This window comes from Mycolicibacterium xanthum (assembly GCF_019710635.1).
In the GTDB taxonomy this organism is placed as follows: Bacteria; Actinomycetota; Actinomycetes; order Mycobacteriales; family Mycobacteriaceae; genus Mycobacterium; species Mycobacterium xanthum.
Genome location: NZ_JAIFZS010000013.1, coordinates 57,672 through 113,656, shown reverse-complemented (window position 1 = coordinate 113,656; position 55,985 = coordinate 57,672). Strand labels below are relative to the sequence as shown.

Genomic DNA, 55,985 nt, shown 5'->3' with positions numbered 1-55,985 from the left:
CTGAACAGTATGCCCTAGATCCGGGCGTGCTCCAAATCCCCCAACGAGCCGGCGGGCACGGGACCTGGGCACGCAAAACCGCTCGTCACGGTACCCCGGCGCGGGAAGCGCCCGCCAATACACTCGGGGCGGTGAGCAGAGGCCCGTCGACGCGCACGTTTCGCACCTGGCAGGCGCTGGCTGGCCGGCCCGGCGGGAGCCGGCTGTTCTCGGTGGCGACGATGGCCCGGGTGCCGTATTTCGCCTCGGTGCTGCCGCATGTGGTCCGGATGGAACCCGGGCTCGCGGAGGTCCGCGTGCCGAAGTGGTTCTTCGTCCACAACCATCTCGGCACCGTGCACGCGATCGCGCCGTGCAACGCCGCCGAGGCGGCGATGGGCATGTTGATGGAGGCCACCGTGCCGGTCACCCATCGGTGGATTCCGGTCGCGATGAACGTCACCTACCTGACCAGGGCGACCACCTCGTTGCGTGCCATCGCCCGGTTGTCCACCGCCGAGTTTCCCGCGATGGAGGTCGGCGGCGCCGGCGCCGTCGACGTCGTCGTGCCGGTCAGCGTCCTCGACGACCACGGGAGCGAGGTGGTGCACGCCGACATCACCTGCCGGATCACCCCGGCCCGGTAGTTCAGGACAGGCTCGCCCAGAACCGGCACTGGTGGACGTCGGCGAAGTCGGCGATGAGCCGGTTGCCGTCGGGTTGCAGCGACATGACCCGATCCGAGGTGGCCACGTCGGGCCAGTCCGCGCCACCGGCGCGGCCCGGCGCACCGGTCTTCACGAACTCAGACCAGTAGTCGATCATCTGGTCGGACAGCCGGGCCTGCGCGGAATCCATCGGCGGGGCGCCGCCGACGTCGAACAGGTAGCGCAGCTCCAGCGAGTGGCTGGCGCCGACCGGGAACGGCAGGGTGCGCAGCGGCTCGGGAGCCGGCGCATCGGGATCGTCGAACTCGTAGAAGTAGACGGCGTCATCGGCACCGCCGCGGGCGGCGTCATCGGCAACGCCGCGGGCCGTCAGCGAGTCGGCGATGTCCTCGGCCGGACAGGAGAACGCGCTGTCGGTCACGGCGGCCGAGTAGGCCAGCGGGACGCCGCCGTAGCGGTCCAGCGGATAGTGCGCCGCCACCGTGGCGGCGTCGTCGCCGAACGTCAGCTCGAGCAGCCGCGGATAGTCCTGCGGTGTGTAGTTCGCCTCCTCGCGCAGGTACTGCAGCCCGACGAACAGGGTGAACTCGTCGCGGGTGGTGCCGATCAGCACGGGGACCCGGGCCGCCCGGCCCTCCCGGATCGCGGTCATCGGATCCACGGGCAGCACCTCGGTGCCGGTCACCGGACCGCTCAGCTCGTCCTCGCCGATACTGGTGAACTTCACCGGCTCGCGAAGCCGGTCGGCGGGCAGTGCGCGCAGGCAGTCCGCCGCCGAGGCCGGATCGGCGCACCCGAGTCCGGCGGCGTAGTCGATGCTGCGCGCCGCGGCGACCGGCAGCGCTGCCTGTGCCCGACAGGGCGCGCTCTGGATCACGGCCGCGGCGAAAAGCCCTTCGGAGCCGGGCGCGACGAGGTGGTCGCACACCGACATCCCGCCCGCGGACTCGCCCGCGAGCGTGACCCGGTCGGGGTCACCGCCGAAGCTCTCGATGTTGTCGCGCACCCACTGCAGCGCGGCCTGCTGGTCGGAGAGCCCGTAGTTGCCGACCGCACCGGGCGGCCCGAGCGCCGGATGCGCCAGGAATCCCAGCGTGCCGAGCCGGTAGTTGAGGGTGACGACGACGATGTCGCCGCGCGCCACCAGCCGGCGCGCGTCGTAGACGCGTCCGCTGCCGTTGACGAAGGACCCGCCGTGGATCCACACCATCACCGGCTTGAGCAGGTCGGCGGGCGGGGCCGGGGTCCAGACGTTGAGGGTCAGGCAGTCCTCGTCGGTCTGCCTGCCCAGCTCGAGGTCACCGCCGAGGTCCTGCAGGCACCGCGGTCCGTACCGGGTGGCGTCGCGCACCCCGGGCCAGGGCAGCGCCGGCTGCGGTGGCTGCCAGCGCAGCGGCCCCACCGGTGGGGCTGCGTACGGGATTCCGGCGAACAGGCGGTGGTCGTCACCGACGACGCCGCGCACCGTGCCCGCCACGGTCTGCACCAGCGCCGGATCGGCCGGCGCCGGCGGCGGCGCCCCGCCGTGACTCCGGGTGCAGGCCGCCAGGACGACCGTCAGGACGGCGATCGACAGGATGCACAGGGCGCGTCCGGGAACCGATACGTGCGCCACGCCAAGAGCTTAGTGACGGCGCGGCCGCTCGCCCCTTTCGCGACGTGGCCGCCGTCACATAGACTGCGCAATTGACACCCGTCAAGTTCGTCGACAGTCCTGAGGAGACCGCATGAGCACATCGGCAACGGACCTGGCCACCGACTCGCAATCCAACGATGCGGCGAAGGTCCTGGCCGATCCGACCGCCTACGCCGATGACGAGCGGTTGCACACCGCGCTCGCGTACCTGCGGGCCCACCAGCCGGTCGCCTGGGTGGACAACCCGCCGTACCGGCCGTTCTGGGCGCTCACCAAGCACGCCGACATCATGGCGGTCGAGCGGGACAACGAGTTGTTCGTCAGCGGCCCGCGCCCGCTGCTGGCTCCGGCCGAAGCCGATGACGTGATGAAGCAGCAGCAGGAGGCCGGCATCGGCCTGCGCACGCTGATCCACATGGACGACCCGCACCACCGCGACGTGCGCAAGATCGGCGCGGACTGGTTCCGCCCGAAGGCGATGCGCGATCTCCAGGTCCGGGTGGACGAACTGGCCAAGCGCTACGTCGACCGGATGCGTGAAATCGGGTCCGAGTGCGATTTCGTCACCGACATTGCGGTGAACTACCCGCTGTACGTGATCCTGTCGCTGCTCGGCCTGCCCGAGGAGGACTTCCCCCGGATGCTGATGCTGACCCAGGAGATGTTCGGCGGAGACGACACCGAGCACAAGCGCGGCGAGGGCACCACCGAGGATCTGCTCGCGGTGCTGATGGACTTCTTCACCTACTTCTCCGCGCTGACCGCGTCCCGGCGTGAACACCCGACCGGCGACCTCGCGTCGGCGATCGCCAACGGCACCATCGACGGCGAACCGCTCTCGGACATGGACACCGTCTCCTACTACACGATCGTGGCCAGCGCCGGGCACGACACCACCAAGGACGCCATCTCCGGCGGATTGCGGGCCCTGATCGAGAACCAGGATCAGCTCGCGCGGCTGCGGGACGACATGAGCCTGATGGGTACCGCGGTCGAGGAGATGATCCGGTGGACCACCCCGGTCAAGGAGTTCATGCGCACCGCCACCGCCGACACCGAGATCCGCGGCGTGCCGATCGCCGAGGGCGACTCGGTGTATCTGGCCTACGTCTCGGCCAACCGCGACGAGGAGGTCTTCGCCGACCCCTTCCGCTTCGACGTGGGCCGCGATCCCAACAAGCATCTGGCCTTCGGCTATGGCGTGCACTTCTGCCTGGGCGCCTCGCTGGCCCGGATGGAGATGAACAGCCTGTTCACCGAGTTGGTCCCGCGGCTGGAGTCGATCGAACTGGCCGGCGAGCCCGAGTTGTCGGCCACCACCTTCGTCGGCGGCCTCAAACACCTACCGATCCGCTACTCGCTGCGGTAACCGGCAGCCCCCACGCTCGGCCCTTAGGCTCTGCAGGGGTGCGCCTGCTGCTCGTCAACCCGAACACCACCGCCTCGATGACGGCCGCGGTCGCCGCGAGCGCGGCCGCGGCGGCTCGACCGGGAACCGTCGTGGAGGCGCTCAACCCGGCCCACGGACCACCCAGCATCGAGAATGACGAGGACGAACGCCGCTGTGTCCCAGGGCTTCTCGATGTCGTGCAGGCAGCGGTCAACGGCCTGTCGAACAGCGCCCGGACGCCTACGTGGTGGCCTGCTTCGGTGATCCGGGGCTCGACCGGGCTCGCGCGATGGCCGGCGCGCCGGTGTGCTGGGTATGGCCCAGGCCGCCATGCACGCCGCGGCGCTGGCGGCCGGCACCTTCTCGGTGGTCACGTCGATGTCCTCGACGATCTCGCGGGGCCGGCAACTGGCCAAGACCTACACCCCGAATCACTGCCTGGGCGTCTACGCATGCGACATCCCGGTGCTGACCATCGCCTCCGATCCGGCCAGCATCGATCCGATCGGCCAGGTGTGCCGACGGGCGCTCGACCAGGACGGTAGCGGCGCGATCGTCCTCGGCTGCGCGGCCATGGCCCCCTACGCGGCGGCGCTGAGCCGACGACTCGGCGTCCCGGTGATCGACGGCGTCGTCGCCGCAACGGTTTTCGCCGAGGCGTTGACGGGCCTCAACTCGCAGCGATGAACTCCGCCGCCCGATGGGCGGCCATCACGATGGTGGCGTGCGGGCCGCGACTGGGGATGCCGGGCAGGATCGCCCCGTCGACCACCCACAGACCGTCCACCCCGAGCACCCGGCAGCGGGTGTCCAGCACCGCCGCCGGGTCGTCGTCGCGGCCCATCCTCGCGCTCCCGCACAGGTGTTGCGACGTCGCCCACGATGGCGCAAATTGCACTGCAGCGCCAGCGATTTCGCGAGCGAGTTCGGTACCCGACCGCAACTGTTCGACATCGGCGGGTTCGGTGTCATACCGATACTCGATCACCGGGGCGACGCCGGGATCGGCCGAGACCAACGTGATTCGGCCCCGCGAGTGCGGCCTCATCAACGTGACACCGAGGTGTGGCCGATCCGCCGGATCGTCGCGCCGCCCGGTCGTCATTGCACCGAACCCGGCTGTGTACGGCCGGATCTCCAGTCCGTCGGCGGTGGTGAGGATGGCCTCCAGCGCCGGGACGCCATGGGTCGGCGTCCAGTTGATCGGCAGCACCCACTCGGGATGGTCGGCGGTGTCGACACCCACCGGTAGCGCGGCGCGCACCGGCACCCCGGCCACCGCCAGCACGGCGGGCGGGCCGAGGCCCGAGAGCATCAGCAGCTGAGCCGATGCGATGGCGCCGGCACACACCGCGACCCGGTCGGCCGCCAGGGACAGTACGCCGTCCGCGCCGCGGCAGTCGACGCCGACCGCGCGGTTGCCCTCCAGCCGGATCCGGTCCACCCGGGTGTCGGTCAGCACCGTCAGATTCGGTCGTGCCAGCACCGGCTGCAGAAAGGCCCTGCCCGGACCGACCCGGATGCCGATGTCGATGTTCAGCGGTACCGCACCCACTCCGGGCGGCAACGGGGACTGCGGCGCGGCTCCGTTCAGGTCGCCGATCCAGCCGAATCCCGCGGCCTCCGCGGCCAGCACGAACGACGCGGTGCAGCCGTCGAACTCGGAGACCCGGTGGACGGCGATCGGCCCGTCGGCGCCGTGCAGCGGCCCGCCGAAGTCGAGGTCGTTCTCGATCGCCCGGTAGTGCGGTAGCACGTCGTCCCACCCCCAACCGGGCAGCGCCCACCGCTCGAAGTCGGTGGGCAGGGCCCGGCAGAAGTACCCGCCGTTGACCGCCCCGGATCCGCCGAGCACCGCACCGCGCATGATCTCCATGTGGCGCTTCGGTTCGTCGGTCAGAGTGACCGGGTAGCGGCGCACCACCGGGCTGGCCGGCCCGATCGGCAGGCTCAGCGCGTCGGAGATCAGCTTGCCGATGCGCGGATCGGCCGGGCCGGGGCCGGACTCCACGACGGTGACCCGGCAGCGTTCGTCGGCGGAAAGCATTGCGGCCAAGACGGATCCGGCACTCCCGGCGCCGACGATGAGGACGTCGCTGTGGCGTTCGGGCAAGACGCGGATCAGGTCCGGATCTGCGGCTTGAGCGCGCCCGCGTGGCGTTCGCGCACCACGCCGCTCCACAGACCCAGGCCGTAGGCGATGTCGTCGAGACGCTTGAGCAGGATGTAGGTCAGCAACCCGACCCGCTTGGTGTCCTCGTCGGCGTTGCCGTTGCGGGTCAACCAGTCGAACACCCCGTCGACGGCCGCAGCCACCAGCACCACCTGCCGACAGCGACGCGACAGCAGCGCCGCGATCAGGGTCACCGGCCAGTAGTGCCGGCAGATCGCCGAGGACAGCTGCAGGCCCGCCGACCACAGCCCCTGGCCCGCCACCACGGCCACCTCCATCGGTTCGGTCTGCACGCTGGACAGCGACTTGGCGATCCGGCGGCCGGTGACCGCGGCGACCACCACCGATGCGAGGTAACCGAACCCCGAGCCGATCGCCACCAGCATCCAGACCACCAGCGTCCACCCCGAGATCACCAGCGGCGCGGTCTTCCCGGGATGCCGGACAGCCAGCGGCGCGGCTGAGCCACCGTAGAATGCCTTGCGCTTGAACCACTTTCCCAGGTGGGTGCGATGATCGTGGGCGACCAGGGCGATCGGCTCGTAGCGCAGCCGCGCGCCGGACTCGTTGAGCCGCCAGCACAGATCGACATCCTCACCGGACTCCAGCGACTCGTCGAAGCCGCCGAGCTCGACCAGCGCACTGCGCCGGCAGATGATGGCCGCGCTCGGCACATAGGACACCGTGCCGAATGGAACCACCGGGGCCTCGCGCAGGCCCAGATCGAGGGACGACCGCACCGCCTCGTAGCGCGCCACCACACTGTCGGACTGGTGCAGCGCGACGATGCGCGGTGCCACCAGCGCGACGGCGGGATCGCAGAAATGCCCGAGCAGCGCCTCCAGCCAGCCTCGCCGGGGTACCACATCGGAGTCGAGGAACGCCACGAAGTCGGTGTCGCAGAACGCAAGCCCGGCATTGCGGGCCGCTGCCGGCCCCTTGCTCCTGGCGTTGCGCAGAATCCGCAACTCGCACACCACGGGGTCGAAGTCCGACGGGACCACCGGGTTCGCCGAACCGTCGTCGACGATGACGACCCGTAACCCGCGCAGCGCGGCGACCAGCCTCCTGATGCCAGAGATGTTGTCGCGGACCGGAATAACGACGGTCACATCACGGTGCGACGGGCCGCTGAGCGGCCGCGGGTGGGCGACGGTGGCGTCGAGCAGGGTGCGGGCGAGCTGGGCACTCACCGCGTCGTGCACCTCGAGCCGCCCGCCGGTCAGCATGGTCTGCGCAGCGGGCGCCAACCGCAGCAGCCGGGTGGGGGAACCGCCGAGCAGCGCCGCACCCTCGCCGAGGACGCGCACGCGTCGGTCCATCTGTACCGCGAACCCGTCGGGAAGCCGCGGCCCGGTCATCTCAACATCCCCTCCTGATCCGGCGCCCAGCGACTGACCCGGTTCACACACGCGTCGACCATCTCGGCAAAGATCTTCCTGCCCTCCTCCGCGGTCGCTGTGGTCGGGTCCCCCAACACCCCCAGCGAACTCACGGCGGCAACTCCCCCTCGAATCATGTCGGGCATCAATTCCGACAGCGGAGCCCGGTTCCCCGGCACCCGACGATCCGCCCTGACCAGGGCGGGCGAAATATGTAGCAATACGGACGTTTCGGTATGGCCGGCATGGGCGTCGGCATTGCTGACGGTGCACGAGCACCACCCCGCGTCGCGTCCCTCGTAGCGCAGCAGGGCGACCGCCTGGCGCAGCGCCTCGACGTTTCCGCCGTGTCCGTTGACGAACACCAGCCGGCCGGCCCACCGGCACGCCGAACGGGCGAACTCCACCAGAAGTTTCGCCAGTACCGGTGTGCCAATAGACACGGTGCCGGCGAACGCCTCGTGTTCGCCGCTGGCGCCGTAGGCGATGGCCGGCCCCGTCAGGTATCGGTCGTCGACCGCCCGCAGGCCCTCTACTAGGGCGTCGGCGACGGCGGTCGCGATGCGGGTGTCAGTGTCCAGCGGCAGGTGAGGTCCATGCTGTTCGGTGGAACCTACCGGGATGACCAACGTGGGCGATGAGTCCTGCAGCTGCCTCGACGTTGAGTTCCCAAGCTCGCTGGGGAAAGCCACGCGACGATGGTAGGCCGAATTCACCTGGTGTGCGCCAGATGTTGGCGTATGCGTGGCAATTGATTTCCTGGATTGCGGTCCAGACGCCGATCGAGAATCACGCCAGCCCCCTGCGCCACGCCCGTATCAGGCCCCCAGGGTGCGGGTGAAGCCATCGGGGATCAGGATGTCCTCGCGGGTGAGCTCATGGATCGAGGATTTGCCGAGACCCATCAGAGCCGAGTCGATGCCACCCCGCAGGATGTCCAACACGTTCTCCACACCGGCCTGCCCGTTGGCGGCCAGACCCCACAGGTAGGCCCGGCCGATCATCACCGCGCGAGCCCCCAGAGCAACCGCCTTCACCACGTCGCTGCCCCGCCGGATCCCGCCGTCCAGCAAAACCTCCACCTGGTCGCCGACCGCGTCGGCGATGGCCGGAAGGCAGCGGATCGCCGCCGGCGTGCCGTCCAGGTTGTTGCCACCGTGGTTGGACACGGTGATCGCCGAAACACCGGCATCCACAGCGCGTTTGGCGTCATCGACGCGCACCATGCCCTTGAGCAGAAACGGGCCGCCCCACTGCTCGCGCAGCCACGCGATGTCCGCCCAGGTCGGCGGCGGCGTGCCCATCCACTGCCCGTAGGCCTCGAAGAACGTGGGACCGGCCTCGCCGCGCCTGCCCTGGTTGGGTACCCGCAGGTCAGGCGGACGCAGGTGCTTGCCGAAGCTCCACAGCCAGCGCGGCTTGGTGATCACCTCCGGAGACATCCGCAGCATCGTCGATAGATTCATCTGCTCGGGGATCGTGGGGCTGCCCCAGTCGCGACCGTGCGAGAAGCTCCAGTCGGTGGTGGCGATCATCCCGACGGCTCCGGCCTCCCGGGCGCGCTGCACGCGTTCGGCGATCTCCTCGCGGCTGCCCAGCCAGTAGATCTGGAAGAAGATCTTGTCGTTGACGGCCACGACCTCTTCCATCGGCTTGCTGGCGAACGACGACAGCCCCATCGCCGTGCCTCTGGCCGCCGCCGCCCGGGCCACCGCGACCTCACCGTCCGGGTCGACCGCCTGCACACCGGTCGGGGAGATGATGACGGGAAGCGAAATGTCTTGCCCCATGACCGTTGTCGACATCTCGCGCTTGTCGGTGGCGCCGACCACATGCGGCGCGAACCCGAGCTCGGCGAACGACTCGACGTTGTCGGAGACGGTGACACCCTTCTCGCTGGCCGAGATCAGCGAGGAGTACACCGACTTGGGGAGTCGTTTCTTCGCCCGCTGCTGGGCGATGGCGACGGTCTCGAACCAGGTGTCGCGTGCCATGGTCTACACCGGGCTCTCGTTGCAGAATTTTTTGGGCGGAGCGCTCAGCAGCGTGAGCGGAATAGGACCTGACGCCTTGCGTCCACCGGTGCGGGAGTGGTCCACGCCGGACTTCGGCTTGTCCCGGTCGCGCGCGAGCGCCGGCTCGCCGTAGCCCTGCACACACTCCGGGTCGGGTCCGTCGAGCGGCAGTCCGGTGAAGAACTTCGCCGCCATGCAGCCGCCGCGGCAGCTGTCGTAGTGGCCGCAGCTCCCGCACGCCCCCGCCGACTGCGGCTCGCGCAGCTCGCGGAACAACGTCGAGTTCTGCCAGACGTTCTGGAATTCGGTGCCGGAGCCGTTCTCCGACAACACGTTTCCGGCGAGGAACTTGTCGTGGATGGCGAACGGGCAGGCGTAGACGTCACCGACGGGGTCGATCAGGCAGACCACCCGGCCCGCACCGCACAGGTTGAGCCCGGCCAGCGCGCCCGGCGCGCCGAGACCCGACAGGTGGAAGAACGAGTCGCCGGTGAGCACGCGCTCGCCATGGGCGACCAGCCAGTCGTAGAGCTGCACCTGCTGAGCCGGGGTGGGGTGCAACTCGTCCCAGACGTCGGCTCCACGCCCGGAGGGCCGCAGCCGGGTGATGCGCAGGGTGGCACCGTACCGGTCGGCGAGCTCCTTGAAATCGTCGAGCTGATCGACGTTGTGCCGGGTGACCACCACCGAGATCTTCGCGTCGGAGAAACCCGCATCGCGCAGGTTCTGCAGCGCCCGCGTGGCCATCGCGAACGAACCGGGGCCGCGCACCGCGTCGTTGACCTCCGCGGTCGCCCCGTCCAGCGAGATCTGGACGTCGACGTAATCGCTGGCGGCCAGCTTGGCCGCGACCCCGGGGGTGATGCGCACCCCGTTGGTGGAGAACTTCACCCCGACGTGGTGGGCCGTGGCGTAATCCACGAGTTCCCAGAAGTCGGAGCGCACGGTGGGCTCACCGCCGCCGATGTTGACGTAGAACACCTGCATGCGTTCCAGCTCGTCGATGATGTCCTTGCACTGCTGGGTGGACAGCTCGCGGGGATCGCGCTTGCCCGACGACGACAGGCAGTGCACACACGACAGGTTGCACGCGTAGGTCAGTTCCCAGGTCAGGCAGATCGGTGCGTCCAGGCCCTGTTCGAACTGGTCGACCAGCCGTGGCACCGGTGCGGTCACTGTCATCGATCCCCTCCCGGGTCTTCGCCTGCAACGAGCATCGCCGACGCGACGAGCACGCCCAGCGCGTGAAGGTATGGTGCCTGATCCGCGTCGTCGATTCCGGCTGCGCGGCAGGCGGATCGAGCGTCGGGGTGATCATCCAGCGAGTTGATCACCTCGACGATCGTCCGGTTCTTCAGGAACGACAGCTTGCGCGTCCCGAAGTGGTACAGCAGCGCACCGAAGGGTTCCGGGCGGACCGCCACCTGCGGGTGCAGCCGCCAGCGCCGGTCGGGGTCGAAGACAGCGTCCCGGGCGTGGTTCGTCGTCGGCGCGCCCACGCTCAGTAGACCCCGCACATCCCGTCGATCGAGACTTCCTCCACCAGGCTCTCGGTGACCAGCTCTTCGGTCTCGTTGTGCTGATTCTGATCCATCGGTGTCGCCTTTCTCGTCCGCGCTCCCCCGGGGGGGCTCGACATTTGTGATCCAGGTCGCAAGAATATGGCATCGGGTGCCTAAATGGAAGGGTGGATGACGATGCACGCTGAAAAGGCGCGCGTGGGCCGCCGCCGATCGACGAGCTTCGAGCACATCAGCGACGTCGCGATCGACCTGTTCATGGCCCAGGGCTTCGACGACGTCAGCGTCGACGACGTGGCGGCGGCGGCGGGCATCGCTCGCCGGACGCTGTTTCGCTACTACCCGTCCAAGAACGCCCTGCCGTGGGGCGACTTCGACGCACACCTCGAGCACATGCGCACGCTGCTCGCCGACCTCGACCCGACCGTGCCCATCCGCGACGCGCTGCGCACCGCGCTGCTGGCCTTCAACGAGTTCGACGACACCGACCGGCATCGCGAGCGCATGCGGCTGATCCTGGAAACCGAGACGCTGCAAGCGTATTCGATGACCATGTATGCGGGCTGGCGCGGCGTGGTGGCCACCTTCGTGGCGAGCCGGCTGGGCGGCTCGTCCCGCGATCTGGTCGCCCAGACGGTGGCCTGGACCATGCTGGGCGTGGCGCTGGCAGCCTACGAACACTGGCTGGCCGACGAGTCGGTGTCACTGCACGCCGCGCTGGAGGCTGCCTTCGACACCCTCGACGGCGGCCTGTCCAGCCTGCAGCGCTGACCCGTCTTTCCTGCGAGCGGGCGTGCCTGCACGCGACACGCCGCGGGAATCCGGCACTTTGCGCGCGCTCGTGACGCCGGCACGGCATCCACTCGAACGTCACCGTTCCCGCGAGCGGGCAGTCAGGACACCAGAATCGCGTCCAGCGCGGAGTAGAACATGCCCAGGCCGTCGTCCGACGGGCCGGTCAACGGCTCGGTGGCGTGTTCGGGGTGCGGCATCAGGCCGACCACCCGGCCGTTGGCCGAGCTGATGCCGGCGATGTCGCGCATCGACCCGTTGGGGTTGTCGCGGTACCGGAAGGCGACCCGACCCTCGCCCTCGAGTTCGTCGAGCACGTCCCGGCTCGCGACGTAGCGGCCCTCACCGGACTTCAGCGGCACCAGCAGGTCGGCGCCCCGGTCGTAACGCGACGTCCACGCCGTGGCGTCGGAGGCGACCTCGAGCCAGACGTCGCGGCAGACGAAGTGCAGCCCGGCGTTGCGGGTCAGCGCGCCGGGCAGCAGACCGGCCTCGCAGAGCACCTGAAAGCCGTTGCAGATTCCCAGCACCGGCATGCCCCGACCCGCGGCGGCGACCACCTCGCCCATCACCGGCGCGAACCGGGCGATCGCCCCGCAGCGCAGGTAGTCACCGTAGGAGAAGCCACCGGGGACGACGACCGCGTCGACGCCCTTGAGGTCGGCGTCGGCATGCCACAGGCTGACCGGCTCGGCGCCGGACAGTCGTACCGCGCGGGCGGCATCGACGTCGTCGAGGGTGCCGGGAAAGGTGATGATGCCGACGCGGGCGCTCACGCCGGGGTCTCCGGGGATTCCCGGCTGACCGTCCAGTCCTCGATCACGGTGTTGGCCAGCAGGGATTCGGCGATCTCGGCGAGCTTCTCGTCGTCGATCGCGTCGTCGACCTCGAGCTCGAATCGCTTGCCCTGCCGGACATCCGAGACGCCGTCGAAGCCGAGACGGCCCAGCGCGCCGACGATCGCCTGCCCCTGGGGGTCGAGGATCTCGGTCTTCGGCATGACGTGTACCACCACTTTTGCCACGGCGATCACTCTACCTGCGGCGAGACCGGCACCGCTTCACCGGCACGAGCCCAGGTAGGTGGCGCACAGCGGGAGGGCCATCGCGTCCAGCACCACCGTGTCGGCCTCCGCGCGCCAGTCCACCTGTGCGGGCAGTGTCGTCCACAGCGTCAGCTCGACGACGGTGCTGCTGGCCGGGTCGGCGAGCAGGTAGGTGTGCATGACGCGGTCGCCGGATTCGCTGATCACGGCCACCAGGTCGGTGGCGGTGCTGGTGGTGATCGAGGGTGACGCGTCGGGGGCGGTGAGCTGACAGCGGGCCAGCGCGATCCGGGCCAGCTCGAGGACCTGCAGCGCGGTGCGGCCACCGGTCACGGTGTCGCCGCGCCAGTGCATCACCTGCGCGAGCAGGTTCCATTGGCCGTCCGGGTGACGGACCACGGCCCGGGCGGCGACGGCGTAGTCGCGGGCATCGTCGGTGACGTCGGGGCCGGCGCACCATGACTCGAACTCGAACCTGGGGGCCGGCGCGGTGACCGCCGCCGAGGCCAGCCCCGGCCACCGGTACTCGCCGAACAGCGGAACGGAGCCGGCGTCGATCCACGCCGAGTCCGGGATGACGTCGCAGGCCGGCGGACACACGCCGGGGGCCGCCCGCGCGGCGTCCGGGACGAGCACCACCCCGCCCAGCACGATCAGCAGCGTCACGATCAATCGCACGTACACCCGCCCCGCCCTTCCCCCGCCCGCCACAATAGAAGCATGCAGCTGACACATTTCGGCCATTCCTGCCTGCTGGCGAGTTTCCGTGATGGATCGGGGCAGGACACCACGGTGTTGTTCGACCCGGGCAATTTCTCCCACGGGTTCGAGGGCATCACCGGGCTGGCGGCGATCCTGATCACCCATCAGCACGCCGACCACGCCGACCGGGCACGCCTGCCCGCGCTCGTCGAGGCGAACCCGCAGGCCGCGCTGTACGCCGACCCACAGACCGCGGCCGAGCTCGGCGGCCCGTGGCAGGCGGTTCAGGTCGGTGACCAACTGTCCATCGGGCACCTGACGGTGCGCGGGGTGGGCGGCAGGCACGCGGTGATCCACCCGGAGATACCCGTCGTCGACAACATCTCGTACCTGATCGGCGACGATGAGCATGCGGCCCGGCTGATGCATCCCGGCGATGCGCTGTTCGTCCCCGGCGAGCCGGTCGAGGTGCTGGCCACGCCCGCAGCGGCACCGTGGATGAAGATCTCCGAGGCGGTGGACTACCTCCGCGCGGTGGCGCCCACCCATGCGGTGCCGATCCACCAGGCGATCATCGACCCGATCGCCCGCCCGATCTTCTACGGCCGGCTCACCGAGATGACCGACACCGACTTCCAGGTCCTGCGGCCCGAGAGCGGCACCGACTTCTGACGCCGAGCAGACGTCGCCAACCGGTAGCCGGTTCGCCGCGCGGGTGCCCCCGACCCCACGATGGCATCGGACGGTGGAACGTCAACGTCGGGACCGTGCCGGACGGCAGCCTCGCCGGCCCCAGCTCACCCGCACCGGTTGGGGTAGTCGACATTTCGCATGCCGCACTGGCGGTCTTCGCGTCGTCCCACGGTCCGCCCGCCTTGTCGCAGCACACTCTCCACGGCGCGTCCGGGTCGGCCGGATCCAGGCCGGCGGTGTCCGCGTACCACTGCGCACAGGACGCGAGCCACTCGTCCGATTCGGCGACGGCGAAAGCCGGGTTGAGCACGCCGGCACCGAGGGCGACCACGCCCCACGCGGCAGCGACGACACACCACCGCCGCGCACGCGACCTCGACATGGGCTTCGCTGTTTCCGACTGGTAGGCAGCATCACAGGTTCTCCTCTCCGGCCTGGCGACCCCGCCCGGACCCGCTGACCTCACGAACTCCGGCTACCGGCACGGGGGACACGGTTTTCGAAAACCTGTCCCCCGAGATGCAGCACGCGGCTCCCAGCAGGTGCAGGACCCGGTTGGGTTGCACCCGATGCGAAGGAGACAGTCATGAACCACACCAGCACCCGCAGACGGCGGATCCGCCGCACGACCGGCGCCACGATCGCGGTGGCCGCGGCAGCCACCGGCCTGTTCGGCGCCACGGCCACCGCCGAGGCCACCTCCGACCTCTACGTCGCGGTGGCTGTCGGCCAGACCAACAGTCAGATCCCCGTGCGTTTCGCCGGTGGCCAGTCGGTCGGAACCGACGAACAGCAGGCGAAAAGTCGGGCGCTGCAGGCCTGCCAGAACAACGGCGGAAACCACTGCGTACTCGAGGCGATCGCCAAGGACGGGTGTGCGGCGGCCGCGGCGAACGACCTCGGGGAGGCGGCCGGCGGTAGCGACCCGGACCGGCCGACCGCCGAAACGCGCGCGCTCGGCGCCCTACAGAGCCAGCAGGGTGCGCGCGTCGTCGTGGCCGGCTGCACGACTCCGCAGACGGCACCTCCGGGTATCTCCACCCCTCCCAAGCCGGGCCCGACGGTGTCCTGGGATCTGATCGTGGGAGGGCTGAACGCACACATCACCGATCGCAGCGGCGTCGCGGCGCAATGCACCTACACGACCGATGACTACCGGCGCAGCTTCGCGTTGCCGGCCGGCTCCAGCCATGACCTCGAGATCGTTCCGGCCGTTCCCGAGTTCCGGAACTGGAACGTGATGATCAACTGCGACAACGGGACCCGCACGTTGGCGACGACGTTCTTCTGAGCGACGCCATCGCGCGCGGCTGCGAAAAGTGTCCCCGAAGGGCGGGGACCGAACTCCTACCCACAGCGGTGACCCACCGGGGGTCACCCCATTCTCGAGGAGAGCATCATGCGACACACCCATCTCGGATCGATCGTCGGCGCCACAGCGGTTGCGGTGGCGGCCGTGCTGATCACCGCGCCGGCCGCCAACGCCACACCGCGCCTGAGCGAAAAGCAGATCGAGGCCGAATGCAAGGACGCCAACGGCGGCGTCTACAGCAGCGGAACGCACGGCAGTCACCGCGTGTCCTACTGCGGGTTCACCGACAACACCGGCGTGAACTGCGTGGACACCTACGTCGACGGACGCTGGCTGGAGACCAGCTGCAATGACGGCTGGGAAGACCACGCCGAGCTTCACCAGGGTCTGCCACCGGCTTCGGTGCCGCCGACCATGCCGACCTTGTCGGTGGCGGCACCCGTTCAACGCTGACGAGATGACCGCGGCCGCACATGCCCCGCGAAGTCGACCGGCTGTCCCCGATGCCGCCCGCGGCATCGGGGACAGCGTTACGCTCGATCTGCCATCCACGACGTGTCGGCCCGAGAGGCTGCCATGATGCCGGACTGGGGTATCGCCAGCGACGCCGAACTGGTGGCCGCCTCGATCGCAGGCGACCGCTCCGCATTCGCCATGATCTACGACCGTTATGCGGACCGGCTGTTCGACTTCTGCGTCGGCATGCTGTGCGACCGCGACTCCGCCGCCGATTGTGTTCACGAGGCCTACTGCACGGCCGCGGTGCACCTGCCGGAGCTTCGCGAGCCCGACAAGTTGCGGCCCTGGCTCTACGCAGTCGCGCGCAACGAGGCGTTGCGCGTGATCCGCAAGCGTGATCGCGAGCGGGCGACCGAGGACATGCCGGACGTAGCGTCCGACCGGCCCGGTCCGGAAACCCTTGCGGCGCGTAGCGAATTGGCCAATCTCGTCGCGCAGGCCGCAGGCGGCCTGTCCGACCGCGACCAGTCCGTGCTCGAGCTGACCTATCGCCACGGCCTGGACGGACCCGAGCTGGCCGAAGCTCTCGGGGTCAGCGCCGCCAGCGCCAAGAAGATGACCCAGCGAATGCGCACCACGGTCGAGCGCTCGTTGGGTGCCCTGCTGGTATCCCGAAGGCTGAGCGAAAACCCGGACCGCTGCCCCGAACTCGCGGCAATCCTGAGCGGGTGGGACGGCCGCTTCACCATGCTGATCCGCAAGCGTGTATCCCGCCACATCGAGTCCTGCACCACGTGTGATCGGGAACGCCGCCGACTGGTCAATCCCGTCGCGCTCCTCGGCGGCGCGCCCGTGTTCGTCCCCGCCCCGGCGGAACTGCGCGAGCGCACCCTCCAGCGGGTCGTGCTGCCCCCGAGCCCGCAGAACGCGGGCGCCGACCGGGCTGCCGGGCATCTGCGGCTGCTGGCGGGCCTGGTCGGCGTCGCGGCGATCGTCGCCGCACTCGTGGTGACGATCGGCCACCGGCCCGACGGGCACGTGCCGGTCGAACCGGTCAATGTCACCAGCACCCGACCCGCCTCCACGTCGACTCTCCCGCTCATCGGCGGACCGCCGCCGCTCATCGGCGGACCGTCGCCGGCGGACACACTCCCTTCGACCGCCTCGACCACAACCCCTTCGGCGGCGCGCCAACCAGCGCCGGCTCCGCCTCCCCCGAATCCGACGCCGCCGCCGTCCACGGCGACCACCCACGCCCCGTCGGCACCGGCGGCGACGACGACCCCGCCCACCCCGACCACCACGATGGTGACCTCGCGGCCACCGTCCTCGACATCGCGGCCGAGCAGCCCGGTGACCGAGGAGGTGACCCCACTGCGGCCGCCCACCACCCCGCCCGACAGCGGTACCACCGGCGAACCCGGCACCACCGTCGTCAGAACCCCGCGTCAGCTACCGACACTGACCATCGTCACGACGACTCGGGACTTCTACTAGCCTCCTGGTCGCTAACCCACCGCCCGGGCGGACGCGCGCCCGGCAGCCCGGCCGGAGAACACGCAACCGCCCAGGAAGGTGCCCTCCAGCGAGCGGTATCCGTGCACCCCACCACCACCGAACCCGGCGGCCTCACCGGCGGCGTACAGCCCCGGAAGCACCGTCCCGTCACCGTGCAGCACCCGTGAGTCGAGATCGGTTTCCAAGCCGCCCAACGACTTCCGGGTCAGAATGTGCAGCTTGACCGCGATCATCGGCCCCGCCTTCGGATCGGTGAGCCGGTGTGGCGCGACGACCCGGCTGACCCGGTCGGCCAGATAGCCGCGGGCCGCCCGGATCGCGGTGATCTGGCTGTCCTTGGTGAAACGGTTCGCCACCTCACGGTCCCGGGCGGTCACCTCCGCCTCGACGACGTCGAAGTCGACCGGGACGACGCCGGGCACCGCGTTCATCGCCGTCACCAGCTCGCGCAGGCTGTCCGCGGTGACGAAGTCGACGCCCTTGTCGACGAACGCCCGCACGGGTGCGGGGCCGGACCTGGCGCGTTCCAGCAGCGCCCGCACGCTGCGGTTGGTCAGGTCCGGGTTCTGCTCCTGGCCGGACAGGCCGAACTCCTTGGCGACGATCCGCTCGTTGAGCACGAACCAGGTGTAGTCGTGGCCGGTCTCGGCGATGTACTGCAGCGTGCCCAGCGTGTCGAAGCCGGGATACAGCGGGGCCGGCAATCGCTTGCCGGTGGCGTCCAGCCACAGCGACGACGGACCGGGCAGGATCCGGATGCCGTGCAGCGGCCAGATCGGGTCGTAGTTGGTGATGCCCTCGGTGTAGTGCCACATCCGGTCGCCGTTGATGACGCTGGCGCCGGCGGCCTCGGAGATGCCGAGCATCCGGCCGTCCACGTGCGCGGGCACGCCGCAGAGCAGCTGTTCGGGCACCCGGCCCATCCGGGCCGGCCAGTTCTTGCGGACCAGCTCGTGGTTGCCGCCGATGCCGCCGCTGGCGACGATGACCGCCTGGGCGCGGAACTCGAAGTCACCGACGGTCTGCCGCGACGACGCCACCCCACGCGCCGCCGCGGACGGCTCCAGCACCGCGCCGCGCACCCCGACCACCGCCCCGTCCTCGACGATCAGCTCGTCGACGCGGCGGCGGTGGGCGAACCGGACCCGGTCGCCGGTCAGCCGGCGCGCGAAGATGTCGACCAGTGCCGGACCCGTTCCCCAGGTGATGTGGAACCGGGGTACCGAGTTGCCGTGGCCGCGGGCGTCGTAGCCGCCGCGTTCGGCCCACGCCACCAGGGCGAACGTCTGCAGGCCGCGGTCGCGCAGCCAGCGCCGTTTCTCCCCCGCCGCGAAGTCGACGTAGGCGTGTGCCCACTGGCGCGGCCAGTGGTCCTCGGGACGGTCGAAACCGGCGGTGCCGAGCCAGTCCTGCAGGGCCAGCTCGTGACTGTCCCGGATACCCAGCCGTCGCTGCTCGGGGCTGTCGACGAAGAACAGCCCGCCGAAGGACCAGAACGCCTGGCCACCGATGTTGGCCTCGTTCTCCTGATCCACCACCACAACGCGCCGGCCCCGCTCGATCAGCTCGCAGGCCGCCACCAGCCCGGCCAGCCCGGCTCCCACCACGATGACGTCAGCATCATCAGCCATGGCGCCAATCTAGCGAGTGGGGGCCTTACGCGGCGTCGGTCAGCGCAGGTCGGGGCAACCAGGTGTAAACGGTCGGCACGCACGAGTGCAGCAGCGCGAGGTCGACGGCGTCGAGCATGGCCTGCCGGGGACCCGAACGGCGCAGGTGCCGCGCGGCCACGGCGACCCGGACGACGCCCTCCCGGCGGGCACTGCGCTCGGCCGAGAGCACCAGTGTGCGGCACCACCACGGCTCGGTGAGGAAGCCCTCCCCGATGCCGAGCACCCGGGCCCGAACGGTCTGCCCGCGCACCAGGTCGGTGATGCCGGACAACCCTGCGACCAGACGGAAACCATTGCGCGGCAACGCCGTCAACGCTCCCGGCGAGACATTCCAGCCGGGCGCGGCGAACAGCCGGGTGCGCAGACCGAGGTGCTCGAGGACCCGGTCGGCGGCCATCAGCCGCAGGTTGGCCTCGTGGGCGGGCAGGCTGGCGAACTCCCCGCGGCGCTGCTTGGTCGCGGCCTCGTCGTAGCCGTGCAACACGATCGCGTCGCCGGCGGCGCGCCGATCGACCAGCCAGCCGACGGTGTCCCGGTCGCGGTCGAGTCGGTAGCCGCCCTTGATCCGGGGTGCGACGAGAAACGACGCGGGCACCCCACGCTCGTCGAGCCGGGCACGAAAGTCCGCGACGTCGCCGATCGTGCGGTCACTGACACCGGAGATCGAGACGATCAGTTGTCCTGCCACACCCGCAGTGTCGCAACGCGAGGTGTCCTGCCGGTGGACGACACGGCAAACCCCAGGTGACCATCGCGCTATCGACTGTGCTACCGACCCACGACGGCGTCGATGGCCGAGATCACCTCGGGGGCGTCCGGAGCGGTCCGGGGCCGGAACCGCCTGACCACCGTCCCGTCGGCGGCGAGCAGGAACTTCTCGAAGTTCCACTGCACGTCGCCGGCCTCACCGGCGTCGTCGGCGGCCCTGGTCAGCTCTGCGTAGAGCGGATGCCGGTCCGCGCCGTTCACGTCGGTCTTCGCCAGCAGCGGGAACGTCACGCCGTAGGTCGTCGAGCAGAACGTCGCGATCTCCTGCGGGGAACCGGGTTCCTGCCCCATGAACTGGTTGCACGGCACGCCGATCACGGTCAGGCCGCGGTCCGCGTAGTCCTCGGCCAGCTGCTCGAGGGCGGCGTACTGGGGCGTCAGCCCGCATTTGGAGGCGACATTGACCACCAGCGCGGCGCCGTCGGCCAACTCGGCCAGCGTGGTCGGCCTGCCGTCGAGGGTGGTGAGCGGGATGTCGGTCAGCGCGCTGTCGGTCATGACCGTCGACGGTACCCGCGCCTCACGTGCCGAACAGCATGCGGGCCACCCGCTGCGCGGTCGCGACCGGATCCCCGTCGGTGTCGATGGCGCCGTTGAGCCACAACATCGCGAACCCGTGCACCAACGCCCACGCGGCCAGCCCGGCGGCCTCGGGGTCCTCGGCGGCCCGGCGGTCGTCCAGCGTGCCGACACCGGCCGCCAGCTCGGCCCCCGCGGCCTCCCGGGCGGCGACGAGTTCGGCGTTGCCGGGGTCGACCAGGGAACGGTCGAACATCACCGCGTAGTGGCCGGGGTTCTGCACTGCGAAACTCACATACGCCAGTGCGGCGTCGCCGAATTCGGGGCGGGCCGCGGCCAGCGCGGCGGCCAGCATCCGCCAGCCCTGCGCCGCCAGCGCAGTGAACAGCCCGCGCCGGTCGACGAAGTGGTGCGCGGGCGCGGCGTGCGAAACACCCGCGGCGCGCGCAAGTTCACGCAGCGAGACCCCATCGGCGCCACGCTCCGCCACCAGGGCCGCCGCCCGATCCAGGATGACGGCCTTCAGGTCACCGTGGTGGTAGGTGTCCCGAACCATCGCTCGCACCGCCTGCGGCCGGCTTCGACTCGAGGGCCACGTCGAGCAGCCACGCGTATTGGAACGCCGCTTCCTTCCAGCGTTCGTAGCGGCCGCTGATCCCGCCGTGGCCGGCGTTCATCTCGGTCTTGAGCAGCACCTTGGCGCCCTCGGCGGCCGGATCGATCTGCGCGTGCCGCAGCGCGGCAACCCATTTCGCCGGTTCCACGTAGTAGACCCTGGTGTCGTTGAGCGACGTCATCGCCAGGATCGACGGGTAGTTCCTGGTCTCGACGTTCTCGTACGGGGAGTAGGACTTCATGTAGTGGTAGACGTCCGGGTCCTCCAGCGGGTTGCCCCACTCGTCCCACTCGGTGACCGTCAGCGGCAGCGACGGATCCAGGATCGTGGTGAGCGGGTCGACGAACGGCACCGTGGCCAGGATCCCGGCGAACAGGTCGGGGGCCATGTTGGCCACCGCGCCCATCAGCAGCCCGCCCGCGCTGCCCCCGTAGGCCACCATGTTCTCCGGCCTTGTGACATCGGTCCCGACCAGATGCGCTGCCACCGTGATGAAGTCGGTGAAGGTGTTGCGCTTCTCCAGGAGCTTGCCGTGCTCGTACCACGGCCGGCCGAGCTCGCCGCCGCCCCGCACGTGCGCGACGGCGAACACCATGCCGCGGTCGAGCAGTGAGAGCCGGGCGATGGAGAACCGGGGATCCTCACAGGATTCGTAGGCGCCGTAGCCGTACATCAGCACCGGAGCCGGGTGCTGCAGGCCCACCCGGTGCACGATCGATATCGGGATACGCGCACCGTCGGGCGCCACCGCCCAGTCGCGCCTCTCGACGTAATCGTGCGGCCGGTAGTCGCCCAGCACCGGCTGTTCGCGCAGCAGCGTGCGGTCGCCACTGGCCAGGTCGAGGTCGTAGATCCGCACCGGGGTGACGAACGAGGTCGCACCGATGCGCAGCTTCGGCGCGCTCCAGTTCGGGTTCGCCGACAGGCCGACCGACATCAGTTCGGATTCGAACGTGATGTCCTGCGGCTCAGCGTATCCGGTGTCATCGAGCGGCCACAGCTGGATGCGCGGCAACGCCTCCCGCCGATAGCTCACCACCAGCTGATCGGCGAACGCGTCGACGGAGTCCAGCCGAACGTCGTGGCGGTGCTCGATCAGCGTGCGGCACGCGGCCGGATCACTGACCGGCGCCTCGACGAGGGTGAAGTTCTCGGCTCCGTCGTTGTGCAGGATGAGGAAGCGGTCCTCGCCGGCCACCACGGCGTGGTCGACGGAGTATTCGACGGATTCGCGGCGCGGCCAGATCGTGGCGAACTGCGCCCGCGGGTCGGTCGCGTCACCGTAGAGCAGCTCCGAGGTGACCGCGCTCCCCGCGGCGATGACGACGTACTTGTTGCTCCGGGTGCGGCCGACGGCCACCCAGAACCGTTCGTCGGGTTCGTGATACACCCGCTCGGCGGGCAATCCCGAGGCCAGCCGGTGCCGCCACACGGTGTCCGGCCGCCAGGCGTCGTCGACGGTCACGTAGTACAGGGTGCGGTTGTCGGCGCCCCAGGTGGCCCCGGCGCCGATGCCGATGATCTCATCCGGGTAGGCCTGGCCGGTGCGCAGGTCCTTGAACCGCAACGTGTACCGCTCGTCGCCCTTGACGTCGACGGAGTAGGCCAGGATGTTGCCGTCCACGCTGACCGTGGCCGCGCCCAGCGCGAAGAAGCTGTGCCCCTCCGCCTCGACGTTCTCGTCGAGCAGGATCTGCTCGCCCGGGATCTCGGCGTCCTCGCTGAGCTCCGGGGGATTCCAGTCATCGGGATCTGTCACCGGACAACGGCATTGGACCCCGTACTGCTTGCCCTGGAAACTGCGGCCGTAGTACCACCACTCGCCCCGGCGGGTCGGCACCGAGAGGTCGGTCTCCTTGGTCCTGGCCTTGATCTCGTCGAAGATCTTCTGCCGCAGCGGCGCAAGGTCTGCCGTCACGTGGTCGGTGAAATCGTTCTCCGCCTCGAGATAGTCGACGACCTCCTGGCTGGACTTGTCCCGCAGCCACTCATAGGGGTCGTCGAACACGTCGCCATGATGTTCGCGGCGGGTGTCGACCCGCTTGGCCACCGGCGGCTTCACACCGTACCCCCGATCCAGTCGTCGAAACGAAGACCCGAAATGCGTTCGTATGCCTCGATATAGCGCGCCCTGGTGGCCTCGACGATGTCGGCGGGCAGCGGTGGTGGCGGGCGGTCGCCGTGCCGGTCCCACCCGGAGGCCGGGCTGGTCAGCCAATTGCGCACGAACTGTTTGTCGAAACTGTTCTGCACGACACCCTCGCGGTAGTCCGCAGCGCTCCAGTACCGCGACGAGTCCGGGGTGAACACCTCGTCGGCCAGCTTGAGCCGCCCGTGGGCGTCGACGCCGAACTCGAACTTGGTGTCGGCGACGATGATGCCCTTCTTCAGCGCGTGGTCGGCCCCCTGGATGTAGGTCTGCATGGTCAGCCGGCACAGCTGGTCGGCCCGCACCGCCCCGACCAGCCCGATCACGTCGCTGTAGGTGATGTTCTCGTCGTGCAACCCGAACTCGGCCTTGCTCGCGGGAGTGAACAGCGGTTCGGCGAACCTGCTGGCCTCGACCAGCCCCGGCGGCAGCGCGATCCCGCACACCTTGCCGGTCTTCTGGTAGTCGATCAACCCGGAACCGGTGAGGTAGCCGCGGGCCACCGCCTCCACCGGCAGCATCTCCAGCTGCTCGACCACCAGCGCGCGGCCCAGCACCTCCTCGGGGATGCGCTCGTCGTCGGGCGGACCGGCCAGGTGGTTGGGCGCCTCCACCAGGTCGAAGAAGAACACGCTCATCGCCGTGAGGATCCGGCCCTTGTCCGGGATCTCGGAGTCCAGGATGTAGTCGTAGGCCGAGATCCGGTCCGTGGCGACGAACAGCAGATGCCCGTCGTCGATGCGGTAGAGCTCGCGAACCTTACCGCTGGCCAGATGCTGGTAGTCGGACAGAGCGGGACGCATCGGGTCAGCCTAACGGTCGGCCCGGGCACGCCCGTGTGTTGTGATCGATCCCATGAAAACGCAGTGGGTTCCCTACGCCACGACGCCCGCGCGGCTGGTGTGGCAGTTGATCAGCGACGTCGTGGTGATCACCTGGACGACGATCTGGGTGTTCGTCGGCATGGCGGTGCACTCGGCGGTGTCGGTGATCGCCGACTTCGGCTACCAGGTCCAGGGCGGTGCCGCCGGTATCGCCGGCGGCCTGGATTCGGCAGGTGACAGTGCGGAAGGGGTCCCGTTGATCGGCACCTCGCTGGCCGGTCCGCTCGACTCCGCGGGCAGTGCCGCGCGCGAGATCGCCGACGCCGGGCAGTCGCTGGGGGTGACGGCGGGCTGGCTGGCCTGGGTGCTGGCCCTGGCGGTGGCCGCGCCCCCGGTGCTGGCGCTGCTGATGCCGTGGCTGTTCCTGCGGGTGCGGTTCGCCAGGCGCAAGTGGACCGTCGTCACGCTGGCCTCGACGGTGGCCGGCGAGCAGCTGCTGGCGCTGCGGGCGCTGGCCAACCGGCCGCTGCCCAAACTCGCCGCGGTCAGCAGCGACCCGGCCGGCGCGTGGCGCTACCAGGACCCGGTGGCCATCCGCGGGCTCGCTGCGCTGGAGTTGCGGGCGGCGGGTATCCGCGCCAAGGGCGTGTGGCGGGTCAACCACCCGTGATTTGGGTGTAGTTCGTCACGCTCCGCATGACGTTCCACACCCAAATCACCTAGGGTTCGAGCGCGACGACCAGGTGGCGGATTCCGGTGTGCCGGTTGCTGCGGGTCCACTCCACCGGCCCGGCCGGCCGCACCGAGGCGTACCGGCCCAGCAGTTCGCCGAACAGCACGCGCAGCTCCAGCCGGGCCAGGTTGGCGCCGAGGCAGTAGTGCACGCCCTGACCGAAGCCCAAGTGCGGGTTGGGCTTACGCCCGACGTCGAACCGGTCGGGGTCGTCGAACACCGCACCGTCGCGGTTGGCCGAACCCTCCCACACCAGCACTTTCTGGCCGGGTTCGACGGTGTGCCCGCCCAGTGTCGCGGTCCGGGTCACGGTGCGCCGTTTCGACGGTGACGGCGAGGTCCACCGGATCATCTCCTCGATGGCGGTGGGCAGCAGCGACGGATCGGCCCGCAACGCCTGATAGGCCTGCGGGTGTTCGGCCAGCGCCAGCAGCCCACCGGCGATCGCGTTGCGGGTGGTCTCGGCGCCCGCGCTGAACAGCAGGTTGAAGAACAGATAGCTCTCGATGTCGGACAGCTCGGGATCGTCGGAGTTGACGACGACCGAGAGCATGTCGTCGCTGGGCTGTGCCCGCTTGGCCGCGATCAGCTCCTGGCCGTAGGCGAACATCCGCGACCCCGCCTCCTCGACGGACATCCGGGTGATGGAGGCCTTGCGGGAGCCGCCGAAGTCGAAGCTCGGCTCGATCGCCTCGAACAACCAATGCCGTTCGGACTCGGGCACTCCCAGCAGGATGCAGATCATCTGCATGGGCACCTCGGCGGCCACGTCGACGAGGAAGTCGAATGGCTCGGCAGGCGTCACGTCGTCGAGCAGCCGGCCGGCCCGGGCACGCAGGTCGTCCTCCACCCGCCCGATCATCCGCGGGGTCAGGCCCGAGCTGACCAGCCGGCGCACCGCGGCGTGGCGCGGATCGTCCATCATGTTGAGCAACTGGCCCGCGATCGGCAGGTCCTGCAACAGGGTGCCGCCGAACGGCCTGTCCCCGCCGGTCACCGACGAGTACGTCTGCGGATCCCGCAACACCGCAAGGGTTTCCGCGTGGGTGGCCACCGACCAGAAGCCCTCGCCGTCGGGGGTGTTCTCGGTGGGCGGATGCCAGAAGACCGGCGCCAGTTCGCGATGCAGCGCGAACAGATGGTGGGGGAACCCGTCGGCGAAGTTGTCCAGATCGGTGTAGTCGATCCGAGCCAGCTCCGCCGCCACGGTCACAGAATGGCGCCCGAGGTGTACTTCGCCGCTTCGGGATATCGGCCCACCAGGTCGTCGACGGCGGCGACCACCCGGTCGACCTGATCGCCGGCCGCGCCGATGAACGCCTGCTTGTCGGCCAGCGCGTCCTCCAGCGCGACGCGGTCCAGCGGCAGCCGTGGGTCGGCGGCCAGCCGGTCCAGCAGGTCGGGTTCGGCCCCCCGCTCGCGCATGTTAAGCGCCACCGCGACGGCATGTTCCTTGATGACCTCGTGGGCGGTCTCGCGTCCGACGCCGGCGCGTACCGCGGCGATCAGGATCCGCGTGGTGGCCAGGAACGGCAGGTAGCGGTCCAGTTCACGCTGGATCACCGCGGGGTAGGCGCCGAACTCGTCGAGCACCGTCAGGAACGTCTCGGTCTGCCCGTCGAGCGCGAAGAACGCGTCCGGCAGCGCGACGCGGCGCACCACCGAACAGAACACGTCGCCCTCGTTCCACTGCGCGCCCGCGAGTTCGGCGGCCATCGACCCGTAGCCGCGCAGGACGACCTGCAGGCCGTTGACCCGCTCGCAGCTGCGGGTGTTCATCTTGTGCGGCATCGCCGAGGATCCCACCTGCCCGGGCGCGAAACCCTCGGTGACCAGTTCGTGCCCGGCCATCAGCCGGATGGTGTGGGCCAGCGACGACGGCCCCGCACCGAGCTGCACCAGCGCCGACACCACGTCGTGGTCCAGCGACCGCGGGTAGACCTGCCCGACGCTGGTGAGGATGTCGGTGAAGCCGAGAAACTGCGCGACCCGGGTCTCCAGTTCGGCCAGCCGCGACGTGTCGCCGTCGAACAGGTCCAGCATGTCCTGGGCGGTGCCCATCGGGCCCTTGATGCCGCGCAGCGGGAACCGCTCGATCAGCTCGCCGACCCGCTGCAGCGCCACCAGCATCTCCTGGGCCGCCGACGCGAAGCGCTTCCCCAGCGTGGTGGCCTGAGCGGCGACGTTGTGGCTGCGGCCCGCCATCACCAGATCGCGGTAGAGCGCGGCGCGCTCGGCCAGCCGCGCCACCACGGCCACACCGTGGGCGTGCACCAGTTCCAGCGACCGCCGGATCTGCATCTGCTCGACGTTCTCGGTGAGGTCCCGGCTGGTCATGCCCTTGTGCACGTGCTCGTGTCCGGCCAGCGCGTTGAACTCCTCGATGCGCGCCTTGACGTCGTGGCGCAGCACCCGCTCGCGGTCGGCGATCGATGCGAGGTCGACGTTCTCGAGCACCCGTTCGTAGTCGGCCAGCACCCCGTCGGAGACCGGGACGCCGAGCTCGGCCTGGGCACGCAGCACGGCCAGCCACAGCCGGCGCTCGGCGACGATCTTGGCCCGCGGCGACCAGATCGCCACCATCTCCTCGCTGGCGTAGCGATCGGCCAGCACATTCGGGATAGGCACGGGGATGCTCACGAACACACAGCCTATCGGGCCGGCGTGGCGCCGCGATGCGGCACAGTAGGCCCATGTACTTCGTCGGTCTGGACCTCGCGTGGGGCCAGCGCAAGCCCACCGGCATCGCGATCGTCGACGATGCCGGCAGGCTCATCACCGCTGCTGCGGCCACCGACGACACGAGCATCCGCACCGCGCTGGCACGCTATGTCGAAGGTGACTGCGTGGTGGGCTTCGACGCGCCCATCGTCGTGACCAACCCGACCGGTCAGCGGCCCGCCGAGCGGGCGCTCAACGCCGACTTCGCCCGGTTCCAGGCCGGCGCGCATCCCGCGAACACCGGCAAGCCCGAGTTCGCCGACGGCACCAGGGCCGGGCGGCTGGCAGATGCGCTGGACCTCGACATCGACCCGCACTCCACGGCGGCGCGGCGCGCGCTGGAGGTGTACCCGCACGCGGCGACCGTCGCGTTGTTCCGGTTGGGGCGCACCCTGAAATACAAGGCCAAGCCGGGCCGCAGCATCGCCGGGTTGCGCACCGAACTGCTTCGGCTGATCGAGTACATCGAGGGGCTGGCCTCCGCCGAACCCGCGCTGCGGGTCGCCGACTGCGCCGACTGGGCCGCGCTGCGCGCGACGGCCGCCGGCGCCGAGCGCAAGAGCGATCTGCGCCGCGTCGAAGATCCGGTGGACGCGGTCATGTGCGCCTACGTCGCGATGTACAGCGTGCGCCGGCCCGACGACGTGACGTACTACGGTGACGCGACGACCGGGTGCATCGTGACGCCGACGCTGCCCGCCGATCTCGAGCCGGCCCCGCCGGAGGCGACCCCGGGCGCGGTACACGATGCCATCGCGACCTATGCCGAGCGCCGGCCACAGCTCGCGGAGTCGACCGAACGCTATCGGTCGGCGGTGACCCGGTTGCTCGACGACGCGGGCATCAACTTCCTCAGCATCACCGCCCGCACGAAGTCGGTCACATCGTTCGCCGCGAAGGCCGACCGCCATGTTGACGGAAACCGGCTCTACACCGATCCGCTCTCCGAGATCACCGACCAGATCGGGCTGCGGGTGATCACCTACCTGCGCGACGACGTCGATGCGGTCGCCAACCTCCTCGGCGAAGAGATGCGCCTGCTCGACGACCGCGACATGGGCGTCGAGACCGCCAGCGAGGGTCGGTGGGGCTACGCCAGCAGGCACCTGCTGGTGGCCGTCGAGGGCGAACAGCAGCCCGCCTCGGTCCAGGTGCGGACGATCCTGCAACACGCGTGGGCCGAGTTCGAGCATGACGTCCGGTACAAGGGGTCGATTCCCGAGGAGGACGCCCCCGACCTGGACCGGCGCTTCACGCTGGCCGCGGGCCTGCTCGAACTGGCCGACCGCGAGTTCTCCGCGATCCGCGACCGGCTGCGGTCCGCCGCGCCGTCGGAGCGTATGCCACGGCCCACCAGCGACCCCCGGATCCCCACGCCGGTGCTGGCGACCTATCTGGGCAACCGGTTCCCCGACGCCGGCTGGTCACGTACCGACCACTACTCGTGGATCGCCGGTCTGCTGCTGGATCTGGACATCGACTCCGTCGACGGAGTGGAGTCAGTGCTCAACAGTGTCGACACCGACGCGGTCAACGCCGCGATGGACTACCGGTACCCGGCGGGGGCGGTACGCAGGCTCGACGACGTGCTGCTCGCGGTGTTCGGTGACCGTTACATCCAACTCGACGGAAACGCTCACCGAACCAAGCTGCTGGACAACAGATTTGCCCGGCTCGCCAACGTCGGGCCCGCGGGAAGGTCAGAATGACTCGAGAAAGCCTCAGGAATTCCGGCCGCGTGGCGATCGCCTATCTCATAGCGCTCGCACTGGCCTGCCAAACCGATTTTCCCGCCCACGCGGAGACGACCGACCTCGGCTGCCGGCGCCTCGTCGCTGCCGTCGACCACATGCGCAACGATCTGGTCTTCCCGCCGCAGTTTTCTCAGGCGAATCCGACCAAAGAGGGCACAGAGTTCGATCCGAACCGATATTTCGAGGCATTCACTCATCTGAGAATGCGCGACGGCTACGTGCTGGACTACGTCTACCACCAAGACGGTGTAGGCGGATATCCGCTGCTCTACGCACGCCCTGCCAACCAGCCTCCCTACGCACGTGAGAGTGATTACCGCGCAGTGCCGGATCACCCCGACTACCTGGCGTTCGTCGTGCCGCAGGACAGCCCAGAGGGCTATTTCGAATTTGTGGTGTTCGTGATGTCGGCGAACCAGTTCTACCGGGACTGGCATGCCGAGTATAACGATTGGCGGGTACTGTGCGGCGCAGCTGACATCGAGGAAACCATCCAATCCCTGGCCGGTCCGGACTTCGCCGGCCGGCCGATGACTGCAGAACAGATACGAGCGGCGCACGCTATCGAGGACCCCACGCCCTCCGTGGTGATGAACGATCAAACTGCAACCGTCACGATGCTGGCTTTCACCAAATGGGGTGGGTTCTATCGTCGAACCCGCACGATAAGCCGTGAAAACCATTCGATTCTGGACGAGGGCTCCGGCGACGGCAACACCCCACTCGTCGATTACGACTGCGGCATCGCCTTGAAGCCTTAGCTCGACTCGTTGCGCTCGAGAATCTCTTTCATTTCCTCGAGCTCACCCCTGATGTGTTCGACCACTTTGCGTCTGGCATTCCTGGTGAGGCCCGCGATGAACGTGAATCGTATTTTCGTTGTGAGCAGGCAGCCTTCGCCGCGGGGTTCCAGAAATTCTTCTACGGTGGTCATGAACAGCGAAGTCGGAAACAGGAACTCCGTGCCGATATATTTATCCATCTCGACGCGGGTGACCTTGCCCCGGACCTTTTGTTCCCTGCCGGATATTGGGGATATCTGCCTGAAGTAGAAGCTCACATCGGGATGCTCGAGGTTCGGATCCACGATGTTGACGACACGCTCGATATGGTCTTCGCTCACCTCGGTGTAGTGCTTGTCGTAGTCGACAAGGAACTGAAATACCTCTTCGGGCGGCGCCTGTATTTCGATATCGATCTGTTCAATCACATCTTGCAGCTCACGACGCTGAGATAATGCGTAAACGATGCTATCGCGACCCGGGGTCTCGGCGAAGCCGGGTTTGGTGTCTGCGTCGAGTACCCGTGGACCTGCGTGAAGCTCAGTCGGGAGCCGAGCCGAGATGCGTCGGATCGGCGAGGCGCCCGCCGGTCCCGCGGTTGACCAGCCGGGTGACGAAGAACAGCACGACCCCGATCGCGACCAGCGCCCCGGCGACGACGTACTGCTGCCCCGGCCGCCCCGCCAGCGGGGTCACCAGGTAGAGCGACACCACGACACCGATCACCGGCAGCACGGTCGGGGTGCGGAAGTGCTCGGCGGACGGACGGACGTCACGACGCAGCACCAGCACCGCGACGTTGACCACCGCGAAGACCGCGAGCAGCAGCAGGCTGGTGGTGCCGCCGAGCACCGAGATCGCGTTGTCATCGGCGAAGACCGACACGTACAGGATCAGCGCGCAGGCGATCAGGGTGGTGAACAGGATCGCCGCCCACGGCGAGCGCAGGGTCGGATGCACGGTCCCCAGCACCGCAGGCAACACCTGCTGGCGCGCCATCCCGTAGACCAGCCGGCTGGCCATCAGCATGTTGATCAGCGCGGTGTTCGACACGGCGAACATGGTCAGGAACGGCAGGATCTTGTCCATCGGCAGCCCGGGGGCGCCGGCCCTGACCACCTCGACGAGCGGCGTCTCGCTGGCCGCCAGCTGCCCGACCGGCACCAGCGCGACCGCGACGATCGAGACGAGGACGTAGGCGACGCCAGCGATCGTCAGGCCGGAGAGCAGGATCTTCGGGAAGGTCCGGACCGGATCCTTGGTCTCCTCGGCCATGTTCACCGAATCCTCGAACCCGACCATCGCGAAGAAGGCCAGCGAGGTCGCGGCGGTGACCGCGACGAAGATGTTCTTGTCCCCCGACGTCTGGAACGCGACGACCCGGCCGAAGTCCACATCGCCACCCGAGAACGCCCACAGCCCGACGAGGACCACCGCCGCCAGGCCGGTGATCTCGATGATGGTCAGGACGACGTTGAGTTTGACGCTCTGCGCGACGCCGCGGAAGTTGATCAGCGCGAGCACGACCATGAACAGCACCGCCAACAGCGCGACCCCGGTCTTCGAGGCGTGCACCCCGGCCCCTTCGAAGAGGTTCGCGGCGAACGCTCTCGATGCCGTTGCCGCCGAGGTGATTCCCGAGCTCATCACCACGAAGGCGACCAGGAAGGTGACGAAGTGGATCCCGAAGGCCTTGTGCGCGTACAGCGCTGCTCCCGCCGCCTTCGGGTACCTGGTGACCAGCTCGAGGTAGCTGAGGGCGGTGACGGTGGCGACGGCGAACGCCACCAGGAACGGAAGCCACGCCGCCCCACCCACCTCGGCGGCGACGTCACCGACAAGCACGTATATGCCGGTCCCCAGAATGTCGCCGACGACCAACAGCAGCAGCAGGCCCGGTCCCAGCACCCGCCTGAGCTCGGGCCGGCTCTCCCCGTCGTCACCGTTGGTCAGATCGCGACCCAACTTCGCGCGGTACCGGTCATCGCGGACACCTCGTCGAGGAACGCCGCGACCGCATGCGGATCCTGGCGGCGCTGCCAACCGAACGTCGTCGGGCGCTGGGCCCGGTCGTGCCAGAAGTGTCCGGGGGTCGAGTCCGGGCGGGTGGCCACCAGCCACACCGCCGTGTCGGCGCCGTCGGTGGTGTCGCGCAGCAGCGGCCGGGTGACGCTGCGGAACGTGGGAAGGGCGTCGGCGACGCCGGGGGTCTCCACCCAGCCCGGGTGGGCGCTGTAGACGTGCACCCCGGTGCGCGCCAGCCGGCGTGCCCACGCGTCGGCGAGCACCACCTGCATCCGTTTGGTCCGCGCGTAGACCCGCACGCCGTTGTAGGGGCCGTCGCGCGACTCCAGCTCGTCCTCGGTCCACCGCTTCAGCGGCGCGGTGTACATGCCGCCGGACGACATGAACACCACCGCCGACTCGTCGGGATTGCGCAGCAGGCCCAGGAGCCGCTCGGTCATCAGGTGCGGGCCGAGCACATGGCAGGCGAGCTGGGTCTCGTGGCCCTGAGGCGTCTCGCCACGCTGTTTGGGCATCACCCCGGCGTTGTGCACCAGCCCGTGCAACCCGTCGACGCGCCCGGCCAGGTCGTCGGTCCAGGTCCGCACCGCGTCGAGATCGGAGACGTCGCAGACCTCCTCGATGACCGTGCCCCCGGAGGAGCCCGGCACCGACGCGCGGATCACGCCCGCACTGTGGCTGACCTTCTCCGCGTTGCGGCCGAGCAGGTGCACGGTGGCGCCGAGGCGCGCGAACGACCCGGCCATCGCCTCCCCGATGCCGGCGGTCGCCCCGGTGACCACCACCCGCCTGCCGGCCATCGACCCCGGCGCCGGGTCGGCCGGCCACCACAGCCGCCGCAGGCCGGAACCCAGCTTCGTGTAGCCGAGGACGACCGATCGGTCCAGGGCGGCATCGGCGACGGCGCTGATATTGTCGGTGATCGTCACGGGGGAAAAGTAACCGCCTGGGCCACGACGCAAACTAGCCGAACGGCGCGAGCACGTCGATGACGTCGATCAGCGTCGCCCTGGCCGTCTCCCGTGGGCCGTCCCCGTCCCCGACGAGCGCCGCGACCACCGCTCCGTCCACGGCGCACACCAGCGCGGTGAGCAGTTCGGTGCGAACCGACCGACCGGATCGCTCGACGACCTCGACGACGGCGTCGGTGCGCTGTCGCAGGATGCGCCGCTGGATGTCGCGCAGGCTCGGCTGGCGGGCACACGCGATGTAGCGCTCGTAGCGCGAGATCAGGTGCTCGGTGACCCGTTCCGGGCTGTCGCCGACGAGCAGGTCGACCAAGACGTCGGCGGTCGACTCGGCTCCGCGGCGGCGGCGCGACAGCGCCGACACCCGGTCGTGCAACTGTTGGCTCTCCCGCGTCTCGACGTACTCGACGGCCTTGGCGACCAGGTCGTCGAGCGACGAGAAGTAGTAGGTCGTCGACGCCAGCGGAAGGCCGGCGCGGCGCGCGACGGCGCGGTGCCGGACGGCGTCGAAGCCACCCTCGCACAGCAGATCGGCAGCGGCGCTGACCAGCGCACACCGCCGACGTTCTCCCTTGGGAGTGACTGCTGCGGTCACCCTTAGCATGCTGCCAGTCACAGGGTTTGGCCATCGTGCTTTCGGCCAAACGTCAGGCTTTACTCCACCGGGCCCGATGGCATGATGGCGCGCATGTCTGCCATCGACCGCCGGGCGGTCCTGCAATTCGGCCTGCGGGCCGGCGTCGCGGCCGCGGCCGGTGTCGCCGGAGTGTCCGCGCTCGGAACCGCATTGGCCGCAGCAGCACCGCCGGCACCGCTGGCACCACCGGCACCGACCTACCAGACCGGGTCGTTCATCTCGGCGGCACGCGGTGGCGCAGCGACCAACTGGGTGATCGCCCGCCCGCCCGGCCAGAGCGCACCGCTTCGGCCGGTGATCCTGCTGCACGGCAAGGACTCCAGCGCGAGCACCGTGATGTCGATGGGGGCCGAGCAGTTCCTCGCCGACGCGGTGCATGCCGGCGTGCCGCCGTTCGCGCTGGCCGCGGTCGACGGGGGCAACGGCTACTGGCACCGGCGCGCCTCCGGCGACGACGCCGGCGCCATGGTGCTCGACGAGTTCGTTCCGTTGCTCGGCGAACAGGGCCTGGACGTCTCCCGGGTGGGGTTCCTCGGCTGGTCGATGGGTGGTTACGGGGCGATGCTGCTGGGTTCGCGGCTCGGCACGGGCCGGACCGCCGCGGTCTGCGCGGTCAGCCCCGCGTTGTGGACGGCACCCGGCGCCGCCGCTCCCGGTGCGTTCGACGGCCCGGACGACTACGCGGCCAACAGCGTCTGGGGTTCGCCGGCGCTGGATGCGATACCGCTGCGCATCGACTGTGGCTATGACGACCCGTTCTACTCGGCGACCCATCAGTTCATCGCGCAGCTGCCGACGCCACCGGCAGGCGGGTTCTCCCCCGGTGGCCACAATGCGGCGTTCTGGTCCTCACAGCTGACCCCCGAGCTGGTCTGGATGGCGCCGCTACTGACCGCCTAAACGGTGATCCGGCCCTCGGCGGCCGCCAGACCGATGTCGCTGCGAAAGTGGCTGCCGGGCAGGCGAATCGAGGCGATCCGCGCATAGGCGGCAGCGCGCGCTGCGGCCAGGTCGGCTCCGACGCCGACCACCGACAGCACCCGGCCACCGGACGACACGACGGCGCCGTCGTCGCGGCGCGCCGTGCCGGCGTGCAGCACGCCCTCACCCTCCGCACCGTGGATCACGTCTCCGACCCGCGGCCGGCTCGGGTAGTTCTCGGCGGCGACGACGACGGTGACCGCGGCCCCGTCCCGCCACCGCAGCGGCGGCTGGGCGGCCAGGTCGCCGGTGGCCGCGGCCCGGAGCAGCTGCCCCAGCGGCGATTCCAGCAGCGCGAGCACGGCCTGGGTCTCCGGATCGCCGAACCGGCAGTTGAACTCGACGACGGCCGGTCCGTTGGAGGTGATCGCCAGGCCGGCGTAGAGCAGCCCGGAGAATGCACAGTCGCGGGCGACGAGTTCGGCGGCAACGGGTTCGACAACCTCCTCGACGATCCGCGCGGTCATCTCGTCGGACAACCAGGGCAGTGGGGTGTAGGCGCCCATGCCGCCGGTGTTGGGCCCGCTGTCACCGTCGCCCACCCGCTTGAAATCCTGGGCGGGCAGCAGCGGAACCACGGTCTTCCCGTCGACGACGCAGAACAGCGACACCTCGGGGCCGTCGAGGAAGGACTCCAGCAGCACCGGGTGCCCGGCCTCGAGCAGGCCGGCCGCGTGGGCGCGGGCGGCGTCGCGGTCCGCGGTGACCACCACGCCCTTGCCCGCGGCCAGACCGTCGTCCTTGACGACCCACGCCGGGTAGCCACCGGGCGGCCCGAACCGGTCCAACGCGGCGTCCAGGTGCGCCGGGTTGTCGACGATCTCGCTGGTCGCGGTGCGCACGCCCGCGGTCGCCATGACGTCCTTGGCGAACGACTTCGAGCCCTCGATGCGCGCGGCGGCCTTGGTCGGGCCGAAACAGGCGATGCCGGCCTCGCGCACCGCGTCGGCGACGCCGAGCACCAGGGGCACCTCGGGCCCGATCACCACCAGGTCGGCGCCGAGCCGGCGGGCCAGCGCGGTGACCGCCTCGCCGGAGGTCATGTCCACCTCGTACTGATCGGCGACGGCGGCGGTGCCGGCGTTGCCGGGCGCCACGGACAGCGTCTCGACCTCCGGGTCTCGGCGCAGTGCGAGCAGCAGCGCGTGTTCACGGGCTCCGGATCCGACCACCAGGACGTGCACAGGTGCCCACCCTAATCGCAGTGCGGCCGCGGGTCGCGGATTACCGATACCGGGTGATCACCCAAGTCATTCGTCATCGACCCCGGCCGGCGCCCGCGCAGCGGCGAGCGGTTGCGCACTACCTGCGCCGTTGGGTGGACGCCGCGCTACCCCACGGATGCTGGAGCCGAGAGGTAGCGGCTTCCTGGTGCTGACCCTGCCGGGGGGCGGTTGACCGCTCAGACCACGGTCAGCGGCAACGACTTGCGGTCGCCGAACTCGAAAGTGGACCCACCACTGAACTTCACGACGGACACCTCGGAGAGTTCCTCGGCCGCGGTGTCGGTGACGGCGACGTGTGCGGTCCAATCGGTCTCCGTTCCGGTCACCTCGACGTCGAGATGCGGGTCCACCGCCTGCACACAGGCCTGCAGTGGCCGCCTTTCCGCGGGCCCGGTCAGCGCGATCCAGGCGCCGTCGTCATGCGCCGGCGAGCGACGCACCGTGACGGTGTCCGGACCGAACGCGGCATCCACGTAGGCCGCCGGGTTGAACAACGGGTGGACCTGCAGGGTCGCGACCGCGCCCTCGACGCCGCCCGGCAGCCCGAGCGCGGCGTGGATGCGCTCGGCGGCGACCCCGGCCAAGCCGGTCAGCTGCTTGACGCCGATCTCCCTGGCGAGTTCGGCATCGGTGCCCGCGCGCGCACCGACGGCGAGCACGAACGACAGGTTCAGCAGGTGCATCTGCAGACAGACCTCGTCGGCCATCCGCACCAGCGCCGAATGGGAGAACACACCGAAGTCGACGTCGGAGAGCAGCGGACCCGAGTAGTCGCCCCGCCCGTCGTCGGCGGGATCGATCGGGTCCAGATCCGTTCGGGCCGCGCGGGTCCGCGCGATCACCTCCAGGGCGGGATGATCGGCGATCTCCGGGTACGAGTCGTCGATGATCACCGTCCACGCGCAGTGCGGATGCCGGTCGGCGGGCAGCCGCGGTGGCCGGTGGATCGGCCGGATCTGCGCCCTGCGGTTGGTGGCCACCGCCGTCGCGTCGAACGTCGGATCCTCAATGTCATGGCACATCCCGCGGACGTAGTCCTCGCCCATCGGTTCGACGTCGAGCAGCGCGCCGCAGTGATCGAGATGGAACTCGCCGTGCCAGCGGTCATGCACCGTGTAACGGAAGTCCATGAACTGCGGTGGCGCGCCGATGTCGAGCTGCAACCCCTTGAAGATCGTGACGACGTCGGTGCCTTCGTACTTCAGCGCCTTCTGCATCCGTTTGGTGTAGATCGGGCTGGCACCCATCCATTCCTCGATGGCGATCTGCAGCATCTCTTCACGGCCGAAATTGCTGATACACCAGGCCATCCCGGACCTATCGATCAGCTGGCCGATCAGCAGCAGCTCGGGCACCAGGGCGGCGAGCTGTTCGCGCGAGAGCGCTGCGTACCTACTTGTCATGAACTCTGCCTCCGGAGTGCATCTCCACCGCTGCGTTCACATTCGCTCGCCTTTTCTCGGCCGTGTCCTCGGTCAAGCCCTTCTCCGCCGCCTTCTTCCGCTGCTTGGCCACCTTGGAGACCACACCGTCGAGCTTGGAACCCAGCGGGAAACCCAGGTAGTGCGTGAGGAACACCGCCATCTCCTTGAGCTCCTCGACGCTGAGCTCCCCGTTGGCCAGCGCCGCGTTCGCCTGGATCTCGGCCAGGTCGGCGTTGCCGACCGCGGTGACCACCGTGAGCGTCATCATCCGCTTCTCACGCATCGACAGCCCCGGGCGCGTCCAGATGGTCCCGAAAAGATGGTCGACGGTCAGGTCGAAGAACGGGTCGCCCTCGATGTTGGGCATCTCCCAGCCGTAGACCTCGTTCATCTTCTCGAGGCCCTTCTTGCGAAGCTCGTCCATGTCTGTCACTCCTTACCGGTCGAGGTGGTGTGTGGCACGCCGAGTCCGGCGGCCAGGTCCCGCAGTGCGATCTCGGCCAGTGGCAGCTCCACGCCGGTGGCATCGCCGAGCGCGAGCGCCAACCGCAGATCCTTTTCGGCCAGCCCACGGGTGTGCACGAACATGTCGTACAGGAAATGTCCGGGCGGAAGCGGTTTGGTGTCGTCACGCGCCATGATCGCGCCGGGCCCGCCGCTCTGCGTGTCGCTGTGCCGCACCACCCTGCCCAGCTTCTGCAGATCGATGCCGGAGGCCTCGGCCAGCCGCTGGGCCTCGCAGGCGGCGGCGAAGCCGATGAACGTCAGCATGTTGCGCGCCAGCTTCATCCGGGTTCCGGCCCCCGGCTCGCCGGCACGCACCACCATCGAGGCCCACTGCTTGAACACCGGCTTGACGAGGTCGTACGCCTCGTCGTCGGCGCCGACCATGACGGCCAGCTCGCCCTTCTCCGCCGCGCCGGCACCTCCGGAGACCGGAGCGTCGACGATGTGAATTCCCCTGGGCCGCAACTGTTCGGCGAGCTCGGCCGCGGTGCCGGGTTCGATCGTGGAGTGGATGGCGATGACGGTGCCGGGCGTGGCGTGCGCCGCCAGCTCGCCGACGACGTCGCGCACCTGTGCGTCGTTGAGCACGGTCACGCTGATCACATCCGCGCCGGCGACATCGGCCACGCTGTCGGCCACCTTGGCACCCAGCTCGGCCAGCGGCGTCATCGCCTCGGTGCGCACATCGAACACCGTCAGCCCACCCGGCCAATCGACCAGCCGTTTGGCCATCGGGGCGCCCTGATTGCCCAGGCCGATGTAGCCCAGCTCGAGATCGGCGCCGGGCTGCTCTCCCCGGGAATGCTCCTCGCTCATCACCGGATGATCTGTCCGCCGTCGACGTTGAAGATCTGGCCGGTGATCCACTTCGCCTGATCAGACAGCAGGAACAGGCACATGCCGACCAGGTCCTCGGGCTCGCCCATCCGCGACAGCGGGATCCGCTTCACGATGTCGGCCACCATCTCCTGCGGTGTGGTGCTGCGGTTGGCCTCGGTGTCGATCGGCCCCGGCGCGATCGCGTTGATCCGGATGTTCTGCCCGCCGAGTTCGGTTGCCAGCTGCTGGGTCAGCCCGTTGATGCCCGCCTTGGCCAGGCCGTAGTAGTTCGAGTACAGCCAGGCCGCGGTCGAGGACTGGTTGACGATCGCCCCACCGCCGCGCTTGGCCATCTTCCGATACACCGCGCGGGTACACAGCAGCGCACCGTCGAGGTTCACGCTCATGAACTTCTTGTAGTATTCCCAGTCCACGGTGATCAGGAAGTCCAGCTTCATGCCGCCGAAGATCGCGGCGTTGTTGACCAGGTAGTCGATGCCGCCGAACTCCGACAGCGTCTGCGCGGCCATGTCCTTGGCCGAGTCGGGATCGGAGACGTCGACGTGCACCGCCATCGCGGTGCCGCCCTCGCCCTTGATGCCGTCGGCGACCTTCTCGGCGCCCTCGGTGTTGATGTCGGCGACCACCACGGCCGCGCCCTCGCGGGCCAGCGCCTCGGCGTAGGCCTGCCCGATGCCGCCACCGGCACCGGTCACGATCGCCACCTTCTCCTGGAACTGGGTTCCGTACAACGCCATTCGTGCCTTCTCCTAGCTCACCGCTGTGGCGATCGATTTGATCTCGAGATACTCCTCGAAGCCGGCGAGGCCCATCTCGCGCCCGATACCGGACTGCTTGTAACCCCCGAACGGCATGTCGGCGGAGTACCACACCCCGCCGTTGATGTTCACGGTGCCCACCCGCAACCGCGCTGCGACCGCATCGGCGCGCTCGAGATCCGGCGAGAACACCGTGCCCGAAAGCCCGTAGGGCGAATCGTTGGCGATGCGGACAGCGTCGTCGTCGCCGTCATGGGCGATCACCGTCAGCACCGGACCGAAGATCTCCTCGCGAGACACCGTGGCGCTGTTGTCCAGGCCGGCGATCACGGTGGGTTCGATGAAGAATCCGCTCTGACGGTCGGCGGGACACCCACCGCCACAAGCGAATCGGCCGCCCTCGGCGATCGCGGAGTCCAGGTAGCCCTGCACCCGGTCGCGCTGCCTGGCCGAGATGAGCGGGCCACAAACCGTGCCCGGGTCGGTCGGGTCACCGGGCCTCAGGCCGCCCATGGTCGCCGCGGCGGCCCCGACGGCCTCGTCGTAGCGGGCGCGGGGCACCAGCAGCCGGGTGGTGATCGCACAGCCCTGCCCGGCGTGCATCGACGCGGTGAACGCCGCCATCGAACACGCGCCGGCCAGGTCGGCGTCGTCGAGCACCAGGAATGCCGACTTGCCGCCGAGCTCGAGGAACACCTTCTTGATCGTCGGGGCGCCGTCGGCCATCACCGCGCGGCCCGTGGCGGTCGATCCGGTGAACGACACCATGTCCACCCGCGGGTCCCGGGACAGCAGCGCGCCCACCCCGTGATCGGCGGATGTCACGATGTTGAACACGCCCGGCGGAATATCGGTGTGCTCGGTGACCAGTTCGCCGAGTACGGCTGCGCACCAGGGGGTGTCGGGCGCGGGCTTGAGGACCACGGTGTTTCCCGCAGCCAGGGCGGGCCCGATCTTGGCGAGATTGATCTGATGTGGGAAGTTCCAGGGCGTGATGGCGCCGACCACCCCGATGGCCTCCCGGGCGACGGTTCGCCGGGTCTTGATTCCCATCGGCGAGGCAACACCGAGATCGGTTCGCCAGGAATAGTTCTCGGCTGTATCGGCGGAGAACGACAGGTCGGCGATCGGTCCCTCGAGCTGGGCCGCCGAGGTGAGCATCCGGGGCGCCCCGACCTCGGCCATGGTCAGCTCGCGCAACTCCTCGGTGTGCTTGGTCAGCGCATCCTGCAGCTGACGCAGGCAGCGCACCCGCAGGTCGACGTCGGTCGACCACCCGGTGTCGTCGAAGGCGCGACGCGCCGCCCCGATCGCAGCTCCCATGTCGTCGGCACTCGCGTTCGCGGCGATGCCGAGCGTCTCCTCGGTGGCCGGGTTGAGCGTGGGGAACGTGCCCGAACCGCCCGCGACCAACTCGCCGTCGATGAGCAGCAGGCTCTCGCCATCGGCCAGGATCGCCATCCGACCTCCCATGTCTGAATTCTGGACAACTGTCCGACTAGGTACGACAGAACGATAGTCGCAGAACGCTCCACGAATCAAGGATGAGGCACCCATTCCCAGCTTATGGCCATGTACGGCTGCACTTTTGCTGCAGCTCTTGCCTCCGATCGACAGTTTCGGATAAGTTGGACATGTGTCCAGTGATGCTGTTGCCGCGATCACAGATGCCGGGCGGCAATCGCCTCGCAACCGCAGGCAGGAGGAGACGTTTCGCAAGGTTCTCGCCGCCGGCCTGGAGATGTTGCGGGAGTCGTCGTACGCCGACCTGACGGTGCGTGCGGTGGCTGCGCGGGCCAACGTCGCACCTGCGACCGCCTATACGTATTTCTCCTCGAAGAACCACCTGATCGCCGAGGTCTACCTGGACCTGATGCGCGGGGTCGACTACTTCACCGACGTGAACGAGCCCACGGTGTCACGGGTCGAGAAGACGCTGCGCGCCATGGCGCTGATGGTCGCCGACGAACCCGGGGTGGCCGCCGCGTGCACCACCGCTCTGCTGTCGGGCAACGATCCGGCCGTAAGCGCCGTGCGCGAACGGATCGGCGCCGAGATCCATCGCCGCATCCGCTCGGCCGTCGGCCCGGATGCCGACCCGCGCACGCTGGCCGCGTTGGAGATGACATTCTTCGGCGCGCTGGTCAACGCGGGCAGCGGCGCATTCACCTACCACCAGATCGCCGACCGCTTGAGCTACGTGGTCGGCCTCATCGTCGGAGACGACAAGTGAGCATCAGCGCCGGACAAGACCGATGACGCCGCCGGTGCAGCAGAGCGATGTGAAGCTCGACCCGTACGACTACGACTTCCACGAAGACCCCTATCCGTACTACCGGCGCCTCCGCGAAGAGGCGCCGCTGTACCGCAACGAGGAACTCGGCTTCTGGGCGGTGTCGCGACACCAGGACGTGCTGCAGGGATTCCGCAACAGCACCACGCTGTCCAACAAGTTCGGCGTGTCGCTCGATCCCGCGTCGCGGGGACCGCACGCGTCGAAGACGATGTCGTTCCTGGCCATGGACGACCCGGATCACCTGAGGCTGCGCACGCTGGTGTCGAAGGGGTTCACCCCGCGGCGCATCCGCGAACTCGAACCGCGGGTCACCGAGATCGCGGTCCAGCACCTCGACACCATGCTGGAGAAGGCCGGCGACGGGCCGGTCGACTACGTCGACGAGTTCGCCGGAAAGCTGCCGATGGACGTGATCTCCGAGCTGATGGGGGTTCCCGAGGCAGACCGCGCCCAGGTGCGCGCCTGGGCCGACGCCGTGATGCACCGCGACGAAGGTGTCACCGACGTCCCGCCGGCCGCCGTCGAGGCCTCGATCAACCTAATCGTCTACTACCAGGGCATGGTCGCCGAGCGCCGCCGCAAGCCGACCGACGACCTGACCTCGGCGCTGCTGGAGGCCGAGATCGACGGCGATCGGCTCACCGATGACGAGATCCTCGGGTTCATGTTCCTGATGGTGATCGCCGGCAACGAGACGACCACCAAACTGCTTGCCAACGCGGCCTTCTGGGGTCACCGCAACCCCGACCAGCTGACCCCGGTCTACGACGATCTCGACCTCGTCCCGCTGTGGGTCGAGGAGACGCTGCGCTACGACACGTCCAGCCAGATCCTGGCCCGCACGGTGTCCGGCGAGCTCGCCCTCTATGACACCACCATCCCCGACGGCGACGTTCTGCTGCTGCTTCCCGGCTCCGCGCATCGCGACGAGCGCGCGTTCGAGGACCCCGACCGCTTCCTGATCGGCCGGGAGATCGGTTCCAAGCTGATGAGTTTCGGCAGCGGGGCGCACTTCTGCCTCGGCGCGCACCTGGCGCGGATGGAGGCCCGGGTGGCGCTGGCCGAGTTGTTCAAGCGAATCCGCGGATATGAAGTCGACGAGGCCGACGCCGTCCGCGTCCACTCCAGTAACGTCCGCGGGTTCGCTCACCTCCCGATCTCCGTCCAGGTCCGCTGAAAGGCGCAGCATGCCGCGTTTCGAACCCCTGCCCGACCGCCGACCGGCACTGGTCGCCGGCGCCTCCTCCGGGATCGGCGAGGCGACCGCGATCGAGCTTGCTTCCCATGGCTTTCCGGTCGCATTGGGGGCCCGGCGGGTGGAGAAGCTCCGGGAGATAGTCGGGAAGATCCGCGCCGACGGCGGTGAGGCCATCGCGGTCCACCTCGACGTCACCGACCCCGACTCGGTGAAGTCCGCCGTCGAGCAGGCCACCACCGAGCTCGGCGACATCGAGGTGCTGGTCGCCGGGGCAGGCGACACCTACTTCGGCAAGCTCGACTCGATCAGCACCGATCAGTTCGAATCGCAGATCCAGATCCATCTCATCGGCGCCAACCGGGTGGCCGCAGCTGTATTGCCCGGCATGATCGAACGTCAGCGCGGCGACCTGATCTTCGTGGGATCCGATGTGGCGCTGCGGCAACGGCCACACATGGGCGCCTACGGTGCGGCCAAGGCCGCGCTGGTGGCCATGGTCACCAACTTCCAGATGGAACTCGAGGGCACCGGGGTGCGGGCGTCGATCGTGCACCCAGGGCCCACCAAGACCGCGATGGGCTGGAGCCTGCCCGCCGAGCTCATCGGCCCCGCGCTGGAGGACTGGGCCAAGTGGGGACAGGCCCGCCACGACTACTTCCTGCGGGCCGCCGACCTCGCCCGCGCCATCACGTTCGTCGCCGAAACCCCGCGGGGCGGGTTCATCGCCAGCATGGAACTCCAGCCCGAGGCTCCGTTGGCCAGTGCCGCACAGGAACGGCAGCAGTTGAAGCTCGACGAGGAGAAACTTTCCGGGGCGAGCGAAGCGACGGGAGAATAGGAACAGCATGACCACCGCGATCGTGCCCCGGGTGTCCGGCGGCGAATCCGAACACGGCCACCTCGAGGAGTTCCGCACCGACCCGATCGGGCTGATGAAACGGATCCGGGAGGAATGCGGGGATGTCGGCTGGTTCCAGCTCGCCGACAAGCAGGTCGTACTGCTCTCCGGTGCGGAGGCCAACGAGTTCTTCTTCCGCTCCAGCGACGACGACCTCAACCAGGCCGAGGCCTACCCGTTCATGACGCCGATCTTCGGTGAGGGCGTGGTGTTCGACGCCAGCCCCGAACGGCGCGCCGAGATGCTGCACAATTCGGCGCTGCGCGGCGAGCAGATGAAGGGGCATGCCGCGACGATCGAGAACGAGGTCAAGCGGATGATCCAAGGATGGGGCGAGAGCGGGGAGATCGATCTACTTGAGTTCTTCGCCGAGCTGACCATCTACACCTCCACGGCGTGCCTGATCGGGGTGAAGTTCCGCAACCAGCTCGACTCGCGGTTCGCCAACTACTACCACCTGCTCGAGCGGGGCACCGATCCGCTGTGCTACGTGGATCCGTACCTGCCGATCGAGAGCTTCCGCGTCCGCGACGAGGCCCGCGAGGGCCTCGTAGCGCTGGTGCAGGAGGTGATGAACGGCCGGATCACCAACCCGCCCAAGGACAAATCCGATCGAGACATGCTCGATGTGCTGGTCTCGATCAAGGACGAGGAGGGTAACCCCCGCTTCTCGGCCAACGAGATCACCGGCATGTTCATCTCGCTGATGTTCGCCGGCCACCACACCAGCTCGGGCACGTCATCGTGGACGCTGATCGAGTTGCTGCGCCATCCCGACTTCTACGCCCAGGTCCAGCAGGAGCTCGACGAGCTCTACGCCGACGGCCAGGAGGTGAGTTTCCATGCGCTGCGGCAGATCCCGAAGCTCGACAACGCGCTCAAGGAGACGCTGCGGCTGCACCCGCCGCTGATCATCCTGATGCGGGTCGCCCAGGACGAGTTCGAGGTGGAGGGCTACCCGATCCACAAAGGCCAGATGGTGGCCGCCTCGCCGGCGATCTCCAACCGCATTCCCGAGGATTTCCCGAACCCGGATTCGTTCGATCCCGACCGCTACGAGAAGCCGCGCCAGGAGGACCTGGTCAACCGCTGGACCTGGATCCCGTTCGGCGCCGGCCGGCACCGCTGCGTCGGGGCGGCGTTCGCCCAGATGCAGATCAAGGCGATCTTCTCGGTGCTCTTGCGCGAGTACGAGTTCGAGATGGCCCAATCCGCGGACTCCTACCACAACGACCATTCCAAGATGGTGGTCCAGCTGGCCAGGCCGGCCACGGTGCGCTACCGCAGGCGCGTTCGGAGCTGACCATGGGCTGCTACCGCATAGAGCTCGACGAGGACCTGTGCCAGGGCCACGCCATGTGTGAGCTGGAAGCGCCCGACGTGTTCCGCGTACCCAAACGCGGCAAGGTCGAGATCCTCGACCCCGAACCCCCCGACGACATCCGCGGCGATGTCGAACGGGCGGTCGAGATGTGTCCTACCCAAGCATTGTTCATCAAGGAAAAGGAGTCCTGACGATGGCGTCACGTGAGCAACTCGAGGCCTGGGTCGATCGGTGGCTCGAGGCCAACCAGGACGCCGAGAAAGCCGGCGACTGGAAGCCGCTCGCCGACTTCTACACCCCAGACGCCACCTACGGCTGGAACATCGGCCCCAAGGAAGACGTCATGTGCGTCGGGCGTGACGAGATCCGCGATGTCGCACTCGGTCTGGAGATGGAGGGCCTGGAGAATTGGGTCTACGAGTACCAGAAGGTGCTCATCGACGAGAAGCAGAACGAGGTGGTCGGCTTCTGGAAGCAGATCGCCAACAAGTCCGACGGCAGCCGCGACGAGATCTACGGAATCGGCGGCAGCTGGTTCCGGCTGAACGACCAATTGCTCATCGAGTGGCAGCGCGACTTCTTCGACTTCGGCCACGTGCAGAAGGCGTTCATGAAGCTGATCGAGTCCGGCGACCTGACCCCGACGATGCAGAAGCGCATCGAGCGGTCGCTGGCCGGAGAGCGGTTGCCCGGCTACTACCCGCTGGGCCAGGCCCCCGTGCCCATTTGGTGAACACACCACCAAGCGGTTGATTGGGGGCGCTGTGATGTGGCTAACTAGAGCCTCTAGTCTTGTCCTTGGGGATCCAGCCGTAAGCACCCGTCGAAAGCAGGAGAGATGAAGACCAAAGGCGCTCTGATCTGGGAATTCAACCAGCCGTGGTCGATCGAGGAGATCGAGATCGGCGATCCGGTGAAGGACGAGGTCAAGATCCGGATGGAAGCGTCCGGGATGTGCCACTCGGACCATCACCTGGTCACCGGCGGCATCCCGATGATGGGCTTTCCGGTGCTCGGCGGCCACGAGGGCGCCGGCATCGTCACCGAGGTCGGCCCCGGCGTGGAGCACCTCGCGCCCGGCGACCACGTCGTACTGTCGTTCATCCCGTCCTGCGGCCAGTGCCCGTCGTGTCAGGCCGGCCTGCGCAACCTGTGTGACCTGGGCGCCGGGCTGCTGGCCGGCGTCGCGGTGTCCGACGGCACTCACCGGATCCACGCCAAGGGCCAACCGGTCTTCCCGATGACGCTGCTGGGCACGTTCAGCCCGTACATGGTCGTGCACAAGAGCTCGGTGGTGAAGATCGACCCGTCCATCCCGTTCGAGGTGGCCTGCCTGGTCGGCTGCGGCGTCACCACCGGCTACGGCTCGGCGGTGCGCAGCGGCGACGTCCGACCCGGCGAGGACGTCGCGATCGTCGGGATCGGCGGCGTCGGCATGGGCGCGCTGCAGGGTGCGGTCACCGCGGGCGCCCGCAACATCTTCGCGATCGACCCGGTGGAGTGGAAGCGCGAACAGGCGCTGAAGTTCGGCGCCACCCACGTCTACCCGGACGTCGAGACGGCCATGATGGGCATCGCCGAGGTCACCGCCGGCGGAATGGCACGCAAGACGATCATCACCGTCGGCGAGCTCAAGGGTGCCGACATCGACAACTACCTGAACCTCACCGCCAAGGGCGGCACCTGCGTCGTGACCGCGGTCGGCAGCATGCTCGAAACCGATGTCACGCTGAACCTGTCGATGCTGACCCTGATGCAGAAGAACCTGCAGGGCACCATCTTCGGCGGCGGCAACCCGCACTACGACATCCCCCAGCTGTTGTCGATGTACAAGGCCGGCAAGCTCAACCTCGACGACATGGTCACCCGGCAGTACAAGCTCGAGCAGATCAACGACGGCTACCAGGACATGCTCGAGGGCAGGAACATCCGCGGCGTCATCCGCTACACCGACGACGACCGGTAGACGGAGATGACCGACACCGTCGCCCGGACACCGGTGGTGGCCGCATCGCAGGCCTCATGGCGCTGCGTGCAGACCGGCGACAAGGCGGGCTGGCTGGCCCTGATGGCCGACGACGTGGTCCTCGAGGACCCGATCGGCGAGGCCGTCACCAACCCCGACGGCACCGGTGTTCGCGGCAAGGATGCGGTGGCCGCCTTCTACGACACCAACATCGGCCCCAACCAATTGCGTATCACCTGCGAGCAGACGTTCCCGTCGAGCAGCCCGACCGAGATCGCCTACATCCTGGTGTTGGAGACGACGTTCCCGAACGGCTTCGTGGCAACCGTGCGGGGGGTGTTCACGTACCGGGTCGACGACGCCGGGCTGATCACCAACCTCCGCGGGTACTGGAACATGGACGCGATGACCTTCACCCAATCTGGGACCGCGCACGCGAGGAGCGAAGACGATCCAGCGCACGCGAGGAGCAAAGACGGTCCAGCGGATTAACGGCATCCTCGCGGGCCGTGGCGCCGTCGTCGTGGGCGGCACCCGCGGAATCGGCCGGGCCGTGGCCGAACTGCTGGGGTCCCACGGTGCCGGCGTGGTGGTCAACGGCCGCGACGGGGCCCTCGCGATTGAAGTCGCCGAGCGTATTCCCGGTGCCGTCGCCCATCCGGGCTCGCCGTCGGTACCCGCGGTGGCCGACGCGCTGGTGGACACCTGCGTGCGCACGTTCGACAGGGTCGACATCCTGGTCAACTGCGCGGGCACCGGGGCCCTCGGCGCGGAGTCGATACTCAACGTCACCAGTGCGCGGTTCCGCGACCTGCTCGACGCCCACCTGCTCACCACGTTCGAGACCTGTCGGGCCGCCGCTCCCCTGATGGTCCGGCAGGGGTCCGGCGCGATCGTCAACACCAGTTCGTTCGCGTTCCTCGGCGACTACGGCGGAACCGGATATCCGGCAGGCAAGGGTGCGGTGAACAGCCTGACGCTGGCGATCGCGGCCGAGCTGCGGGAGCACGGGGTCCGGTCCAATGTGGTGTGCCCGGGCGCGAAGACCCGGCTGTCGAGCGGCGCCGAGTACGAGGAACACATCACCGCGCTGAATCGCCGCGGCCTGCTCGATGACGTCAGCTTCCAGGGCGCGCTGGACGCGGCCCCACCGGAATACGTGGCGCCGACGTACGCCTACCTGGCCAGCGACCTCGCCGACGACGTCACCGGCCAGATCTTCATCGCGGCAGGCGGATTCGTCGGCAGGTTCGAACGGCAGACCCCGTCCATCGTGGCGTTCCGCGACCACCGCGACGAGGCTCCGTGGACCGTCGACGAGATCGCGGAGCAGGTCAGGTAGCGCTCGGCAGCGGGTGGTCGCGGTACTGCTCGCGCAGCTTCACCTTGAGCAGCTTGCCGGTCGCGGTGTGCGGTAGCTCGTCGACGAACACCACGTCGTCGGGCAGCCACCACCTGACCACCTGCCCGGCGAGGTGCTCGAGAATGTCGTCCCGGCTGGGCGTGCTGCCCGGACGCGGAACGACGAGCAGCAGGGGACGCTCCTGCCACTTCGGATGCGGCACCGCGATGACGGCGGCCTCGGCCACCGAGGGATGGCTCATCGCGGCGTTCTCCAGGTCGATCGAGCTCACCCACTCGCCACCGGATTTGATGACGTCCTTGGTGCGGTCGACGAGCTGCAGATAGCCGTCCGGATCGATGTTGGCGATGTCCCCGGTCGGGAAGAAGCCCTCCGCGTCGAGCTTCTCGCCCCCCTCCCCTTTGAAGTAGCCGCTGGCGATCCACGGGCCACGAACCCAGACCTCGCCGAAAGCCTTTCCGTCCCAGGGCAACCGGTTGCCATCCTCGTCGACGATCTTGAACTGCACCCCGAACACGCCGCGCCCCTGCTTGAGCCTGATCTGCTGCTGTTCGTTCCGCGACAGCGCCGCGTGTTTGGGCAACAGCCTGCCCACGACGCAGATCGGGCTGGTCTCGGTCATCCCCCAGCCCTGCCCGCCCTCGGCGCCGAAGTCGTCCTCAATGCGCTCCAGCAACGCCCGAGACAGCGCCGAGCCCCCGATGCCGGCCCACTGCAGTCCGACCTCGTGCGCATCGATCTCCGGGTGCTCGTCGAGATGGCCGAACAGCATCATCCACACGGTCGGCACCCCCTGCATGATGGTGACTTCTTCGTCCTTCAGCAGCTGGTAGACGCTGTGCCCGTCCAGGTGCGGGCCGGGCAGTACCAGCTTGGCCCCGACCATCGCCGCCGAGTAAGGCGTCCCCCAGGCGTTGGCGTGGAACATCGGCACCACCAGCAGCAGCGTGCTGCCGCTGTGGATGTCGAAGGTGTCGCGAGACAGCGACAGCATCGCGTGCAGCAGCGTCGAACGGTGCGAGTACAGAACACCTTTCGGGTTGCCGGTGGTGCCCGAGGTGTAGCACAGCGAGGAGGCGCTGCGTTCGTCCAACTCGGGCCAGTCGTACCGGGCGGACTGAGCGCCGATGAACTCCTCCCAGCACAACAGCCGATCGGCGGGCACCCCGGGCACCTCGGGCATGTGCTCGCGATCGGTCATCACCACGAAGGCCTCGACGGTCTCCAGCTCGGGAGCGAGCTCACTGACCAGCGCCGCGAAGGTCACGTCGAAGAACAGCACCCGGTCCTCGGCGTGGTTGACGATGTAGGAGATCTGGTGGCCGAACAATCGGGGGTTGACGGTGTGCATGACGGCCCCGCTGCCGGATACGCCGAAGTAGAGCGCGAGATGGCGGTCGCTGTTCCAGGCCAGCGTGGCGACCCGGTCCCCCTGCTCGATGCCGAACTGGGCCAACGCGTTGGCGACCTGTTTGGACAGCGCGGCGACCTGCGACCAGGTGGTGCGCCGGACCGGCCCCTCCGGGAGGCGCGACACGATCTCGGTGTCGGGATGGAACGCGGCCGCATGCTCGATCAGCGACGAGATCATCAGCGGCCTGTCCTGCATCAATCCCAGCATTCGGCCAGGCTATTGCGATTTCGGTGTGAATATCGCCGGTCAGGGAAGGTTTTCACACCGAACTCGGTCTGGAATGCTCGTGGGCATGGCGACCGTGTTCACGAAGATCATCAACGGCGAACTGCCCGGGCGATTCGTCTACCAGGACGACGACGTCGTGGCGTTTCTGACGATCGAGCCGATGACGCCGGGCCACACGCTGGTCGTGCCGCGCGCCGAGATCGACCAGTGGCAGAACATCGAACCCGCGGTGTTCGCGAAGGTCATGGAGGTGGCCCAGCTCATCGGCAAGGCCGTGACGAAGGCGTTCGGCGCCGACCGGGCCGGCCTCATCATCGCCGGGCTGGAGGTGCCGCACCTGCACGTGCACGTGTTCCCGGCACGTGAGCTGTCGGACTTCGGCTTCGCGAACGTCGACCGCAACCCGTCGCCGGAGTCGCTGGACGACGCGCAGGCCAGGATTATTGCGGCCCTGGCTGAGCTGAGCTGAGCACCGCGGCATCGGCGATGCGCGGCAGGCTGACCCGGAACCGGCAACCCTGCCCCGGGGCCGTCGACACCGCGACCCGCCCGCCGTGGGCGTATACCAGCGAGTCCACGATCGACAGCCCCAGGCCGGTTCCGCCGCTGGCCCGGGTGCGCGACGAGTCGGCCCGGTAGAACCGCTCGAACACCCGCTGCGCATCCTCGGGGCGCATCCCGGGACCCTCGTCGCACACCTCGAGAACGGCGTCGGCGTCGTCGGTGCCCACCCGGACGGTGACCCCGGCCGTCTCCGGGGTGTGTTGCAGCGCATTGGCCACCAGGTTGCTCAGCACTTGACGCAGCCGGGCCTCGTCGCCGAGCACCTCGGGGGTGCCGGGTCCGTCGAAGACCTCCATGCGGATCGTCCGTTTCGGCGCGATCGACTGCGCGTCGTGCACCGCGTCGGTGGCCAGCGCCAGCAGGTCCACCCGGTGCCGTTCCAGCGGGCGCTGCGCATCGAGCCGGGCCAGCAGCAGCAGATCCTCCACCAGCAGACCCATCCGGCGCGACTCGCTCTCGATCCGGCCCATCAGCATCTCGACGTCGCGGGCCGCGCCCTGGCGGTACAGCTCGGCGAACCCACGGATGGTGGTCAGCGGGGTGCGCAGCTCGTGGCTGGCGTCGGTGATGAAGCGCCGCATCCGGTCCTCGGAGCTACGCGCCTGCTCCGCCGAGGACTCCGACGACGCCAGCGCGCGCTGAATCTGCGCGAGCATCCCGTTCAACGCCAGCGACAACCGGCCGACCTCGGTGCGGGGGTCGCGCTCGGGAACGCGGCGGTCCAGCTGGCCTGCCGCGATGGCCGCCGCGGTCTGTTCGACCTCAGCGAGTGGGCGCAGGCTGCGGTGTACCACCACGTAACCGACGATGCCGAGCACCAGCAGCACCGCGGCGCCGATCCCGACCTGTGCGTAGACCAGCGACCGCACGGTGGACTTCACGTCGGACAGGTCGATGGCGACGGTGGTCAGCTCGCCGCTGAGACCGCGCACCGTCATGGCCCGCCACTGCACGTCGGAGTGGTCGACGGACCCTACGGTGACCGGCACGGGCCCGACGTCGTTGTCCGCGGGCAGGGCCGGTTCGGCGTCGCGGTCGTTGACCGCCATCCAGATGTGGCCGTCCGGGTCGATGCCCCGGACATAGAAGTCCGAAGGCGGTCGCGCGGGGTTGGGTTCCACCGGTGTGGTGGGCAGCCGCCGCGGCACCTGCGCCCAGCCGCGGGACGCGTCGAGCAGCGTGTCGTCGACGCGGTTCATCAGGCTGTGCTGCAGGATCGTCGTCACCGCGATGCCGGAGGCGAGCAGCCCGAGCGCGACCAGCACGAGCGTGGCCGCGACCAGCCCCACCCGCAGGGGAATACCGCGCCTGACGTGTCCTGCCACGCCACTATTGTTCAGCGTCGGCCGGTCCGGCTCACCGCGGTTCGCGAAGAACGTAGCCGACGCCGCGCAGCGTGTGCAGCAGCCGCTTGTCGCCGGTGTCGATCTTGCGCCGCAGGTAGGACACGTAGGACTCGACGACGTTCACGTCGCCGCCGAAGTCGTAGCGCCACACGTGGTCGAGGATCTTGGGCTTCGACAACACCGTGCCGGCGTTGATGATGAAGTACCGCAGCAGCGTGAACTCGGTCGGCGACAGCGAGACCGGTTCACCGGCTTTCCACACCTCGTGGGTGTCCTCGTCCAGCTCGATATCGGCGAACGTCAGCCGGGAGGTGCGCGGCTCCTCGACGCCCCGGCCGGACCGGCGCAGGATCACCCGCAGCCTGGCGACGACCTCTTCCAGGCTGAACGGCTTGGTGACGTAGTCGTCCCCGCCCAGCGTGAGCCCGGCGATCTTGTCCTGCAGGGAATCGCGCGCGGTCAGGAACAGCGCCGGTGCGTCGATGCCGTCGGCACGCAGCCGGCGCAGCAGGCCGAAGCCGTCCATACCGGGCATCATGACGTCGAGGATGAGCGCGTCGGGCCGGACCTCGCGGGCCTTGTCCAGCGCGGCAGGACCGTTGGATGCGGTGTGCACCTCGAAGCCCTGGAACTTCAGGCTCACCGACAGCAGCTCGACGATGTTGGTCTCATCGTCGACCACCAGCACGCGAGCCTCGGGTACGTTCTCCATAACCGGCATGGCCATAGCCATCAATCTTCATCCAGGGGCTTGGAAATGTGCTGCGTACCAGCTGTGCACTTCCTGTGAGTTCGGTCTTGCACTCTCCATAGACTGGGCGGATGAACCTCAGCAAATCCCTGACCGATCTCGCCTTCGCGCCCGTCCGGGCGGGGCTGGCGGTCGCCGACGCCGGTATCAGCGTGGCCAGCGGCGCGCTCGACATGGCGCACCGCACGCTGGGTGGGGACACGCCGGGCGGCAAGACGGGGCCGACGTCGGTGGCGCAGCTGCTCGGGATCGAGGACGCCGTGGAGCGGGCCAACCGGCTGGCCCGGCTGATGGACGACGATCAGCCGCTGGGACGGGCGCTGGCTCCGGGCGGGCCGCTGGACCGGTTGCTCAAGCCCGACGGGGTGGTGGACCGGCTGACCGCACCCGGCGGGGTGCTCGACCGGCTGACCCAGGAGGACGGCGGGCTGATGCGGGCCATCGAACCGGGCGGCCTGGTCGACCAGTTGCTCGACGAGGAAGGCCTCGTCGAGCGCCTGCTGGCCGAAGACGGGCTGGCCGACCGGCTGCTCGCCGACGGCGGTCTGGTCGACAAGCTGACCGCCCGCCACGGTCCGCTCGAGCAGCTCGCCGATGTGGCCGAGACCCTCAACCGGCTGGCCCCCGGCCTGGAAGCCCTGGAGCCGACGATCGAGGCGTTGCGCGAGGCGGTGATCGTGCTCAGCCAGGTGGTCAACCCGCTGTCCAACATCGCCGACCGGATCCCGATCCCGGGCCGGCGCCCGCGCAGCCGCTCCACGACGCGGCCGGTGACCTCCCAACGGATTGTCGACGTCGACGAGTGAGCCGATAGGCTAGCCGGGATCCGGCGCGATCATGCCTCCTTAGCTCAGTGGTAGAGCACTCGCCTTGTAAGCGAAAGGTCGTCAGTTCAATCCTGACAGGGGGCTCCGAGGTTTCTATGGGCTCCGCTGGGGTGGTCAGCTTGCGGGAGTCTCCGACGCCGCCGGAGCGGGCGCGTTTGGACGCATTTTGGACACACTTTGTTCGAGCCGATCGGCCACCACGTCCAGGTCGTCATCGAACAGATCCGCGCACGTGTCCAACGTCATCGCCGCGGACCTGTGCCCCATCATCGGCTGACTGGCTTTGACGTTGGCGCCGAGTCCAGACTTCGGCCGCCGCACCCCGACGGTCAGGCCCCGCTCGCCCCGGTGATCGCGCGGGCCCTGACCACCAACATGGCCTTGGGGCGGGCTTCAAGTTCACGGGGATGGGAGGAGGCGGTCAAGGCGGCGATGGGTCGCGAGGCTCAATAATGCGCCGATGAGCGCCCCGAGAACATCCGCTATCCAGTCATAGATGTCGCCACCCGTGCGGCCCGGGGTGAATGTCTGCAGTGACTCATCTAAGGCGCCGAAGGCCGCGATGATGATGACGGCCAGGACGATCCCGCCCACGATTGCTGCCAGCGGACGCGACACAAGCAACGCGCTGGCAGCGAGCCACCCGCCGACGGCGAATGCGATGACATGGTTGATCTTGTCCGAGACGAGAAACGCCAGCTCCGGCAACTCCTTCGGCGTGAGCGATGAAAGCCACAGGATGCCGCCGGCCCAGCAGGTGAGAGCGAACCAGAGGACCCCGGCGAGGGTGCGGCGCGGCATCGGACCACTGAACACGCCAGCCGACGGTGGTGTCCACTCACGGCTACGGAATGAAAGATCTTCAGCCGCAGCGCGGCGACACCGACACGTTCCCGTACTGGGGATTCCAGAAGTCCACGGCCGACGATCCGGACCGGCTGATGAACAACACCCTGACCCGGCTGCCGTCGCCGCAGGCGTCGGCGATCGTGGCCGAGATGCAGCAGGGCGATCCCGTCCAGCAGTGCGGGTGTGTGGGGTGCCGGCCCGGCGATGGCCCCGGGCAACAAGAACGGGTGGTCGACCGAGGACACCGGATGGGTGGGTCAACAGCGTGGGATTCGCCGGGCCGGCCAGCGCTACACGCTTGCGATCCTGAACTCGCTCGACGGTGAGGGCGGCTACGACGACGGACGCGAAACCTTCACCCGGCTCGCCGAAATCCTGCTCGCATCCGGGTAACGCGACTTGTCCGCGTGCTGATGAATTCGCTACTGCTGGCCGATCACCGACACCGTGGCGTCGTCACCGTTGGTGACGTATACGGCGTGGCCGCCCGGATCCACGGCCACATTGGTCCGGCCGGTGCCGACGGCCAGCACGGCGGTGACCGCGCGTGACGATCCGTCGATCACCGACACCGTGTTGGGCTCACCCCGGTTGGTGACGTACACGGCGTGGGTGCGCTCGTCGACCGCCACACTGCGCGGACCCCATTCGACATCCACGGTGCCGGCGACCGTGTGCGTCAGCGTGTCAATCACCGACAACGTGGCGTCACCTCGGTTGGCCACATAGACGGCGTGGGCACCCGGATCCACCGCCACACCGCGCGGGCTTCCACCGACCGGAACGGTCGCGGTGACCGTGTTCGTCGCACCATCGATCACCGACACCGTGTTGTCACCCTCGTTGGTGACATACACGGTGCGCGTGCTCGCATCCACCGCCACCCGCGCCGGCATGTAGCCGACTCTCACCGTGCCAGTGACGGCGTGTGTCAGCCCATCGATCACCGACACCGTGGCGTCGAAGAGAGCGAGCGCATAAGCGGTGTGGGTGATGGGATCCACCGCCACACTGGTCGCGCCGAAGCCGACGTCAATGGTGCCGCTGACTGTGTGCGTCGCCGAGTCGATCACCGACACCGTGTCGTCACGCCAGTTGACGACGTAGACGGTGCGAGTGCCGGGATCCACCGCGACACCGCGCGGGTTTCCGCCTACCGGCACGGTCGCGGTGACGGTGTTCGTCGTCCCGTCGATCACAGACACCGTGTTGTCGTCGTCATTGCCGACGTACACCGTCCGGGTGACCGGGTCCACCGCCAAGCTCCTCGGACCTCGGCCGACGGGTACCGTCGCGGTGACCGTGTACCGGTCCGCGCCCGCCCGGTGCTGTTGAGCAAGGATCATGGGCGGGACTCCGGCGAGCACAACCGCAAGCACGAACGCGGCCAACAATTTCGGTATCAGCCGCCGACTCACTCGCACCGGAGTCTGCTGGTGGGCGGGCAATACCACGTTGCTGAACGATCTCACCGATAGTAATGGTAGGCGCCGAGCCCGGCGTTGAAATGCATTCCGGCGCATTGCCGCTGGGCCCCGCGGTAGCGGTGGTAGCGGTGGTAGCGGCGCCGGATCCCCTGTCCGCGGCGGTTCGGCGGTCGCACGACCATTTTGGACCGACATGCCAGGCCTTGCACCACCCTGATCCGCGCGATCGACGCGATGAGCAGTACCGTCGGGCCATGGCCGAAGCCGGACTGTGGGTGGCATGGGGTGTGCCGACCCGGGGACGCGAGCGCACCGCGCTGAACCTGCTCGTCGAAACCGAGGACT

General features: G+C 68.9%; 59 protein-coding genes, 1 tRNA gene and 2 pseudogenes (1 of these 62 only partly in view). 27 read left to right on the top strand and 35 right to left on the bottom strand.

Annotation, left to right across the window (positions count from 1 at the left end; all coding sequences use genetic code 11):
* Positions 1–131: 131 nt before the first annotated feature.
* On the top strand, positions 132–626 hold the full coding sequence (locus tag JDV09_RS26640; RefSeq protein ID WP_308124056.1) for a hotdog fold domain-containing protein: 495 nt from the start codon (positions 132–134) through the stop codon (positions 624–626).
* A gap of 1 nt (position 627) precedes the next feature.
* On the opposite strand, the gene JDV09_RS08200 is transcribed toward JDV09_RS26640, so the two are convergent.
* Positions 628–2,262, bottom strand: coding sequence for a carboxylesterase/lipase family protein (locus tag JDV09_RS08200; RefSeq protein WP_372452868.1), 1,635 nt, complete (start codon positions 2,260–2,262; stop codon positions 628–630).
* 112 nt (positions 2,263–2,374) lie between these two features.
* Here JDV09_RS08200 and JDV09_RS08195 point away from each other — a divergent pair, with 112 nt between their 5' ends.
* From JDV09_RS08195 to JDV09_RS26630, 3 genes and pseudogenes are all read left to right on the top strand, one after another.
* Positions 2,375–3,652: a cytochrome P450 gene (locus JDV09_RS08195; protein ID WP_221368618.1), complete on the top strand. Its 1,278-nt coding sequence runs from the start codon at positions 2,375–2,377 to the stop codon at positions 3,650–3,652.
* A gap of 77 nt (positions 3,653–3,729) precedes the next feature.
* Positions 3,730–3,819, top strand: a pseudogene (locus JDV09_RS26635) (aspartate/glutamate racemase family protein); the annotation flags it as partial.
* Positions 3,820–3,988: 169 nt separating this feature from the next.
* Positions 3,989–4,360: an aspartate/glutamate racemase family protein gene (locus JDV09_RS26630; RefSeq protein WP_255605025.1), complete on the top strand. Its 372-nt coding sequence runs from the start codon at positions 3,989–3,991 to the stop codon at positions 4,358–4,360.
* Here JDV09_RS26630 and mftG read toward each other — a convergent pair.
* From mftG to mftA, 7 genes are all read right to left on the bottom strand, one after another.
* A complete protein-coding gene (gene mftG / locus JDV09_RS08185) occupies positions 4,344–5,786 on the bottom strand; it encodes a mycofactocin dehydrogenase MftG (protein WP_221368617.1) in 1,443 nt (480 codons plus the stop codon). The two genes, JDV09_RS26630 and mftG, sit on opposite strands and share 17 nt — an antisense overlap.
* An 8-nt stretch (positions 5,787–5,794) precedes the next feature.
* Positions 5,795–7,207, bottom strand: coding sequence for a mycofactocin biosynthesis glycosyltransferase MftF (mftF, locus tag JDV09_RS08180; protein ID WP_221368616.1), 1,413 nt, complete (start codon positions 7,205–7,207; stop codon positions 5,795–5,797).
* Positions 7,204–7,944: a mycofactocin biosynthesis peptidyl-dipeptidase MftE gene (gene mftE, locus JDV09_RS08175; RefSeq protein WP_221368615.1), complete on the bottom strand. Its 741-nt coding sequence runs from the start codon at positions 7,942–7,944 to the stop codon at positions 7,204–7,206. Before mftE ends, mftF begins: the two co-directional genes overlap by 4 nt.
* 102 nt (positions 7,945–8,046) lie before the next feature.
* The gene (gene mftD, locus JDV09_RS08170; protein ID WP_221368614.1) at positions 8,047–9,222 is read right to left on the bottom strand and encodes a pre-mycofactocin synthase MftD; all 1,176 of its coding nucleotides are present in this window, start codon (positions 9,220–9,222) and stop codon (positions 8,047–8,049) included.
* 3 nt (positions 9,223–9,225) lie between these two features.
* Positions 9,226–10,425 (bottom strand): mycofactocin radical SAM maturase, encoded by a 1,200-nt coding sequence (mftC, locus tag JDV09_RS08165; RefSeq protein WP_255605024.1) that lies wholly within the window; start codon positions 10,423–10,425, stop codon positions 9,226–9,228.
* On the bottom strand, positions 10,422–10,742 hold the full coding sequence (mftB, locus tag JDV09_RS08160) for a mycofactocin biosynthesis chaperone MftB (protein ID WP_221368613.1): 321 nt from the start codon (positions 10,740–10,742) through the stop codon (positions 10,422–10,424). The genes mftC and mftB overlap by 4 nt, the downstream gene beginning before the upstream one ends.
* Before the next feature lie 2 nt (positions 10,743–10,744).
* Positions 10,745–10,837 (bottom strand): mycofactocin precursor MftA, encoded by a 93-nt coding sequence (mftA, locus tag JDV09_RS08155; RefSeq protein ID WP_221368612.1) that lies wholly within the window; start codon positions 10,835–10,837, stop codon positions 10,745–10,747.
* 103 nt (positions 10,838–10,940) lie between these two features.
* Here mftA and mftR point away from each other — a divergent pair, with 103 nt between their 5' ends.
* Positions 10,941–11,534, top strand: a complete 594-nt coding sequence (mftR, locus tag JDV09_RS08150) for a mycofactocin system transcriptional regulator MftR (protein WP_221368611.1) — start codon at positions 10,941–10,943, stop codon at positions 11,532–11,534.
* Between the two features lie 122 nt (positions 11,535–11,656).
* Here the strand turns inward: mftR and purQ are convergent, their stop codons facing one another.
* The 3 genes from purQ to JDV09_RS08135 are packed head-to-tail and all read right to left on the bottom strand — an operon-like array spanning position 11,657 to position 13,344.
* On the bottom strand, positions 11,657–12,331 hold the full coding sequence (gene purQ / locus JDV09_RS08145) for a phosphoribosylformylglycinamidine synthase subunit PurQ (protein ID WP_221368610.1): 675 nt from the start codon (positions 12,329–12,331) through the stop codon (positions 11,657–11,659).
* Positions 12,328–12,579, bottom strand: coding sequence for a phosphoribosylformylglycinamidine synthase subunit PurS (purS, locus tag JDV09_RS08140; RefSeq protein WP_221368609.1), 252 nt, complete (start codon positions 12,577–12,579; stop codon positions 12,328–12,330). Before purS ends, purQ begins: the two co-directional genes overlap by 4 nt.
* A 36-nt stretch (positions 12,580–12,615) precedes the next feature.
* Complete coding sequence (locus JDV09_RS08135) at positions 12,616–13,344, bottom strand: ATPase (RefSeq protein ID WP_372452866.1); 729 nt, start codon at positions 13,342–13,344, stop codon at positions 12,616–12,618.
* On the opposite strand from JDV09_RS08135, the gene JDV09_RS08130 reads away from it, so the two are divergent.
* The 4 genes from JDV09_RS08130 to JDV09_RS08115 all read left to right on the top strand — a co-directional run bounded on the left by JDV09_RS08130 (position 13,321) and on the right by JDV09_RS08115 (position 17,263).
* Positions 13,321–13,974, top strand: a complete 654-nt coding sequence (locus JDV09_RS08130) for an MBL fold metallo-hydrolase (RefSeq protein WP_221368607.1) — start codon at positions 13,321–13,323, stop codon at positions 13,972–13,974. The two genes, JDV09_RS08135 and JDV09_RS08130, sit on opposite strands and share 24 nt — an antisense overlap.
* A gap of 607 nt (positions 13,975–14,581) precedes the next feature.
* A complete protein-coding gene (locus JDV09_RS08125) occupies positions 14,582–15,286 on the top strand; it encodes a DUF4189 domain-containing protein (RefSeq protein ID WP_221368606.1) in 705 nt (234 codons plus the stop codon).
* Positions 15,287–15,394: 108 nt separating this feature from the next.
* On the top strand, positions 15,395–15,760 hold the full coding sequence (locus tag JDV09_RS08120) for a hypothetical protein (RefSeq protein WP_221368605.1): 366 nt from the start codon (positions 15,395–15,397) through the stop codon (positions 15,758–15,760).
* Positions 15,761–15,886: 126 nt separating this feature from the next.
* Complete coding sequence (locus JDV09_RS08115; protein WP_255605023.1) at positions 15,887–17,263, top strand: RNA polymerase sigma factor; 1,377 nt, start codon at positions 15,887–15,889, stop codon at positions 17,261–17,263.
* A gap of 11 nt (positions 17,264–17,274) precedes the next feature.
* Here the strand turns inward: JDV09_RS08115 and JDV09_RS08110 are convergent, their stop codons facing one another.
* The 6 genes from JDV09_RS08110 to JDV09_RS08085 form a co-directional block, all read right to left on the bottom strand.
* Positions 17,275–18,915 (bottom strand): FAD-binding dehydrogenase, encoded by a 1,641-nt coding sequence (locus tag JDV09_RS08110; protein ID WP_221368604.1) that lies wholly within the window; start codon positions 18,913–18,915, stop codon positions 17,275–17,277.
* 25 nt (positions 18,916–18,940) lie between these two features.
* Entirely contained in the window at positions 18,941–19,645 is a 705-nt protein-coding gene (locus JDV09_RS08105; protein WP_221368603.1) for a DUF2334 domain-containing protein, read from the bottom strand.
* 80 nt (positions 19,646–19,725) lie between these two features.
* Positions 19,726–20,223 (bottom strand): glutathione peroxidase, encoded by a 498-nt coding sequence (locus tag JDV09_RS08100; protein ID WP_221368602.1) that lies wholly within the window; start codon positions 20,221–20,223, stop codon positions 19,726–19,728.
* A 22-nt stretch (positions 20,224–20,245) separates the two neighbouring features.
* On the bottom strand, positions 20,246–20,800 hold the full coding sequence (locus JDV09_RS08095) for a TetR/AcrR family transcriptional regulator (RefSeq protein WP_221368601.1): 555 nt from the start codon (positions 20,798–20,800) through the stop codon (positions 20,246–20,248).
* On the bottom strand, positions 20,772–22,922 hold the full coding sequence (locus tag JDV09_RS08090; RefSeq protein ID WP_221368600.1) for a S9 family peptidase: 2,151 nt from the start codon (positions 22,920–22,922) through the stop codon (positions 20,772–20,774). Before JDV09_RS08090 ends, JDV09_RS08095 begins: the two co-directional genes overlap by 29 nt.
* Complete coding sequence (locus JDV09_RS08085) at positions 22,919–23,812, bottom strand: phosphoribosylaminoimidazolesuccinocarboxamide synthase (RefSeq protein WP_221368599.1); 894 nt, start codon at positions 23,810–23,812, stop codon at positions 22,919–22,921. The genes JDV09_RS08090 and JDV09_RS08085 overlap by 4 nt, the downstream gene beginning before the upstream one ends.
* 52 nt (positions 23,813–23,864) lie before the next feature.
* Between JDV09_RS08085 and JDV09_RS08080 the strand changes: the two genes are divergently transcribed.
* Complete coding sequence (locus JDV09_RS08080) at positions 23,865–24,503, top strand: hypothetical protein (protein WP_221368598.1); 639 nt, start codon at positions 23,865–23,867, stop codon at positions 24,501–24,503.
* 49 nt (positions 24,504–24,552) lie between these two features.
* Here the strand turns inward: JDV09_RS08080 and JDV09_RS08075 are convergent, their stop codons facing one another.
* Both JDV09_RS08075 and purB read right to left on the bottom strand, forming a co-directional pair.
* Positions 24,553–25,779: a cytochrome P450 gene (locus JDV09_RS08075; RefSeq protein WP_221368597.1), complete on the bottom strand. Its 1,227-nt coding sequence runs from the start codon at positions 25,777–25,779 to the stop codon at positions 24,553–24,555.
* Positions 25,776–27,194: an adenylosuccinate lyase gene (purB, locus tag JDV09_RS08070; RefSeq protein ID WP_221368710.1), complete on the bottom strand. Its 1,419-nt coding sequence runs from the start codon at positions 27,192–27,194 to the stop codon at positions 25,776–25,778. The genes JDV09_RS08075 and purB overlap by 4 nt, the downstream gene beginning before the upstream one ends.
* Positions 27,195–27,259: 65 nt before the next feature.
* Between purB and relZ the strand changes: the two genes are divergently transcribed.
* Both relZ and JDV09_RS08060 read left to right on the top strand, forming a co-directional pair.
* Positions 27,260–28,996 carry a bifunctional ribonuclease/(p)ppGpp synthase gene (gene relZ / locus JDV09_RS08065; protein ID WP_221368596.1) on the top strand — a complete coding sequence of 579 codons (1,737 nt, stop codon included), beginning with the start codon at positions 27,260–27,262 and terminating at the stop codon, positions 28,994–28,996.
* 29 nt (positions 28,997–29,025) lie between these two features.
* Positions 29,026–29,802, top strand: coding sequence for a hypothetical protein (locus tag JDV09_RS08060; protein ID WP_221368595.1), 777 nt, complete (start codon positions 29,026–29,028; stop codon positions 29,800–29,802).
* Here the strand turns inward: JDV09_RS08060 and JDV09_RS08055 are convergent.
* The 4 genes from JDV09_RS08055 to JDV09_RS08040 all read right to left on the bottom strand — a co-directional run bounded on the left by JDV09_RS08055 (position 29,799) and on the right by JDV09_RS08040 (position 33,420).
* A complete protein-coding gene (locus JDV09_RS08055; protein ID WP_221368594.1) occupies positions 29,799–30,251 on the bottom strand; it encodes an SRPBCC family protein in 453 nt (150 codons plus the stop codon). The two genes, JDV09_RS08060 and JDV09_RS08055, sit on opposite strands and share 4 nt — an antisense overlap.
* 112 nt (positions 30,252–30,363) lie before the next feature.
* Entirely contained in the window at positions 30,364–31,776 is a 1,413-nt protein-coding gene (locus tag JDV09_RS08050; protein WP_221368709.1) for an APC family permease, read from the bottom strand.
* Complete coding sequence (locus JDV09_RS08045; RefSeq protein WP_221368593.1) at positions 31,773–32,777, bottom strand: SDR family NAD(P)-dependent oxidoreductase; 1,005 nt, start codon at positions 32,775–32,777, stop codon at positions 31,773–31,775. The genes JDV09_RS08050 and JDV09_RS08045 overlap by 4 nt, the downstream gene beginning before the upstream one ends.
* Before the next feature lie 34 nt (positions 32,778–32,811).
* Positions 32,812–33,420 (bottom strand): TetR/AcrR family transcriptional regulator, encoded by a 609-nt coding sequence (locus JDV09_RS08040; protein ID WP_221368708.1) that lies wholly within the window; start codon positions 33,418–33,420, stop codon positions 32,812–32,814.
* Positions 33,421–33,492: 72 nt separating this feature from the next.
* On the opposite strand from JDV09_RS08040, the gene JDV09_RS08035 reads away from it, so the two are divergent.
* The gene (locus tag JDV09_RS08035; RefSeq protein WP_221368592.1) at positions 33,493–34,353 is read left to right on the top strand and encodes an alpha/beta hydrolase; all 861 of its coding nucleotides are present in this window, start codon (positions 33,493–33,495) and stop codon (positions 34,351–34,353) included.
* Here JDV09_RS08035 and purD read toward each other — a convergent pair.
* From purD to JDV09_RS08005, 6 genes are all read right to left on the bottom strand, one after another.
* Positions 34,350–35,618, bottom strand: coding sequence for a phosphoribosylamine--glycine ligase (gene purD, locus JDV09_RS08030; protein WP_221368591.1), 1,269 nt, complete (start codon positions 35,616–35,618; stop codon positions 34,350–34,352). The genes JDV09_RS08035 and purD overlap by 4 nt on opposite strands.
* 218 nt (positions 35,619–35,836) lie before the next feature.
* A complete protein-coding gene (locus JDV09_RS08025) occupies positions 35,837–37,063 on the bottom strand; it encodes a hypothetical protein (protein ID WP_221368590.1) in 1,227 nt (408 codons plus the stop codon).
* A complete protein-coding gene (locus tag JDV09_RS08020; protein WP_221368589.1) occupies positions 37,053–37,508 on the bottom strand; it encodes a carboxymuconolactone decarboxylase family protein in 456 nt (151 codons plus the stop codon). Before JDV09_RS08020 ends, JDV09_RS08025 begins: the two co-directional genes overlap by 11 nt.
* Before the next feature lie 5 nt (positions 37,509–37,513).
* Entirely contained in the window at positions 37,514–38,407 is an 894-nt protein-coding gene (locus JDV09_RS08015) for an NAD(P)-dependent oxidoreductase (RefSeq protein ID WP_221368588.1), read from the bottom strand.
* Positions 38,407–39,168, bottom strand: coding sequence for an SDR family oxidoreductase (locus tag JDV09_RS08010; protein WP_221368587.1), 762 nt, complete (start codon positions 39,166–39,168; stop codon positions 38,407–38,409). Before JDV09_RS08010 ends, JDV09_RS08015 begins: the two co-directional genes overlap by 1 nt.
* A 12-nt stretch (positions 39,169–39,180) precedes the next feature.
* The gene (locus JDV09_RS08005) at positions 39,181–40,650 is read right to left on the bottom strand and encodes an aldehyde dehydrogenase (RefSeq protein WP_221368707.1); all 1,470 of its coding nucleotides are present in this window, start codon (positions 40,648–40,650) and stop codon (positions 39,181–39,183) included.
* Positions 40,651–40,825: 175 nt separating this feature from the next.
* Here JDV09_RS08005 and JDV09_RS08000 point away from each other — a divergent pair, with 175 nt between their 5' ends.
* From JDV09_RS08000 to JDV09_RS07960, 9 genes are all read left to right on the top strand, one after another.
* Positions 40,826–41,422, top strand: coding sequence for a TetR/AcrR family transcriptional regulator (locus JDV09_RS08000; protein ID WP_221368586.1), 597 nt, complete (start codon positions 40,826–40,828; stop codon positions 41,420–41,422).
* Positions 41,423–41,444: 22 nt separating this feature from the next.
* Positions 41,445–42,662: a cytochrome P450 gene (locus JDV09_RS07995; protein ID WP_255605022.1), complete on the top strand. Its 1,218-nt coding sequence runs from the start codon at positions 41,445–41,447 to the stop codon at positions 42,660–42,662.
* Positions 42,663–42,672: 10 nt separating this feature from the next.
* Positions 42,673–43,521, top strand: a complete 849-nt coding sequence (locus JDV09_RS07990) for an SDR family oxidoreductase (RefSeq protein ID WP_221368585.1) — start codon at positions 42,673–42,675, stop codon at positions 43,519–43,521.
* Positions 43,522–43,528: 7 nt separating this feature from the next.
* Positions 43,529–44,884 (top strand): lanosterol 14-alpha demethylase, encoded by a 1,356-nt coding sequence (gene cyp51, locus JDV09_RS07985; protein WP_221368584.1) that lies wholly within the window; start codon positions 43,529–43,531, stop codon positions 44,882–44,884.
* Positions 44,885–44,886: 2 nt separating this feature from the next.
* Positions 44,887–45,096 (top strand): ferredoxin Fdx, encoded by a 210-nt coding sequence (gene fdx, locus JDV09_RS07980; protein WP_221368583.1) that lies wholly within the window; start codon positions 44,887–44,889, stop codon positions 45,094–45,096.
* 2 nt (positions 45,097–45,098) lie between these two features.
* Entirely contained in the window at positions 45,099–45,638 is a 540-nt protein-coding gene (locus JDV09_RS07975) for a nuclear transport factor 2 family protein (protein WP_221368582.1), read from the top strand.
* A gap of 105 nt (positions 45,639–45,743) precedes the next feature.
* Positions 45,744–46,871 (top strand): NDMA-dependent alcohol dehydrogenase, encoded by a 1,128-nt coding sequence (locus JDV09_RS07970; RefSeq protein WP_221368581.1) that lies wholly within the window; start codon positions 45,744–45,746, stop codon positions 46,869–46,871.
* Between the two features lie 6 nt (positions 46,872–46,877).
* Positions 46,878–47,363 (top strand): nuclear transport factor 2 family protein, encoded by a 486-nt coding sequence (locus JDV09_RS07965; protein ID WP_255605021.1) that lies wholly within the window; start codon positions 46,878–46,880, stop codon positions 47,361–47,363.
* Positions 47,359–48,213, top strand: a complete 855-nt coding sequence (locus JDV09_RS07960; protein ID WP_221368705.1) for an SDR family NAD(P)-dependent oxidoreductase — start codon at positions 47,359–47,361, stop codon at positions 48,211–48,213. The genes JDV09_RS07965 and JDV09_RS07960 overlap by 5 nt, the downstream gene beginning before the upstream one ends.
* On the opposite strand, the gene JDV09_RS07955 is transcribed toward JDV09_RS07960, so the two are convergent.
* Positions 48,206–49,855 (bottom strand): long-chain-fatty-acid--CoA ligase, encoded by a 1,650-nt coding sequence (locus JDV09_RS07955; RefSeq protein WP_221368580.1) that lies wholly within the window; start codon positions 49,853–49,855, stop codon positions 48,206–48,208. The genes JDV09_RS07960 and JDV09_RS07955 overlap by 8 nt on opposite strands.
* Before the next feature lie 85 nt (positions 49,856–49,940).
* Here JDV09_RS07955 and JDV09_RS07950 point away from each other — a divergent pair, with 85 nt between their 5' ends.
* Entirely contained in the window at positions 49,941–50,345 is a 405-nt protein-coding gene (locus JDV09_RS07950) for an HIT family protein (protein WP_221368579.1), read from the top strand.
* Here the strand turns inward: JDV09_RS07950 and JDV09_RS07945 are convergent.
* Both JDV09_RS07945 and JDV09_RS07940 read right to left on the bottom strand, forming a co-directional pair.
* Positions 50,317–51,765: a sensor histidine kinase gene (locus JDV09_RS07945; RefSeq protein WP_221368578.1), complete on the bottom strand. Its 1,449-nt coding sequence runs from the start codon at positions 51,763–51,765 to the stop codon at positions 50,317–50,319. The genes JDV09_RS07950 and JDV09_RS07945 overlap by 29 nt on opposite strands.
* A gap of 31 nt (positions 51,766–51,796) precedes the next feature.
* A complete protein-coding gene (locus JDV09_RS07940; RefSeq protein WP_372452865.1) occupies positions 51,797–52,513 on the bottom strand; it encodes a response regulator transcription factor in 717 nt (238 codons plus the stop codon).
* A gap of 95 nt (positions 52,514–52,608) precedes the next feature.
* On the opposite strand from JDV09_RS07940, the gene JDV09_RS07935 reads away from it, so the two are divergent.
* Both JDV09_RS07935 and JDV09_RS07930 read left to right on the top strand, forming a co-directional pair.
* Positions 52,609–53,343, top strand: coding sequence for an MlaD family protein (locus JDV09_RS07935; protein WP_221368576.1), 735 nt, complete (start codon positions 52,609–52,611; stop codon positions 53,341–53,343).
* A 33-nt stretch (positions 53,344–53,376) separates the two neighbouring features.
* Positions 53,377–53,448 (top strand) — tRNA-Thr (locus JDV09_RS07930).
* 30 nt (positions 53,449–53,478) lie between these two features.
* Here JDV09_RS07930 and JDV09_RS26625 read toward each other — a convergent pair.
* Both JDV09_RS26625 and JDV09_RS07925 read right to left on the bottom strand, forming a co-directional pair.
* A pseudogene (locus JDV09_RS26625) lies at positions 53,479–53,661 on the bottom strand (site-specific integrase); the annotation flags it as partial.
* A 102-nt stretch (positions 53,662–53,763) separates the two neighbouring features.
* Positions 53,764–54,165: a VanZ family protein gene (locus tag JDV09_RS07925; RefSeq protein ID WP_221368575.1), complete on the bottom strand. Its 402-nt coding sequence runs from the start codon at positions 54,163–54,165 to the stop codon at positions 53,764–53,766.
* A gap of 252 nt (positions 54,166–54,417) precedes the next feature.
* Here JDV09_RS07925 and JDV09_RS07920 point away from each other — a divergent pair, with 252 nt between their 5' ends.
* Positions 54,418–54,606, top strand: a complete 189-nt coding sequence (locus tag JDV09_RS07920; protein ID WP_221368574.1) for a hypothetical protein — start codon at positions 54,418–54,420, stop codon at positions 54,604–54,606.
* A 29-nt stretch (positions 54,607–54,635) separates the two neighbouring features.
* Here the strand turns inward: JDV09_RS07920 and JDV09_RS07915 are convergent, their stop codons facing one another.
* Positions 54,636–55,469, bottom strand: a complete 834-nt coding sequence (locus JDV09_RS07915) for a YVTN family beta-propeller repeat protein (RefSeq protein ID WP_221368573.1) — start codon at positions 55,467–55,469, stop codon at positions 54,636–54,638.
* A 425-nt stretch (positions 55,470–55,894) separates the two neighbouring features.
* Here JDV09_RS07915 and JDV09_RS07910 point away from each other — a divergent pair, with 425 nt between their 5' ends.
* On the top strand, positions 55,895–55,985 hold the 5' portion of the coding sequence (locus JDV09_RS07910; protein ID WP_221368572.1) for a hypothetical protein. The gene runs 266 nt beyond the window's last position; 91 of the gene's 357 nt are visible here — the first part of the coding sequence; its start codon is at positions 55,895–55,897; its stop codon lies off the right edge, out of view.

Bases quoted from the DNA above. Each gene is read 5' to 3' on its own strand.
- JDV09_RS07940 (WP_372452865.1), bottom strand. From the start codon at position 52,513: ATGGCCATGCCGGTTATGGAGAACGTACCCGAGGCTCGCGTGCTGGTG.
- JDV09_RS07995 (WP_255605022.1), top strand. From the start codon at position 41,445: ATGACGCCGCCGGTGCAGCAGAGCGATGTGAAGCTCGACCCGTACGAC.
- mftD (WP_221368614.1), bottom strand. From the start codon at position 9,222: ATGGCACGCGACACCTGGTTCGAGACCGTCGCCATCGCCCAGCAGCGG.
- JDV09_RS08010 (WP_221368587.1), bottom strand. From the start codon at position 39,168: ATGGCGTTGTACGGAACCCAGTTCCAGGAGAAGGTGGCGATCGTGACC.
- JDV09_RS08025 (WP_221368590.1), bottom strand. From the start codon at position 37,063: ATGACAAGTAGGTACGCAGCGCTCTCGCGCGAACAGCTCGCCGCCCTG.
- mftC (WP_255605024.1), bottom strand. From the start codon at position 10,425: ATGACAGTGACCGCACCGGTGCCACGGCTGGTCGACCAGTTCGAACAG.
- JDV09_RS07990 (WP_221368585.1), top strand. From the start codon at position 42,673: ATGCCGCGTTTCGAACCCCTGCCCGACCGCCGACCGGCACTGGTCGCC.
- JDV09_RS07950 (WP_221368579.1), top strand. From the start codon at position 49,941: ATGGCGACCGTGTTCACGAAGATCATCAACGGCGAACTGCCCGGGCGA.
- JDV09_RS08110 (WP_221368604.1), bottom strand. From the start codon at position 18,915: ATGGCTGATGATGCTGACGTCATCGTGGTGGGAGCCGGGCTGGCCGGG.
- relZ (WP_221368596.1), top strand. From the start codon at position 27,260: ATGTACTTCGTCGGTCTGGACCTCGCGTGGGGCCAGCGCAAGCCCACC.
- JDV09_RS08035 (WP_221368592.1), top strand. From the start codon at position 33,493: ATGATGGCGCGCATGTCTGCCATCGACCGCCGGGCGGTCCTGCAATTC.
- JDV09_RS08040 (WP_221368708.1), bottom strand. From the start codon at position 33,420: ATGCTAAGGGTGACCGCAGCAGTCACTCCCAAGGGAGAACGTCGGCGG.
- cyp51 (WP_221368584.1), top strand. From the start codon at position 43,529: ATGACCACCGCGATCGTGCCCCGGGTGTCCGGCGGCGAATCCGAACAC.
- JDV09_RS08100 (WP_221368602.1), bottom strand. From the start codon at position 20,223: ATGACCGACAGCGCGCTGACCGACATCCCGCTCACCACCCTCGACGGC.
- JDV09_RS07955 (WP_221368580.1), bottom strand. From the start codon at position 49,855: ATGCTGGGATTGATGCAGGACAGGCCGCTGATGATCTCGTCGCTGATC.
- JDV09_RS08095 (WP_221368601.1), bottom strand. From the start codon at position 20,800: ATGGTTCGGGACACCTACCACCACGGTGACCTGAAGGCCGTCATCCTG.
- mftA (WP_221368612.1), bottom strand. From the start codon at position 10,837: ATGGATCAGAATCAGCACAACGAGACCGAAGAGCTGGTCACCGAGAGC.
- JDV09_RS08005 (WP_221368707.1), bottom strand. From the start codon at position 40,650: ATGGCGATCCTGGCCGATGGCGAGAGCCTGCTGCTCATCGACGGCGAG.
- JDV09_RS08080 (WP_221368598.1), top strand. From the start codon at position 23,865: ATGAAAACGCAGTGGGTTCCCTACGCCACGACGCCCGCGCGGCTGGTG.
- JDV09_RS26630 (WP_255605025.1), top strand. From the start codon at position 3,989: ATGGCCCAGGCCGCCATGCACGCCGCGGCGCTGGCGGCCGGCACCTTC.
- JDV09_RS07920 (WP_221368574.1), top strand. From the start codon at position 54,418: ATGGCCCCGGGCAACAAGAACGGGTGGTCGACCGAGGACACCGGATGG.
- JDV09_RS08115 (WP_255605023.1), top strand. From the start codon at position 15,887: ATGCCGGACTGGGGTATCGCCAGCGACGCCGAACTGGTGGCCGCCTCG.
- JDV09_RS08015 (WP_221368588.1), bottom strand. From the start codon at position 38,407: ATGAGCGAGGAGCATTCCCGGGGAGAGCAGCCCGGCGCCGATCTCGAG.
- mftR (WP_221368611.1), top strand. From the start codon at position 10,941: ATGCACGCTGAAAAGGCGCGCGTGGGCCGCCGCCGATCGACGAGCTTC.
- JDV09_RS08135 (WP_372452866.1), bottom strand. From the start codon at position 13,344: ATGGCCGAAATGTGTCAGCTGCATGCTTCTATTGTGGCGGGCGGGGGA.
- JDV09_RS08125 (WP_221368606.1), top strand. From the start codon at position 14,582: ATGAACCACACCAGCACCCGCAGACGGCGGATCCGCCGCACGACCGGC.
- JDV09_RS07970 (WP_221368581.1), top strand. From the start codon at position 45,744: ATGAAGACCAAAGGCGCTCTGATCTGGGAATTCAACCAGCCGTGGTCG.
- fdx (WP_221368583.1), top strand. From the start codon at position 44,887: ATGGGCTGCTACCGCATAGAGCTCGACGAGGACCTGTGCCAGGGCCAC.
- JDV09_RS08020 (WP_221368589.1), bottom strand. From the start codon at position 37,508: ATGGACGAGCTTCGCAAGAAGGGCCTCGAGAAGATGAACGAGGTCTAC.
- JDV09_RS07975 (WP_221368582.1), top strand. From the start codon at position 45,099: ATGGCGTCACGTGAGCAACTCGAGGCCTGGGTCGATCGGTGGCTCGAG.
- JDV09_RS07935 (WP_221368576.1), top strand. From the start codon at position 52,609: ATGAACCTCAGCAAATCCCTGACCGATCTCGCCTTCGCGCCCGTCCGG.
- JDV09_RS07965 (WP_255605021.1), top strand. From the start codon at position 46,878: ATGACCGACACCGTCGCCCGGACACCGGTGGTGGCCGCATCGCAGGCC.
- JDV09_RS08130 (WP_221368607.1), top strand. From the start codon at position 13,321: ATGCAGCTGACACATTTCGGCCATTCCTGCCTGCTGGCGAGTTTCCGT.
- mftF (WP_221368616.1), bottom strand. From the start codon at position 7,207: ATGACCGGGCCGCGGCTTCCCGACGGGTTCGCGGTACAGATGGACCGA.
- JDV09_RS07925 (WP_221368575.1), bottom strand. From the start codon at position 54,165: ATGCCGCGCCGCACCCTCGCCGGGGTCCTCTGGTTCGCTCTCACCTGC.
- JDV09_RS08120 (WP_221368605.1), top strand. From the start codon at position 15,395: ATGCGACACACCCATCTCGGATCGATCGTCGGCGCCACAGCGGTTGCG.
- JDV09_RS08085 (WP_221368599.1), bottom strand. From the start codon at position 23,812: ATGCGTCCCGCTCTGTCCGACTACCAGCATCTGGCCAGCGGTAAGGTT.
- JDV09_RS08195 (WP_221368618.1), top strand. From the start codon at position 2,375: ATGAGCACATCGGCAACGGACCTGGCCACCGACTCGCAATCCAACGAT.